The organism is Rhizobium sp. YAF28 (genome assembly GCF_052113285.1).
Taxonomy (GTDB): Bacteria; Pseudomonadota; Alphaproteobacteria; order Rhizobiales; family Rhizobiaceae; genus Rhizobium.
On record NZ_JBFRCX010000005.1, the window covers coordinates 53,828 to 107,802 of the forward strand.

Consider the following 53,975-nt stretch of genomic DNA (forward strand, 5'->3'; position numbering starts at 1 on the left):
ACGCGCAATCGTCGTCTTCCCCGAACCCGGCAAACCGCCGAAAATGATCAGCATGAATTGGCACCTCCCGCTTGCTGATGGACTTCACGAATCCGATTTTTGTACATCCGTTGCCTCGCCCGAGGCAGCAAGAATATCATCGAGCGCCTGACGGCGCGCCCCGGCGTGGGACAATCGCCACCGAACTACGTCATCCGCGCCAGCCCCTTCCTTGATGTCGAGATCCACGGGGCTCACCGGTTCGCCGGTCTTCTGATCGATGAAACCCCAGCGTATCTCCGCCCCTGTTTTGCGATTGACGAAGGTCATGGGCGGTCCCGATGCACCTGACATACCGAGGCTGTCGCCGATCTGGGCGAGCACCGGCATGATGGGCGCGATCTGCCAGCCCTTCCGGGTCAGGAGATATTCGAACCTTTCCGGGTTCACCTGATAGCGCCGCCGCTCGATGAGGCCATTGGCTTCCAGATGCTTCAGCCGGTCACTGAGCGTCGCATTGGTCACGCCAGACGATTGGCGAAAATCCTCATAGCGGCTGAGGCCACAGACAAGATCGCGCAAGATAAGCATACCCCACCGATCGCCGATCGCCGCCATGACGCCGGCGATCGAGCATACCATTCCATCGAAACCCTTCGAACGCATCGAACCCTTTCCGAAGCCCGTGAAATCGCCTGGCTCCTCTGATCATGAGAGCCACATTAGTTTGCCGGAACGGCCGTTTCAAGAAAGCCCGGCAAACAACCGCCCTGCGACAAACCGGGCGGATAATTCGCTTGCCTGACCAGTTACTCTTATTATAAGAGTTACGATGTCTTTGGAGCGTGACACGCCTCCGAATGAATGCAGCGCAGGCCTGAAGCTCGATGTGGATCGGGCGCCGATTGCTGCAACGCATCACCGGTTTTGCCAAAACGGGAGGATCTCACCTTGGCGCCGAACACCACCGCTAACTTCACCAGCCCGACACTTGCATTCGCCGGCAGCGCAGTCGCAACAGGCCTCTGGTTCGCTGCCCTTGTCGCAATACCGGAGCTTCAACGCTCGGACCTGTCCATCATCGTCGCGCGCATCGCAGTGCACCTCATCGTGCTCGGCGGAACCTGGGCGGGATTGTCGCGCACCTCCCTCACGGCATCTGAGCGGACATGGACCTGGCTGGCGATCGCCATTCCGCTCACCCTCTGGCACGGCGCAGCCTGGATTATTGTCGCCGATGGCCTTCTCCTGCCGGGAGCAGTCTCAATCCCGTTGCTGCCGCTGATGATCGTCGTGCCGACGGCCATCGTGATCACGCTTTTGTCGCGCTCGGACCGGATCGGCGTGCTGCTCGATGTTATGCCCGCCAACTGGCTGATCGGCCTCCAGGCCTACAGGGTGATCGGCGGCGTGTTCCTCGCCAACTGGCTGGCCGGGACGACGCCGGGCGTTTTCGCCCTTCCTGCCGGCACGGGTGACGTGATCACCGGGCTGATGGCCTTACCGACAGCAGCAATGCTCGCAAGCGGCCGGCCAGGCAGCACCCGGGCGGCTCTGTTCTGGAACCTCTTCGGCATAGCCGATCTGGTCGTCGCGGTCACGATGGGTGCCCTTACCACCCCCGGCCCCCTGCAGCAGCTCGCCCTCGATCATCCCAATCTGACGACAGGCACCTACCCAACTGCCATCATTCCAGCCTTCACCGTTCCCACGTCTCTCGTCCTGCACGCCCTGTCACTGCGCCAATTGCTGAGGCGCACGCGAGGCGCGGCGGCAATTGCCGTGTGACGGCGAAATATCTCCGGGTCTAGGCGCGATCCACTGGCCCGGAGCCTCCTCAGATAGGAACACTGAGACCTACCTTGATCCTGTCCATGGCGACGAATGTCCGAAACCGCTTCACATTGTTGTTGCCGAAGAACAGGCGCCGCGTCAGCGCCTCGTAGTCGGCCATCGCGGGCACGGTGATGACGAGCACGAAGTCGGCTTCCCCCGTCACGTAGTAACACTGCTGGATTTCCGGGGCGGCGGCGAATTCGCGTTTGGCTGCCTCGATCTGCTCCGCCGTTTCGCTAATGACCTCGACCTCGACAAAGATGGTGATCGCCTGGCCGACGGCGGCCGGATCGATCACCGCGATATTGGCCTTGATGACGCCCTCCTCCGTCATCCGCCTGATGCGCCGCTGCACGGATGGCGCCGACAGGTTGACGGCCTCGCCGATCGTCCTTTGCGGCGTGGTATTGTCGCGCTGGAGGATCTCAAGGATCTTGCGGTCGAAGGCATCGAGCGCGGATGTCGAAGAGACAGGCATGGGCGGCGGCCCTCATGAAACAAACTTGCAAAAACGGCTCTCAATATCAGCGCAATTTTCGCCGGCTCTGCAATATGTTTCCATGAAAGAGCAGCGAGGCCTTCATGTTCATCCTCAACACGACAAGCGATTATCGACATCAGCTCGAAACGGCAGATGCCGATACGCTCGGCATTGCCGCTGCCGCAGGCGTGGAAGACCACCTGCGCCACCGCGACGACAATGCCGAAACACCGCTCGTCTCCCTGCCGGCGCTGGCAGCCGCGTCAGGCGTTGCCGCGATCCATGTGAAGGATGAGGGAAAACGCCTGGGGCTCGGCAGCTTCAAGGCGCTCGGCGGCGCCTATGCCGTCATTCGCCTCGTTCTGGAGGCCGCCGAGGCAAGACTCGGACGCAAGATCGGCATGGCCGAACTGCACTCTCCGGACGTGCGAAAACTCGCGGAAGCCATGACCTTTGCCTGCGCCACCGATGGCAATCATGGCCGCTCGGTCGCCCAGGGTGCATCCCTCGTTGGTGCGCGGGCGTCGATTTTTGTCCATGCCGGTGTAAGCGACGAACGCGTCGCCGCGATTGCCCGCTTTGGGGCAGAGATGATCCGGGTGGCGGGAAGCTACGACGACTCCGTGAAGGAAGCCACCCGCGTCGCGAAAGAACGCGGCTGGACCATCGTGTCCGACACCTCATGGCCCGGCTATGAGCGCATCCCCGGCCTCGTCATGCAGGGTTATACGGCGCTGGTGCGCGAGGCGCTGAAACAGATGCCGCAGCCGCCCACCCATGTCTTCATCCAGTCCGGTGTTGGCGGCATCGCCGCTGCCGTCGCAGGCCATCTGGCGATTGTGCTGGGCGCGCAGCGTCCGGTCTTCACCGTCGTCGATCCCGCCCGTGCCGCCTGCCTGTTCGAAACCGCGCGTGCCGGCCATCCGGTCACCATTGCCCATGGCGAACCGACCGTCATGGCGATGCTGGAATGCTACGAGCCCTCCCTCGTCGCCTGGCGCATCCTGTCGCGCACCGCCGATGCCTTCATGACCGTCGATGAGGAGGATGCGATCTCCATCATGCGGCAGCTTGCCAACCCCTTGGGCAGCGATCCCGCCATCGTCTCGGGCGAAAGCGGCGGCGTCGGCCTTGCCGGTCTCCTGAAGGCGCTCGCCGATCCCGATGCGAAAGCCGCCCTTTCCCTCGGCGCGGATTCGCGCATCTTCGTGGTGAACACGGAAGGCGCCACGGACCCCGGCCGATATCACGAGATCGTCGGCCGCTCGCCTGACGCGGTCCTGACGCGAGGTGCAGCATGAGCAACATCTCCATCGATGCAGCGAGGCTTCTCGGCCGGCTTGCCGAACTCGGCGCGATCGGCCGCGATGCGGATGGCAGGCTGGTGCGCCTTGCCGCCTCCGACACGGACAAGCTCGGCCGCGATCGCCTCGTCGCCTGGATCGAAGCTGCCGGACTGGAACTCGCCATCGACCGGATCGGCAACATTTTCGGCATCTGGGCGCCCGCTGGCACAGAGGATCGCCCGCCGCTGCTGCTCGGTTCGCATATCGATACAGTCATCGACGCCGGCATCTATGACGGCTGCTACGGCGTGCTGTCGGCCCTCGAGGTCATCGAGACGCTGAAGGCATCAGGCTTCACCCCCTCCCGCCCTATCGCCGTCGCGGCCTTCACCAATGAGGAAGGCGTGCGTTACGCGCCCGATATGATGGGCTCGCTCGTCTATGCCGGCGGGCTTGATGTAGAAACGGCGCTTGCGGCAACAGGAACCGACGGTTCACTGCTCGGTGACGAGCTGAAACGCATCGGCTATGCCGGTGAGAAAGAGCCGGGTTTCCTGAAGCCCCACGCCTATATCGAACTCCATATCGAGCAGGGCCCGGTGCTGGAGCGCGAGGGCATCGCGCTTGGCGCGGTCGAAAACCTGCAGGGCATTTCCTGGCAGCGCGTGACGATCGAAGGTGACGCCAACCATGCCGGCACCACGCCGATGACGATGCGTCGCGATGCCGGCCATGCGAGCGCCCGCGTCATCACTTTCCTGCGCGAGCGCGCTATGGCGTCGAACACGCCGACGGTCGCGACCGTCGGCTGCCTGGAATTCCAGCCGAACGCCATCAACGTCATCCCCTCGCGGGCGATCTTCACGGTCGACCTGCGCGACCCGGATGAGGATCGGCTGAGAGAGGAAGAGGCAGCCCTTGCCCGCTTCCTCGAAAGCCTGTCGGCCGAAGAGCAGGTTACGATCTCGGTGGAGCGGCTCGCGCGCTTCGAACCGGTGAAATTCGACAAGAGGATCGTCGCCACGATCGAGGCAGCCGCCAGGGCACGCGCCCTGCCCTGCAAGCGCATGACCTCCGGCGCCGGCCACGATGCCCAGATGATCGCCCGCATCGCGCCATCAGCCATGATCTTCGTGCCTAGCAAGGGCGGCATCAGCCATAATCCGAGGGAATTCACCTCTCATGACGATCTCGTCGCAGGCGCCAACATCCTGCTCGACGTCGTCAGCACACTGGCGCAGGAGGAATAGAAAGATGGATCTCGACCGACTGGCCTCCGACATGCGCGCCTGGAGACGCCACCTCCACGCCCACCCGGAATTCGGCTTCGAGGAAAAGCAGACCTCGGCCTTTGTCGCCGAAAAGCTCCGTGAATTCGGCCTCGATGATGTCGCGGAAGGCATCGGCGGCACGGGTGTCGTCGGCACGCTGAAACGCGGCGGCGGCAACCGCTCGATTGCACTGAGAGCCGATATGGACGCCCTGCGCATTCCGGAGCAGGCCGACCGGCCCTATGCCTCGCGCAACCCAGGCATCATGCACGCCTGCGGCCATGACGGCCACACCGCCATGCTGCTCGGTGCGGCCAGAATGCTCGCCGAAGACGGCGGTTTCGACGGCACTGTGCGCTTCATCTTTCAGCCCGCCGAGGAATGGGGCAAGGGCGCGCTGGCGATGATCGAGGACGGCATTTTCGAGCGCTTCCCCTTCGATGAGATCTACGGCATCCACAACCTGCCGGGCCTTCCCGTCGGTCATTTCCAGACGCGTCCCGGTGCCTTCATGTCGGCGGAGGATAATTTCGAGATCGTGCTCAAGGGCACCGGCGGCCATGCCGCCCGCCCGCATGCGACGAACGAGGTGCTGGTCGCCGCCTGCGCCCTGGTCCTGAACCTGCAGACCATCGTTTCCCGCCGCCTCGACCCAACCGATATCGGCGTCGTCTCCGTCACCGAACTCCTGACCGACGGCACCCGCAACGCCCTGCCGGGCCTCGCCCGCATTCTTGGAGATGCTAGAAGTTTCCACTCCAACGTCAGCGCCGAAATCGAAAGGCAGATGCGCATCATCGCCGAAGGCACCGCACTGACCTACAATCTCTCGGCCGAAGTCACCTACACAAGGGAATTCATCCCCCTGTTGAACGACCCTGCCCTCACCGAAGAGGCTTTCGCTGCTGCCCGCGATATCTTCACGCCCGCCAGCATCGAGGTCCGAAAGGAACCGATGACGGCCTCGGAAGATTTCGCCCGTTTCCTCGATGTCGTTCCCGGCTGCTTCGTCTTCCTCGGCAATGGCGAGGCCTCCGCGCCGCTCCACAATCCGACCTTCGATTTCAACGATGACGGGCTCCTTTACGGCGCAAAATTCCACGCCGGCATCGTCCGCCGGCGCTTGCCGCAAAGCGGCGCCTGACCGGCGGCTCCAAGCCTTTCCGCCGTCGACGCCGCCGGCGCGGTTACCGATCGGGACGAATCCCGTTTCGCAAATCAACGTCATCAGCAGTCTTGCTCCTTGAGCCTCCTGCCCTAACTCCTTGGCTGATATAGGAGACGGCATGGACCAAGTTTTGAGCAAGAAGGCGGAGACCGGAATCGAAGGACTGGACGATGTATTATTCGGCGGGTTTACACGTCGTCATGTATTCCTGCTGGAAGGCTCGCCCGGCACCGGAAAAACAACCATCGCCTTGCAGTTTTTACTTGAAGGCGCTGATCTCGGTGAGAGCTGCCTTTACATAAGTCTTTCCGAAACCGAGGAAGAGTTGCGCGACAGCGCCGCCTCGCATGGAATGGAACTCGGCGACGGCATAAAAATCTTCGAACTCGTGCCGCCCGAAAGCCTGCTCGACGCCGATCAGCAGCAGAGCCTCCTCTATTCGTCGGACCTGGAGCTGGGCGAGACCACCAAGCTGATCTTCGAGGCCTTCGAGCGGATAAAGCCGCAGAGGGTCGTCATCGACAGCCTCTCGGAAATCAGGCTTCTCGCCCAAAGCTCGCTACGTTATCGCCGGCAGATCCTGGCGCTGAAGCATTTCTTTGCCCGGTCGGATGCCACAGTCCTGCTCCTCGACGACATGACGTCAGATAATCTCGACAAGACCGTTCACAGTGTCGTTCATGGCGTGATCCATCTCGAACAGCTTGCACCCGATTACGGCTCGGAGCGTCGGCGGCTGCGGGTCATCAAATATCGCGGCCAGTCCTTTCGCGGCGGATACCACGACTTCGTCATCAAGACCGGCGGTGTGGCGGTATTTCCAAGGCTGCGCGCAATCGAGCACAAGAAGGGCTTCGAGCGAACGACCCTCTCGAGCGGTATCAAGGAATTCGATGATCTCCTGGGCGGCGGGATCGAGCGCGGCTCCAGCACGCTGCTGATCGGCCCGGCAGGTACGGGCAAGAGCCTGTTTACCCTGCAGTTCGTCGATGCGGCGGTCAAGCGCGGCGAAAAGGCGGCTGTTTTTATCTTCGATGAAGAGCTTGGGCTGCTGTTTTCGCGCACGAGATCGATGGGTATCGATCTGGAGAAGATGCACGACGACAGACTGATCCATATCGAGCAACTGGATGCCGCCGAGCTGTCGCCCGGAGAGTTTGCGCAACGTGTCAGGGATCGGGTCGCCAGCTACGACGCCAAGACCGTCGTCATCGACAGTATCAACGGCTATCAAGCATCGATGCCGGAGGAAAACGCGCTCATCCTTCACATGCATGAGCTTCTCCAATATCTGAACCGCCAGGGCGCCAACACCTTCCTCACCGTTGCCCAGCACGGCCTCGTTGGCGACATGAAATCACCGGTCGATGTTACCTATCTCGCCGATAGCGTGGTCCTGCTGCGCTATTTCGAGGCGCTCGGAAAAGTGCGCCGCGCGGTTTCCGTCATCAAGAAACGCACCGGCAGCCACGAAGAGACTATCAGAGAATTCCACATCACCAATGAAGGGCTGACCCTCGGCGAGCCGCTCTCCGGTTTCCAGGGCGTGCTTCGCGGCGTTCCGACATTCATCGGAGAAAGACAGCCGCTTCTTGAAACCTCAGACGAGGACGGCCACCATTCCTAACAGCGATGCCATCGGCCTGATCCACGCTCCAATCGGGCGTGATGCGCAGATTGCAGCTTCGCTCCTGCAGGAAGCGGGCGTACAACCAAAAGCGACGACCGATCTATCCTCCTTGGTCGAAAGCCTTAATGACGACGTCGCCTTTGCTGTCGTCACTGAAGAGGCGTTGCGTTCCGCCGATCTGCGCGCCATCTCCGCCTGGATCGAGCAGCAGCCGAGCTGGTCCGATCTGCCCTTCATCATCCTGACAAACAGGGGCGGCGGTCCCGAGCGCAATCCCGCAGCCGCCAGGCTGTCAGAGGTCCTTGGCAATGTCAGCTTCGTCGAACGCCCGTTCCACGCAACCACCTTCATCAGCGTTGCCCGCTCTGCCATGCGCGGACGCCGGCGGCAGTACGATGCGCGTTTGCGCATGGAGGCCCTCGATGCAGGCGAGCGCCGGCTTCAGACGGCTCTGGAAGCCGGGCGGCTCGGCGCATGGGAACTCGACCTTGCGTCAGGCGTGCTGACGACCTCGTCGACCTGCAAGGCCATTTTCGGCCGCCGTCCCGAAGACCCGTTTACCTACAAGGATCTGCTAAGCTCCGTTCACCCCGAAGACCGGGAGCGCATGGAGGCGGCAGTAAGCAAGACCGTTGAAACCGGCGCGGATTATTCCATCGAATACCGGACCATCTGGAGCGATGGTTCCGTTCATTGGGCCGAAATCCGGGCGCAGCTCTATAAGGATCGCTCCGGCAAGGCGATCAAGATGGTGGGTGTCTCTGCCGACATCACGGCGCGGCTGAAGGCCGAGGAGCACCAGCGGCAGCTCAATGAAATACTGGAGGAAAAGGTCGCCGAGCGCACGCGCGAGCTGGAGCGGGCGCATGCCGCGGTGATGGCGGAAGTCAGCCAGCGCGAGCGCGCCGAAGAGCAGCTTCGCCAGGCCCAGAAGATGGAGGCGATCGGCCAGCTCACCGGCGGCGTGGCGCACGACTTCAACAATCTGCTGATGGCCGTCCTCGGCAACCTTGAACTGCTGCGTAAATATGTCGGAGACGACATCAGGGCCGCCCGCCTGATCGACGGCGCCCTGCAGGGAGCGAAACGCGGCGCCTCCCTCACCCAGAGACTGCTGGCCTTTGCGCGGCGACAGGACCTGCGCATTGACCCGGTCGACATGCGCGCCCTGGTGCTCGGCATGGCGGATCTCCTGAAGCGCTCCGTCGGTTCCACCGTCCTGATCGAAACCACGGTTCCCGAGAATCTTCCTCTCGTCTCGGCCGATGCCAACCAGATCGAGCTGGCCCTGCTCAATCTTGCCGTCAACGCCCGCGACGCGATGCCAGACGGAGGCACGATCCGCATCGAGCTGAAGGAGGCGGAGCAGATTGCGCCGACCGATGAGCTTGCCGCCGGCAGCTACGTCGTCCTGACTGTCGCCGACCACGGCTATGGCATGGACAAGGAAACGCTGCAAAAGGCGATCGAGCCATTCTTTTCGACAAAGGAGCTCGGGAAGGGAACTGGCCTCGGGCTCTCCATGATCCATGGTCTGGCACTGCAGTTGAAGGGCGACCTGAAACTGGAAAGCATGCCCGGCAAAGGCACGACCGCCGAACTGTGGATCCCCGTCTCCACATCGGCCAGCGTCCATACCGAGCCTGATGACGCGATGCCGGCGGACCCAGACAAGGTCTCGGGCCCGAAGCGCATATTGCTCGTCGACGACGACATCCTGATCGCCATGAGCTCTGCCGATATGCTCACCGATCTCGGCCATGAAGTGGTCGAGGCCCATTCGGGGAAAGAAGCTCTCGAGTGCCTGGGCAGCGGCGCGGACTTCGATCTGATGATCACCGATTACTCCATGCCCGGCATGACGGGCGGAGACCTCGCCAAAGCCGTCCGCACCATAGCCCCCGGCTTGCCGATCCTCATTGCATCGGGATATGCCGAACTCCCGCCCGGGCTAGACCTTGACGTCGCCAAGCTCGGAAAGCCCTACACCCAGGATCAACTGGCCCAGGAGATCGGCAAGCTGATGGTCGCGCCCTGAGCAGGCCTGCAAACCGGTTGCCGACACGCAAATGCCTGCTGCGTCACCATGCCGGCCATTTTGCAGAAGACGGCTCATCGCTTTCGCGCTATGAAGATTATCGATAATCCTGCCCCATCCGACACGGAGATCCCTTATGGCTTTGAAGATCCTTTTCATTGGCGGCACCGGCCAGATTTCCTATCCCTGCGTCGAGCGCGCCGTGGCTCAAGGCCATGATGTCAGCGTGTTCAACCGCGGCCTGAGGGGCGATCCCCTGCCCGCTGGCGTCACCTCCATCGTGGGCGAGCTGGGATCGTCGGCCTATGTCGATCTCGCCAAGGCCAATTACGATGTCGTCGCCCAGTTCATCGCCTTCACGCCGGATCAGATCGCCCGCGATATCGAGATCTTCTCGGGCCATTGCGGCCAGTACATCTTCATCTCTTCCGCCTCGGTCTATGAAAAGCCGGCCCGCCATTATGTGATCACCGAGGAGAAGACACCGGCGGTCAACCCCTACTGGCCCTATAGCCAGGCCAAAATCGCCTGCGAGGAACTGCTGAAGAAGGCCGACAAGCTCGCCTGGACGATCGTGCGCCCCAGCCACACCGTCCGCACCGGCCTGCCCATCATGATGGGCGACAGCGACGTCATGGCCCGGCGCATGCTGGACGGCGAGCCGACCATCGTTGCCGGCGACGGCCATACGCCCTGGACGCTGACCCGCTCGGTCGATTTCGCCGTGCCCTTCGTCGGCCTGTTCGGCAAGCAGAAGGCGCTGCGCGATATCTTTCACATCACCAACGACCACGCCCATATCTGGGATCACATCCAGAAGGCGATCGCCAGGTTGCTGGGCGTCGAGGCGAAGATCGTCCATGTGCCGACAGACACGCTCGTCAAGTATAATCCGGAATGGATCGGCCCGCTGACCGGCGACAAGGCCTGGACGGCGATTTTCGATAATTCCAAGGTCAAGAGTGTGGCCGGCGACTTCACCTGCGCCCAAAGCCTGGATGAAATCCTCGCCGAGCCGATCATGCATCTGAAGCAGCGTTTTGCGAAAGGCCGGCCGCCGAAGGGCGAATTCGATGCTCTGGTCGACCGCATCTGTGCCGAACAAAGCGCGCTCGGCTAGGCCGGCACGTCCGGCCTGAAACCCTCTACGCCTCGAATGCGCGAAGGCATTTCATGACTTCGCGCAGCCCCCTCGTCAGATGTTTGTCGCGCCGGATGACCATGCCGAGTTGACGAACCAGCGGCGGCTGAACGGGCGACGTCACGAACCGGCCGCGGTCGCGCTTTAGCGCCAGCCCCGGCAACACCGACCAGCCCAGCCCGGCAGCAACCAGTTCCTTGATCGCCTCGACACTGCCGAATTCCATCGTCGGCTGGCTCTTTATGCCGGCGGCCGCAAACCACTCGTCGGTCGTCAGTCGCGTATTGCCGCCCTCGTAGAGCATCATGATCTTGTCTTTGAAGAATTCCGGCGTCGGCCCGCCCTCCGGCATCGTGCTGCCCTTCGGCGCGACGGCAAGAAGTTCATCCTCGTAGAAAGGCTCGATCTCGATGGAGCGGCCGGATGCCGGCAGCGTCACGACGGCGATATCGAGGGCGTTGGTTTCGAGATCGCGGATCATGTCATCGGTATTGCCGACACGCACCACGATCTCCAGACCCGGCATGCGCTTCTTGGCAGCCGCGATCGCCCGCGGCAGCAAGTGGATCGAGGCAGTGCCGCCGCTGCCGATCCGCACGCGCCCCACGGCACCTTGCCTGTAAGGCGCCATCGCCTCCTCGGCCGCCGCGCATTCACCGAGGATCCGGCGCGCATGGGCCAGCAGTTCGACACCCGCCGCAGATGATTGCGCCCGGCGACCGACCCGCTCGATCAGCCGAACACCCATCCTCTGTTCCAGAAGCTTCACCTGCAGGCTGACGGCCGGCTGCGTCAGCCCCGCTCTTTCAGCAGCAGCCGTAAAGCTGCCGAGATCGATGACGCTGACGAAGGCGGCAAGCTGGTCGAGATTCAGCATCAAAAGGATTCCTTATGGATTGCATAAGAACCATAAGCTTCCTTGCGATCATGTGCCAGTCCATTTTGAGGCGTCCAAGACGAGTGCTGGAGATGCCTGATGATGACTGACGTGGAAATATCGAGAACTGTAGATCGTGCCCCAACCGGTGGCGTCATACGCCGCTGCCTGATGGGCATCCGCCTTTACCTGGACAAGCGCCGCGAAAGGCTGACGCTCTCCTGCCTGTCCGACGACGCGCTCCGCGATATCGGCCTCACCCCATCAGAGGCGAGGACGGAGGTCAACAAATCATGGTTCTGGGGATAACAGCCACAAGTTTTTAAAATGGCGCGCTTGGACTGGAGAAAACCGCTTTGTCCCTTATGTCACTGCCATCAGGGGAAAACACCAAAGGACCGCGCGATGCACAAGAACACGATCTGTGTCTGGTATGACAAGCACGCCGAGGAGGCCGCCCGCTTTTACGCCGGGATCTTTCCGGACAGCAAAGTCGGCGCCATTCATCGCGCCCCCGGCGACTATCCGGCCGGCCAGCAGGGAGAGGTGCTGGTTGTGGAATTCACGGTTGCCGGCATTCCCTGCATCGGCCTGAATGGCGGCCCCTCGATCAAGCATAGCGAGGCCTTTTCGTTCCAGATCTCGACGGAAAATCAGGAAGAAACCGACCGCTACTGGAACGCAATCGTCGGCAATGGCGGCCAGGAAAGCGAATGCGGCTGGTGCAAGGATAAATGGGGCGTCTCCTGGCAGATCACCCCGCGCGCTCTGATGGAAGCGATACAGGCAGGCGGGGCCGAGGCAAAGCGCGCTTTCGACGCGATGATGACCATGCGCAAGATCGACGTCGCGGCAATAGAGGCAGCTCGCCGCGGCTGAGACAACAGGCCCTGCAACCGTAAGATCACGACGCCAGGGCGGCCGACTGCTCTGATCCCTCGAACAACAGCCGGGCCTGTTCCACAGGCATCGGCTTTCCGAGCAGAAATCGCTTCGAGCATGGCCTCCTATTGGCGTGTTCGGCTTGATCTCTCGCTTATGGCCCTTCCGGAAAGGTGCCGCCGCTGATGGCACTGCCGTCATTTCAAGGTGAGCGAATTCAGCTCAGTGCCCCGGCATATCCCCATAAAACTCCGAAACCTTCCCCAAACTTCGCAAAACAGGAGTCTCCCGATGGCCAATGCCCAATGCAGCTGCGGCGCGCTCAGACTGGCGCTGCCGGAGAAACCAAATGTGGTGATCGCCTGTCACTGCATCGAATGCCAGAGACGAACAGGCGCCCCTTTCGGCGCCGGCGCCTTCTATCCGGCCGAAGCCGTCACCGTGTCTGGCTTCGGCAAGCAATACACCCGCGATGCGGCAAGCGGCGGAAAGGTGCATACCTACTTCTGCCCGAACTGCGGCTCATCGGTCTACTGGAAGGCCGACAACCTGCCCTCCATGATCGGCGTCGCTCTCGGAGCGCTGACCGACGGGAGCCAATTCCCCGCCCCTGCCAAATCGATCTTCGAGCAGTCAAAGCACCATTGGGTGCAGCTCGAAGCTGCCGGCGAGCACTTCCAGCAAGGCAGCGCTGCGCGACGGTCGAGCTGATGTTTCGCCCTGTGATCACAAAGATTTCTAAAATTTCTAATTGAGATTGCAGCCGGAAGATGATTCCATGCGGCCTGCGTCGCCTGATACGCCCGCCCTTCTCCGATGTCAGACCCAAAAGGCTTAAGTCGATTATGTCGATATCAGATGCGATCTACCGTCCCTTCGAAACGCTGATCCGGCCGCTCGATATCCCCTACCGTCCGCTGCCGTCGAAGGGGCCGTTGACGGTGCTCCTGCACTTCATCTCGATGTTTCGCGGCGTGCTGATCGTGCTCGCCCTTTCCTCCATGCTGTTCGAGGCGATCAATCTGTCGATCGTCTGGGGACTTTCGGTCATTGTCGATGGCGTGACACAGCAGGGTGCCTCCGCCTTCCTGCAGAGTGAATGGCTGCTTTTGACCATCCTCGGCCTGCTGATTTTCCCTGTCATGCCGATCGTTTCATTCATGCTCAACACCCTGCAGTCCCATACGCTCGGTGTCGGCATGCCGGCCGCCATCCAGTGGCAGGGCCACAAGGCGGTCGAGCGGCAAGATCTCGCCTTCTTCCATGATCTCTATGCCGGGCAGGTCTCCTCACGCCTGTCGCAGGTGGCGTCCGCCGTCCAGCAGCAGATCATTGCCGCCTTCCAGTCCATCCCGCGCTTCCTGATGCAGCTGATCGGCTCGGTGATCCTGCTCAGCGCGCTCGCCTGGCAGCTCGCCTTGCCCGTCGTCATCTGGATCGCGCTCAATGTGGCTTTCACGGTCCGGATCGTGCCTGTTTTCGTCGAGCGCTCGCGCCGCACCGCCAAGCAGCGCAGCCTGGTCGCCGGCGCCATCACCGATCTCTACACCAACATGCAGATGATCAAGCAGTTCGCAGCCGAAGACAGCGAGGCGGGTGCCATCCGCCGGACCATCCAGACGGCCGTGCAGACGCAGCACAGCGAACAGCGCATCTACCGCACATCGGAACTGACGGTCGTCGTGCTCAACACGCTGCTGTGGCTGAGCATGTTATCGATCGGCTTCTCCGGCCTCGTCAACGGTTTCCTCACGGTCGGCGAGTTCGTCGGCGCGGTCTATATCCTGAACAGGCTGTCGACGCAGATCTTCACCTTCCTGCAGATGGGCCAGCAAATCTTCCAGGCGATCGGCACCATCAAGGATGCCATGCCGGTCATGACGACGCCGCCCACCATCACCGACCTGCCGGATGCGAAGGAGCTCGCTGTAACATCGGGCGAAGTCCGTTTCGAGCATGTCCGCTTCGCCTACAAATCCGGCACGTCCATTATCGATGATCTGTCGCTGACGATCCGGCCCGGCGAGAAAGTCGGCCTTGTCGGCCTCTCGGGCGCCGGCAAAACCACACTCGCCAACCTGCTCCTGCGCTTTTACGACATCAAGGACGGAGCGATCCTCATCGATGGCCAGGATATCCGCTCAGTCACCCAGTCGAGCCTTCGCCGCGCCATCGGCGTCATCGCCCAGGATGTGGCGCTGCTGCACCGCTCGGTCGGCGACAACATCCGCTACGGCCGGCCGGAGGCGACGCAAGAGGAGATCGAGAGTGTCGCGAAAATGGCGAGCGCCGATATCTTCATCGCCGATCTCGCCGATAGCGAGGGCCGCAAGGGCTACGAGGCCTATGTCGGCGATCGCGGCATCAAGCTTTCGGGCGGCCAGCGCCAGCGCGTGGCGATCGCTCGCGTACTCCTCAAGAATGCACCGATCCTGGTGCTGGACGAGGCAACCTCGGCCCTCGATAGCGAATCCGAAGCCGCGATCCAGGGGCGTCTGAACCTGGTGATGGAAGGCAAAACCGTCATCGCCATCGCTCACCGCCTCTCCACCATATCGAGCATGGACCGCATTGTCGTGCTCGACCACGGCCGCATCATCGAAGAAGGCCGGCCGGAGGAATTGATCGAAGGCGACGGCCTCTTCGCGCGCCTCTGGAAACGCCAGACCGGTGGCTTCATTCCGGAGGAGATTGAGGAGACAACGTCGGAATAATTGGCTCCCCTGGGGGCTGCCGGAGCTCAGTCCGGCTTCGTCGCGCAAATCGCGAAGCGGTCCTGCACCATGCGCTCCAGCCCGCGCAGGAAGGGCATCTTGCGCGCCTGCGCCCAGTGGATATCGGAGAGCTTGCGGTCGACGACGATATTGTCGAAGCCCGCCTGGCGCAGCAGCTCGACGATCGCTTCGGCCGGCATCTGTTTGGAGAAATAGACGCGCGAGCGGATGGCTTGATGGCGAGCCATCATCTCGGGCTTCATGTGGCTCGCCGGCGCCTTGCCGGTCAACTTCGTCCAGACCTTCTGCAGGCCCTTGACCCAGGTCTCCTTGCCCATGTTGCCGTCGACGATCAGCACCTTGCCGCCCGGCTTCAACACCGAGAACCATTCGCGGAAGGCCGAGGGCGGATCGACCAGCGTCCAGACGAGATGGCGGTTGGTGATCACGTCGTAGCTTTCCTTGGCCTCCATGGTGTTTTCCGCATCGCCCGAGACGAAGCGGATATCGGTGCCGCGCTTCTTCGCCTTGGCCCGCGCCTGCGCCAGCATGGCATCCGACCAGTCGAGCCCCGTCACCTTGAAGCCCGCCCCATGCATGAGGTGGGAAATCACTGCCGTGCCGCAGGCGAGGTCGAGTGCCGCACGCCCCTGCCCCTCGCCGAGATGCTTGCGGATCAGCCGCTGCCAGCCCCTACGCTCAGTTTCGGAAAAGATTTCGTGGCCGACACTCTCGTCGAACGTCGCCGCCCTTTCCGACCAGAAGTCCCGGATTTCATCGCGAATAGAGTAATTTGTGTTCATCGTGTCCATCATCTTCACCTCGGCACGGCACTACTTTGGAAAAGCTCTAAAACATAAAACTTGATTCCAAAAGTCAATTTTTCTATGCCTCGGGACATTACCAAGGACGGGGAGAGTTTCCAGATGAAATTTATGAAATTGCTTGCGGTATCCGCAGTTGCGGTTGCGGGCCTGCTGCCACTTTCGGCTTTTGCCGATCCCTTCACCATCAAGGATGTGGCGGGCCGTGATGTCACCTTCGACAAGCCGGTCGAGCGCGTGATCCTTGGCGAAGGCCGCATGCTCTATGCCGTCGCCCCGATCGAGAAGGACGATCCTTTCGCCAAGATCGTCGGCTGGCGCAATGATCTCTGGACGACCGACAAGGATGGCTTCAACGCCTATGTCGAGAAATTCCCTAGGGGTAAGGACCTGCCCTTCCTCGGCAACCTGACGGATGGCACGCTGCAGACCGAGACGGTTGTGGCGCTTCACCCCGATGTCATGCTGCTGCCGATCGGCAACAAGAAGGCCGCCGACGAGGTAAAGCTCGAGGACACGCTGAACAAGATCGGCGTGAAGATCGTCTACATCGATTTCCGCGAGCACATCCTCGCCAATACCGAGCCGAGCCTGGAGATCCTCGGCAAGCTTTTCGGCCATGAAGACCGCGCCCAGGCCGTCGCCGCCTACTGGAAGCAGCAGATGGCACGCGTCACCGACAAGCTGAAGGAAGCCAACCCCAAGAAGCCCAATGTCTTCATGTATCGCGCCGCCGGCCTCGTCGAGTGCTGCGGCACCTTCGGCCCCGACAATTTCGGCCTGATGGTGGATTGGGCCGGCGGCCACAATCTCGGCTCCGATTTCCTGCCGGGCTACACCGGCTCGATCAATGCCGAACAGGTCGTCGCTTCCAATCCTGACGTCGTCGTCGTCACCGGCTCGAACTGGAGCCAGACCAAGGATGCCAAGGATTTCGTCAATGTCGGCCCGGCCGCTGCCGCCACCATCGACGATAGCCGCAAGGCGCTGGATGCCCTCCTCCAGAACCCGGCCTTCACCGGCTCCAAGGCCGTTGCCGACGGCAATGTGCATGCGATCTGGCACCAGTTCTACACGAGCCCCTACCAGTTCGTCGCCGTGCAGCAGATGGCCAAGTGGTTCCATCCGGACCTCTTTGCCGATCTCGACCCGGATGCGACCTTCAAGGAATTCCACGAGAAGTTCCTGCCGGTCGCCTATCAGCCGGGTTACTGGGTCGACGCCAAGGCCGGAAAGTAAGGCGAGGTGGCAGAGATCGCCGTCGCCCCGATCGAGGTCGAAGCAGGCAGGGCGCGTTACCGCGCCCTCGCCCGCCGCAAGCTTGTGATCCTGTTTGCCATGACGGCAGCGCTCTGCCTGTCCTTTGCCGTCGATCTCGCCTGGGGGCCGGCTCGTTACGGCCTCGGTGAGGTCGTCACCGCCCTCCTCTATCCCGACTCCGTCTCGGCGCAGGTCCGCGCCGTCGTCTGGGATATCCGCATGCCGGTCGCCGTCATGGCGATCGTCGTCGGCGCATCGCTCTCGGTCGCCGGGGCGCAGATGCAGACGATCCTCGCCAATCCGCTGGCAAGCCCCTTCACGTTAGGCATTTCCGCCGCCGCAAGCTTCGGCGCCGCACTCGCCATCGTCACCAGCGTGCCGATCCTGCCGGTCGCGGCTGGCCTTCTGGTGCCGGTCAATGCCTTCATCATGGCGCTCGTCGCCACGCTCTTCATCCATTTCATCTCGCAGGCGCGCGGCGTGTCCGTGCAAACAGTCGTGCTGCTCGGCATCGCGCTCGTCTTCACCTTCAATGCGGCTCTCGCCTTCCTGCAATATCTTGCGTCCGAACAGGCGCTCTCGGCCGTGGTCTTCTGGACCATGGGCAGCCTCACCAAGGCCACCTGGCCGAAGATCTGGATCACGCTTGCCGTGCTGCTTTTCGCCCTGCCACTCTTTGCCCGCCATGCCTGGGCGCTGACGGCGATCCGCCTCGGTGAGGACAAGGCGGCGAGCTTTGGCGTCAATGTGCGCCGCATCCGGCTGGAGACGATGCTCATCGTCTCGCTGCTGGCGGCCGTTCCCGTCAGCTTCGTCGGCACGATCGGCTTCGTCGGCCTCGTCGGCCCGCATATCGCCCGCATGATCCTCGGCGAAGACCAGCGCTTCTTCCTGCCGGGTTCGATCCTTTCAGGCGCCCTGCTGCTCTCGCTGACCTCTGTCGTCTCGAAGTCGATCATTCCGGGCGTCGTCTTCCCGATCGGCATCATCACGGCGCTGGTCGGCGTGCCCTTCTTCTTCTCGCTCATCCTCTCGAACAGGAGCCGCTCATGGTAGCGCTTCAGCTGCAGTCGGTCGGCGCCTACCACGGCCGCAAGCTCTTCGTCGAAAACGTAACGACGCCCAAAATGACGGCCGGCGAGCTCGTCGCTGTGATCGGCCCGAATGCCGCCGGCAAGTCCACCCTCTTCAAGCGCATCACCGGCCTCCTGAAAGGGCCGGGAAACGTGCTGGTCGAGGGCGCAAAGACAAAGAACGCCATCAGCTACATGCCGCAGGATACCTCGGCCAATGCGGTGCTGACGGTCTATGAATCGATCCTGCTTGCCCGCAAGCAGGGCCAGTCCTGGGGCGTCAGCGATCAGGATCTCAGGCTCATCGACGACGTCATGAAGGCGCTGAACATCGAGGCGATCGCCTTCCGCGATCTCGGCGCCTTGTCAGGCGGCCAGCGCCAGCTCGTCTCCATCGCCCAGGCGCTCGTGCGCGAGCCGGAGATCATGCTGATGGACGAGCCGACCAGCGCGCTCGATCTTCATCGCCAGGTAGAAGTGCTCGATTTCATGCAGCGCCAGGCGCGCAAGCGCGGCATGATCGTACTGATCGCCATCCACGACCTGAACCAGGCGCTGCGCTTCGCAGATAAGGTACTGATCATCCAGAACGGCCGCATGCGCGCCTGCGGCAAGCCGCGCGAGGTCGTCACCGTCGACATGCTGCGCGAGGTCTACAAGATCCACGCCCGCATCGAGAAATGCTCCAGGGATCATGATCACGTCATCGTCGACGGCACCGCGCATTAAGGCATGTCGCGCAAAGTATGAAGCGGCCTTCGGATAATCCGATGCTTGAACAAAAACCTTAAAGCGGCAGAGATGATTCCGTTTTCTTTCCGCCGCTCTAAGGGCGCGCCGGAAATCCGGCGCGCCCATGTTTCAGACCATTATCGACCGCGCGGCAGCGTCTGCTCCTGCCGCATGCCGTCCACGTCCTGAGCCTGGCGAAGCTCGCGCTCTGCGCGCTCCGTGGATTCCTCCACCGTGCGGTGATGTCCGGTCGGCATGATGTCGTCACGCAGCTCCTGATCGAGCGGTGCCTCGTCGTTGAGATCATAGGCACGAACGCGCGGGGAATTCGGATCGAGCCGGCGGGTATGACGTCCCATCGGCGTGGCCGGGCCGGCCATACCGGCCGCACCGGCTGCAAAGACGTCATCCTGCACAGCACTTGCCTGCCGGGCACGCTCGGCATCATCAGCTTCACGAGCCTGGCTTGCATCATATTTCGAGGCTGCAAAAGCCTCGTTCGACTTGCTGATATTCCAGCCCTCTGCGCGCCAGAGGTCCGCACGTTCGTCCATGTCGATGGAGCCTTCGTCATCGAGAATATCGTATGCGATACCGTAGGTGGCATCATCGACCTCGACGGAGATCAGAAACCCGCCCCGGCGCAGGCCTTCGGCATAGACCGACCGGTCTTCATCCGGAAACAGCCAGTCCTCCAGCTTCGACCAGAAACCGCTGCGGTCGTCGCCGGCAACGCCGGCCTTGTCGCCATCCGCTTCATATCCCCGCATCATTCTGACACCGGTGATACCCAGGTTCTTCAGCCGGTCGATCGCCCTGTCGGCATCGTCGCGGCTGTCGAAGAAAGCGGTCAGCGTACTGCGGCCACCGCCGCCTGAGAATTCGGGGGCGCTGTCATTATGGAGATTACTCATTGGGATTCCTCCTCCAGGTCTTTCCTCTTCGCAAACGGTCGAAAAAGCTCGATGTTCCCAAGCGCTCGCGGAAATGCGATCTGCCTATGAGCGCAATGTGCTGAATGCGGCTCGGACCTCCTGGGCGAAGAGTTCCGGCTCCTCCCAAGCTGCGAAATGCCCGCCTTTTGCAGCCACATTGTAATAGATCAACTGCGGATAGGCTCTGCCGAGCCAGTGCCACGGCGGCCGGTAAACCTCGCCGGGAAAGACCGTGACCGCGACCGGAACCTTGACCGGCTCCAGCTTTGCGCCGGCCGCGACGTTCTCCCAGTAGATGCGCCCGCTCGAAGGCCCGGTATTGGTGAGCCAGTAGAGCGTGATATTGTCGAGAATGGCCTGGCTGCCGAGCGCCTGTTCAGGATCTCCGGGGGTAAACACCCAGTCGGCGATCTTGTCATAGAGCCAGGCCGCAAGCCCCACGGGAGAATCCGCAAGCCCGTAGCCGATCGTTTCCGGCCGGGTTCCCATGATCGCAGCGTAGCCGAAGCCATTGGCGAGGAAATCCCGGGCTTCCATGAAGATCAGCTTCTCCTCTGGTGACAAGCTGTCGGGCGCGGCCGCCCCGCTCATCAGCGCCTGCGCCGCATCCGGCGGAAAGGTGGTCGCGCGCTCGACCCTGTTGACGTGGATGCCAAGCAGCCCCTCCGGCGCCTGCCGCCCCAGCGCATCGCTGATGATCGCGCCCCAGTCGCCGCCCTGCGAAACATAGCTGGCATAACCGAGCCGTTTCATCAGCGTGTCCCAGGCGGTCGCGATGCGCTGCGGGTTCCAACCCGTCTCCTTGGGCTTGCCGGAAAAGCCGAAGCCGGGGATCGAGGGGATCACCAGATGGAAGGCATCGTCAGCCGTGCCGCCATGCGCGGTCGGGTCAGTCAGCGGGCCGATCACGTTAAGCAGTTCGAACACCGATCCCGGCCAGCCATGCGTCATGATCAGCGGCAGGGCATTCTCGTGGCGGGAGCGGACATGGATGAAATGGATATCGATGCCATCGATCTCGGTCACGAATTGCGGAAAACCGTTCAGCTTCGCCTCGGCTTTGCGCCAGTCGTAGGAAGACTGCCACTCATCCACCAGCGCCCTCAGCCTCTCCGGCTGCGCCCCCTGCGAACGGTCGCGCACGGTCTCGCCGTCTGGCCAGCGGGTGGCGGCAAGCCGACGCTGGAGATCGGCGAGCGTGGTCTCGGGAATATCGGCCCGGAACGGCCGGATTCCGCGGGCGAGCGCCTCTGCATCGACGGGATCGGCCGCGCCCGCAGGCGACGACAGCACCGCCGTCAACCCGGCCGCCGCGCCCGCAAACAAGAGCGAACGCCGTGACATGCCTAGTCTTACGATTGATTGCCCTGATTTCATGACTTGCCTCCATTCCATCGGAAGGTTCGCAGCCGCATTTCGGACGCCTGACATCATGCGCCTGAAATGCGCCGGAAGCGATCTCAGGCTTCGTCCGGCCCGGCGCGGTAGACCAGGAACTTGTTGCCTTCTGGGTCGCGGAAATAGGCGCAGTAAGGCCCCTCGCCATTCTCCCCGCGTGGCCCCGGAGCGCCCTCATCCGTTCCGCCGGCCTGTAGTGCCGTTGCATGAGCCTCGCGCACCTTTGCGCGGGAACGCGCCTCGAAGGCCACCATGCTGCCATTGCCGGCACGTGCCGGCCTGCCGTCGAAGGGCTTCACCACGCCGAATTCCAGCGTGCGCTCGCCGTAATAGACGGCCCGGCCCGGCTGGACCAGAAAACGGCCGATGCCGAAGACGGCCATGAGCTTGTCGTAGAATTCCCCCGCAGCCTCGAGATTGTCGGTGCCAACGGTCGAGTGACCCGGCAGACCGCGCACCCTTTCGGGCTGAGCGATTGTCAGATTTACGGTCATATCATTCATGTCTCATCATCCTTTCTTGGGGACGCGGGGCCATCCCCCGGCGTCGCTGATGGCGATGATGTACGGCGCGGGCCGATCGCCCGGTACCGAGGGAAAATGAGAGGCAGACTCTCATGGCCGCGGTCTACCGACGGCAGGCGCGATGCACGATCCTTGTCATCGAGAATTCACCCCGATCGCAGCCATGAGGCTTCTGAGCGAGCATGGCCGCCGGAGAGGAAGGACAACGGATATGTTGACATCATCACTTGGACCATTGCTCGTAGCCGCTGCAATCACAGGCGCCACACTCACCCCCGTAAGTGCCGGCACGACCGAAGCCGCAAACCCCGAAATCGGCACCATTGCCGTCGGCGGGGATATCACGCTGCGGCGACTCGTCGTGCACAATCCGGCGCCGAAAGGCACCGTGCTCTTCCTGCACGGCTTTCCCGAAACCTCGCTCGTCTGGCGCGACATTGCAGCCGCGCTCGGCGACGAATTCGAGGTGCATGCCTTCGACTGGCCGGGATATGGCCTGTCATCTCGGCCCGCAGCCGAAAACTTCTCCTATTCACCGCGTGCTTATGCCGGCGTGCTGAAGGCCTATATCGACAAGGCCGGCATCGACCGATCCACACTGACGATCTACGCCGCCGATATCGGCGCCCTGCCCGCCCTGCTCCTGGCCATCGACGAGCCCGATATCGCAAGGCGCATCATCGTCGGCGACTTCGCCCCCTTTAATCGGCCGGCCTATATGCATGAGCGCCTGCAGAACCTGAAGGCCGAGCCGGCGGCTTCCAGGACCCGCGCCGCCATGAACCAGACGAGCGACGAAATCCTTGAGAACGCTTACCGGCGTGGCCTGCCTGACGACAGGCAGTTCGATCTCGCCGCCGGCGTCAAGGAAGACATGGTCCAAGGCTGGAGCCATGGCGCCCTCACCTCCGCCGATGCCTTCTACCATTATTATGCGGCCTTCACCCGCGATCAGGATCTGCTTGAAGCAAACCTCGGAAAGCTCAAGACGCCGGTAAAGGTGATATGGGGCGAAAAGGATATCTATATCGACAGCCGGATGGGCGCGGAATTCGCCGAGAGGACCGGCGCACCACTCGATATCCTGCCCGGCATCGGCCACTATCCGCACCTGCAGGCGCCGGAACGGGTCGTCGCCGAAATCCGCGCCCTACTGGATTGAGCCATAGGTCCGGCAGGCCTCCCGCAGCCGCGGCAGCGTCCAGTCGATGAAGGAGCGCACCTTGAGCGCCAGAAAGCCCTGGCGCGAATAGACGATATGGATCGGCTGCGGCGCCCCGGCATAATCGTCAAGGATCGGCACCAGAGCCCCGGAGGCAAGTTCGCCGGGGACCTGGTAGTCGAAAAGCCTGGCAATACCGGCTCCGCCCACGGCGGCGGCAACGCAGTTCGCCGCCGTATTGACCTCGATACGATGGCGCGGCACCACCTCCACCGGCCGGCCATCGATATCGAAGGTCCAGAAGAAGGTCCTGTTGTTGAAGATAATGCCGTCATGATCGGGCAGTTCGCCGGGATGCTGCGGACATCCGCAACGCCTGAGGTAATCCGGGCTCGCGCAGGTCAGCAGCCGAAATTCGGCAACCTTGACGGCATAGAGCGAACTATCCGCCAGCGCTCCCAGACGGATGGCGATATCCACCTGCTCGTTGACGAGATGAACGGTGCGATCGAAGGACAAGAGGTTCAGCGAAACCTCCGGATGCTCCGCCAGAAAACCGAGCGCGATCGGCAGCACATAACGGTTGCCGAACTCCACCGGCATGGTGATCGTCAGCGTTCCCCGCGGCCGCTGATACTCACCGGAAGCCCGGCGCTCTGCCTCCTCCAGTTCTGCAATGATCTTGCGCGCCGCATCCACATAGTCGCGCCCGGCATCGGTGAGTTGCAGGTTCCGGCTTGTGCGGATGATGAGATTGGCGCCGAGCAACCGCTCCAGCTCGGCCACCTTGCGGCTGACGCTCGGCAGCGGCGCATTCAGCCGCTTGCTGCCCGCCGACAAACTGCCGGCATCGACAACGGCAAGCAACACGCGCATGGCATCCAGCCGATCCATCCCCGCCCATCCTCTGTCACAGGGAGAGGCAGCCGATCACCGGCATCTACGGGACGCGCCATACGCCGCCCTCGTCCCGAAGCCTTTCCCCGGTAAAATCTTAAACCTTCGAAACTCCTGCCGATAGTATCGATCGATATCCGGCACCGGCCAGACGAGAAGTTTCACCCTGCGTCTCAGCAAAACATATTTTAAAGATTCAGGTTGAGCATCGCCTCAGAGATACCGCGGGACCTTGCTTTCCAACAGGCTGACCAGCATCGGGTCCATGAATTGGTAATCATCGGGAATGTCGAGGCAGACAATGCGCTTGCCGTTCAGCGACCTGCGGAATTTGCGGGTGAGTTTGCTGCGATGCGCCTTCTCCATCACGAAGATGATGTCGGCCCATTCCACCTGTTCGGCATCGAGCGGATTGCAGGCATCGTTGTTTGTCCCCGCCGACGACACCTCGATGTCCTCACGAGTAGAGAACACCTGCTCGGCGGTCGGGCTTCGCAGCTTGTTCTGGCTGCACACGAACAGCACGTTTCGAGGTTTGATTGACATTCGGGCCCCTACCATGGCAGCGGAGTCGAACTGATGATTGCAATCAGCATAAGCAGCATCATCGCCCCCGGCAAAGCGGATTCCTCTGCCGGGACACCGCGGGAAAGGCCGCCTCCGCGCGCCCAGCCCACCATCACGCGTTCGTTACCACCTCGCCTGTAACAACCCGCCCTCTCCTTGCGAATACCGGACGTGCCCCGCTGAAACAGGGGCGTTTCAAGCAACGGAGACTACCAATGTTGAAGACTTCCATCAGCACCGCCCTTCTTGCCGGCGCGATCACGTCCGCTCTTGCCACGATGGCCAGTGCCGCCCCGCTGACCAAGGCTGAGGCCGCTGCTGCAACCGCAGCTCATAAGGAGAAGTGCTACGGCGTTGCGCTGAAGGGCCAGAACGATTGCGCTGCCGGTCCAGGCACCACATGCCAGGGCACCTCGGTCAAGGATTTCCAGGGCAATTCGTGGAAATTCGTCCAGGGCGGCACCTGCGCCTCGCTCGATATTCCCGGCGACCGTCATGGCTCGCTGAAGCCGCTGACGCGCGACATCTAAGCCGTCGGAAGCAGACGAAGATCAAGGAAAGCGGAGGCGTACATGGCAAACGTCAGCATGACGAACAACCTTCCCATGGAGACGGAAAGCACCCTCCGCTTTCCGACACTTTCACTCGCCGGCCAGGCCGGTACCAGCTTCAAGCCGGAACATCTTGCAGCAATCTCAGCCGTATCAGGCCCGCAGGGTTTCTTCGAAGTCCATGCCGAGAATTACATGGGCGCCGGTGGCCCGCCGCATCGCGCACTCGAAAGGGTACGCCGCGACCACCCGATTTCACTGCATGGCGTCTGCATGTCGCTCGGCGGCCCGCAGCCGCTCGACAAGGATCATCTCAAGCGTTTCAAGACTCTCGTCGACCGTTACGAACCGGCGCTGGTGTCCGAGCATCTTGCCTGGTCGACGCATGTCGATACCTATCTGAACGACCTGCTGCCGCTGCCCTATACCGCCACAACGCTCGCCCATGTCTGCGATCATGTCGATCAGATGCAGAACGCCATCGGCCGGCCGATCCTGCTCGAAAACCCGTCCACCTACGTACTCTTTGCGGAATCCTCCATGAGCGAGACGGATTTCATCCGCGAGATCGCCCGGCGCAGCGGCTGCGGCCTGCTGCTCGACATCAACAATGTCTTCGTCTCCGCCACCAATCACAGCTTTTCAGCACTGGAATACCTGCGCGATTTTCCGCTGTCCGGTGTCGGCGAGATCCACCTCGCCGGCCATGCCGAACAGGAGGATGACGAAGGCGAACTGCTCTTGATCGACAGCCATGACGGCCCGGTCGCCGATGCCGTCTGGCAACTCTATGAAATCGTCATAAACAGCTGCGGCCCGATCCCGACGCTGATCGAATGGGACAGCAAGATCCCCGATTGGCCGGTGCTGCGTGCCGAGGCGCTGGCCGCACAGGCGATCCTTGATCGGCACGCCAGTGACCGGGAGACCTTCCATGCCCTCGGCTGATATCCTGCCCATGCGCCGATCCGCGCCTGACTTCGCGGGACAGTTTTCCGCAGCCCTGCTTGCTCCCGATGCACCGGCCCCTGACCTGGTGACAGGCCCACGCGGCAAGCGGGCGGAGAAACGCTACAATGTCTACCGCAACAACGTGACCGTCAGTCTGATTGCCGCATTGTCGTCGATCTTCCCGGCAGTCGAACGCATCACCGGGGCGGATTTCTTCCGCGCAATGGCCCGCTTTCACGTGCGCGAAACACCGCCCAACTCGCCGCTGCTCTTCGAATACGGCCGGGATTTCCCCGATTTCATCGACCGCTACGAATACGCGCAGGACATGCCCTGGCTGTCGGATGTGGCACGCGTCGAGCGCGCCTGGCTGGATGCCTATCACGCCGCCGATGCGCCAGCGCTCAAGCCAGAAGCCCTTGCGGCCGTACCGCCGGAAGAACTCGGTGCCGTAACCTTCCAGCCGCATCCATCGACGCGGCTGATCGCATCGGCCTATCCCGCCGTGACCATCTTCGCCATGAACCGCGGCGCCGGGCCGGTCGGCCGCGTCGAGAACCGGTCCGAGGAAGGTTTGATCACGCGCATCGACGACGAGGTCACGGTTCGCCACCTGCCGCCGGGCGGAGCCGCCTTCCTCGCCGCGCTGCTCTCAGGCGAATGCCTTGCGGCAGCCGTCGCGGCGGGGCTCGAGGCGGAGCCTGCCTTCGATCTCTCCGGCATGATCGGCGAGATGATCGCGGCCCATGCCTTCTCCACCATCAGGGCCTTCTCCCACGTCGAAATGGAGATTTTCAATGTCTGATATGCTTGATTCCATGCCTCACAATGGGCCTCGCCACGGCGCTCTCTCCCCGCTGGCAAGGTTGGTAGCGACGGCTGACGGACTTGTCCGCGCCGTCGCCCAGCCCGATATCGTCCAGGCTGTCCTCCGCGTGGCGCTCGCCGTTCCCTTCTGGCGCTCCGGCATCCTGAAATGGGATGGCTTCCTGCAGCTGAACGATACGGCAATCGACCTCTTCACCCAGGAATTCATGCTGCATCTGCCGGGCGGGCCTTACCCCTTCCCCATGCCGTCAGTCATGGCCTTCCTGTCCGGCTGCGGCGAGATCATCTTCCCGACGCTTCTCGTCTTCGGCCTTGCCACCCGCTTTGCCGGCCTCGGCCTGCTGTTCATGACTTGCATCGTGGAGCTGACCGTTCCCGATGGCTGGCCCATCCACATCACCTGGGCGGCGATGGCGCTTGCCATCATGCGCTACGGGCCGGGCCGCCTGTCGCTCGACTATCTGATCGCGCGGATCTCAGGCGCTGCCAACAGCTAGAATTCACCACAGCAGCGATCCACATAAACACCCGCCCGGCTCCTCATCGCGCCGGGCGGCTTTTGCGCTTTGTTGCCGCACTACTCTTGCCGTTTGCCCGCCGATGCGCTCAATAGGCGCCGACGCCGGCTCTGCCTCACGTGCCGCGTCATCAAAATTTTCAGGATGACGGTAACAAACACGTGGCCCCGTGCGTAGAGGTGAGTAGCGGATGAAATATTCGGCCCGCGAAGAGGAATGGGCAGCCTGGATGCGCGCGGCAATCGCCGGCGACGCGCTGGCTTATGACCGTTTCCTGAAGGCCGTAACACCCTATCTGCGTTCGATTGCGCGCAGGCGCTGCGACCAGTTCGGTGCCCCGCCGAGCGAGGTGGAAGACGTGGTGCAGGAAGTTCTGCTGGCAGTACACCTGAAGCGCGGAACCTGGGATATTTCACGGCCGATCGGCCCGTGGCTGTCCACCATCGTGCGCAACAAGCTGATCGACAGCCTGCGCCGGCGTGGCCGCCATGTCAGCGTGCCGATCGAGGATGTGATGGAAACGCTGGAAGCCGACCACCAGGAGGATGGCGCCGAGCGCATCGACGTCGACCGCATGCTGGAAGGCCTGCGCGACCCGCAGCGCGAAATCGTGCGGTCGATCTCACTCGGCGGCGCCGGTATCCGCGAAACGGCCGAGCGGCTACAGATGACGGAAGGCGCCGTGCGAGTGGCGCTGCACAGGGCGCTCAAAGGATTGGCGGCCCTCTATCGGAGCAACACGCGTGAAAACGGATGACCTGATCAACATGCTGGCAAAGGATGCGCGCGTTCGCATCCGCTTTGGCCGCGTCTTCATGATCGCACTGGTCATCGGCGTGGTGATTTCAGCCGCACTTCTCATCTCCACCATCGGCATCCGCAGAAACATGGCCGAGATGATCGAGACGCCGCGGGTCCTTTTCAAGCTCGGCACCACCCTGCTGATCGCCGTGACGGCCACCCGCCTCGCCTTCCGGATCGGCAAACCGGGCGTCTCGCTGCGCTCGGCCGCCCTGACGCTCATCCTGCCGCTGGCAGTTCTGATTGCCGGCATCGCCACCGAACTTCTCGTCGTGCCGCAGGCGAACTGGGCAAGCAGCATGGAGGGGCATTTCTCCGCCTTCTGCCTGTTCTACGTGCCGACCCTTTCGATCGCGCCGCTTGCCGCCATCCTCTATTCGGTCCGCCAGGGCGCCCCTGAAAATCCGGGCACGGCGGGTGCGGTGGCAGGTCTTGCCGCCGGCGGCATTGCGGCCGCCATCTATGCCTGGCACTGCCCCGACGACAGCCCGCTATTTCTGGCGACATGGTATTCGATCGGCATCCTGGTGGCGACGGCAGCCGGATTCCTGCTGGGCAGAAAAATCCTCCGCTGGTAGCGACGCACGACGCTCTAACGCGTCCGCTTGCCCGTCAGCGCCTGCCAGGCGAGCCGCAACGTATCGAGGCGGGAGCGAATGCGCTCCTGTTGCGGGATGGCCAGCCGGTTGCGAAAATCGGCAAGCGCCTGGGCTTCCAGCCTGCTTCCGAGTTTTTCGGGCAGATGCGGCACAGGTGCGCCCGTCAGCCGGTCGATGACAGTCCAGTCGTCGCCGTTCCGGCGCTCGATGTCGTAACGGTTCATTGCGGTCAGGATATCTCTAAATTAGGGGTGTGGATGACAAGAAAGCGGTTTTCCCAGCGACATGCAATCGGCAAAATGTGAGTGAACGTCAGAAAATACGCTCATGGTCAAAATTGCGTTGCCAAAGCGTGATGTCATGCGTTGGATTTCGCCGTTCTCGTCTTGCCGAGGCGCTTGCGCACCTTTGCGGGCCTGGCCTTCAATTCGGCCTCAGCATATTTCAGATCCATGAGAGGCAGGGGCTTGGTGTTGATCGTGGCGATCTCAGCCTCGAGCGTGTTCAGACCCACGATGATCTCGTCGAACATTCTTGCTTCCCCGTGTCTTGCTTCCATACGCCCGTCCTCCCCTACGGTTCACTTCGCAGGCGCTACGGTAGCATCCGACAAAATGGCAGACCAATCCCACATTGGAGCTAACCCGAATGAACCTCATTTACCGTCTTTTCGCCATCGTCGCGACATGCATTGATAGCAATACGGACTTAAGATGCTTTGAGCGTTGGGAAACCAATTCCTGGAGGATACCATGCACGAGATGACCCCATCGGAAATGCTGAGAGATCCGCTGATCCGCCAGATGCTTCGCGCCGACAAGATCAGCCTGGCATCCTTTGCGGCCCTGCTCGACGCTGCCGCCCGTCGGCACGCCCGTCCTGCAAACGACAGCAGATTTGCGACGTCGAAGATGCCGGATACCTGGAGCGTCGATGCCGCGGCCTATATCTGATTGACCGTTTTTTGCCGATGCCCGTCCGACTCCGGGCACCCCTGAGGCCCGCTCCCAAGTGAGCGGGTCCTTTTTTTTTGCGACGGCGCGAGCCTCGAAAGTCTTCTTGAAATCCGCCGATTTGTCTCAAACGCCTGATGATGAAGGCGGCAGGCCCTCATGCACGCCTGCCGCCTCCCACCTCCGAGCGTCCGCCGCCTAGCGCTCCAGGAGGGAGGGCCACCATAGCCCGGCATTGTGGCCTTTCGGGCAGTTTGCCCTGAAGATATTCCCGGTGTCGTCTGGCGGTCACATCACCCATCTGGAGCAGCGGGATTGCTTTCGGGCATATGTCGTTGAAAGCGTTGGAGGAGATTAGGCCGCACCTGTGGATAAGCTGTGGAAACCCTGTGGATTGCAGGCCGCATACGGGCGCAGTCCGGCACCGGGCGTTGCCATTTCGTTCCAAATGCGGTCTTCTGAACCTGCTTGCCATCGGCCTCCGCCGCAACTGACGCCGATGCAGCCACAGGGCGCTCCGACATCAGGTCGTAGAGCGCCCTTTCTTTTGCCCGCGGCAAATAAGTCACGTGCTCAACATTCACGCATTCCGCAATTCCGAATTTCATAATTCACGCGTATAGTGTGTTGGAGGGTCTCAATCTCCGTGCCTTGAGGGGTCGAGGACAATGAACTGGAACACGTCATCGGCATTCGCGCCGGTCGGGCTGGTTTTGCGCGGTCGGGAAACGCACACCGTCGTGCGTACGCTCGGCGACGCCGCATACCTGCTGATCCGGGACTGGCCTTTCGATGATGGCGAGGAATATATGATCGCCGTCAAAGCCTGCATCGACGCCATCTGTGGAGACGTTGCCCCGGAACAATTCCGGGAAGCGTTTTTGCGTGCCGCAGACGAAGCGGGCATCGCCGCGCTGACCATTGTCCATTGATGGGCGTCCATTGAGGCAAAGACATAGACCGCATTGATTTTCTCGGCAAAACCGTCATCTGCTGCCGGCGCCGCAATGACGCGCGCAGGTTCGAAGACCCGAGAAACAATGAAGACAGCAGCAATCATTGGCGCAATCGCCTGCATGGCCTTAACGAAGGCCGCGGTTGCGCAGTCGAACCTTGATGTCTCCCCGCTCCAGCCGGACTATGTCGCCGTCATGCAGGCGCTCGACAAGAACGGAGTCCAGGTCGATCCGACCGTCACGATTATCCATCACGACGGCATGTTTCTGAGCGAGACGCTGCGGGGTGGACGGGCCAGCATCGGCTTCGGGCCTGATAGGAACGATCCCGTTCTGCGCTGGAGCAGGCAGGCGGATGGTGAGATCACGTTCCTGGAGCTTCTTCTTCGCGACCGCAAACCGGATGCCACGAAGACAGAAACGCCTCAACCACTCCAAGAAGTCTCGACCATTGCCGGCGAGCACTGTACATGGCTCCAAACGGCGAGCAAGCCGCCCGCGCCCGGAACATTCATCGCCCGCGAGCAGAATTGCGCCACCGAGGACGGCATCGTCATCGAAACAAGGCTGCTGACCCCGAATGACGTGCCGCTCTACCACACCCGCCTTACAAGGCTCGACCGCCGCCCCGTCACTCCCGCGGAGATCTATCCGCCATCGGAAATCCTGACTCCGGAATTCTGGCTCAAACCGATCCGCAGCGAAAATACCGATCCCTCCCAGCCCGATTTCGACATCACGCTGGAGAGCGTAGGCGGCTCAACCATGCGGTTGTTGCGGCATTATCCCTGGTACTATCGGGAACAGCGGGACCGCGGCGGCTCCGTCAGCATCAGGATCTGGAGCAAGCGCGAAGATCAGGGCATCTCCTATCGGCAGGCAAGCGGCTATCGCAGGCTCATGGCCGGACGTCCAGCAGACGACGGCTCCCCGCCTTTGAAATTCGATGAGGCAACCGGAAAGGCCTCGCTCGGCAAGAGCGAAACAATCCTCGGCGAGACCTGCGAATGGTTTGATCTGATGCCGGGAGTTCAGGACGCCGGAAACAGCGAGTGCCTCACAGGCGACGGGCTGCCGCTCAAGCTTGATATCAGCGGAATGAATTTGGCCTTCCCCTACACCGCCACATCATTCCGCCGCCGCCCTGTCGCTCTCTCGGAGATGCGCTTGCCAACCGAAGCCTTTTCGCTGGAAGAATGGGGATTGCCTGCGGCGCAGTAAGCCGATGCAGGATATCGGTTTGCGTTGTGCTGTGGCACACCCTATCGAATCGAAACGACGTCGTAGAGAAAAACCCGACAGAGCAGCGCCCTTCCCTCACAAAACACACCCGAATTCCACGCGCCTCCGCTAAAAATCGCCTTGCATCCAAGCGACAGCATAAAGACATAGGAAATACGCATACCCGGTGTCGCAATCAGCCCGGCACTTTCGTCTTACGGCAGAATTCCTTCTTTCAGATATGGATATAGGAACACCATGACCAGTGAACCCTTGCTTTCAGAGATCGAAGAACAGGCCGAACTGCCGGTCGAAGACCATAGTGCCCGCAACAGGCTGGTGATCGGCCTGCTGCTCGTCTCCGCCTTCGTGGTCATCCTCAACGAAACCATCATGGGTGTGGCGATCCCGCACCTGATGGCAGATCTGAAGATTCCGGCAAGCTCCGCCCAATGGCTGACCTCGGCCTTCATGCTGACCATGGCCACCGTCATCCCCGTGACTGGCTATCTCCTGCAGCGGCTGAACACGCGTCCGGTCTTCATCCTCGCCATGTCGCTCTTTTCCGCCGGCACGCTGGTCTCTGCCCTTGCCCCCGGCTTCCCCATGCTGGTCGTCGGCCGCATCGTCCAGGCCTCGGGCACGGCGATCATGATGCCGCTGCTGATGACGACGATCATGAACCTCGTGCCTCCGCATTCGCGCGGCAAGACGATGGGCAATATCTCGATCGTCATATCCGTGGCGCCTGCCATCGGCCCGACGATTTCAGGCCTCATCCTCTCTTCGCTCGACTGGCGCTGGCTCTTCCTGCTGGTGTTGCCCATCGCGCTTGCGGCTCTCGCGCTCGGCGCCTCGAAAATCGAAAACGTCACCGTGCCGTCGAAGGCGCCGCTCGATGTTATCTCGGTCATACTCTCGGCCATCGGCTTCGGCAGTTTCGTCTTCGGCATCAGCGAGCTCGGTGCACCCGAAGCGGGTGCGACGCCGCTCGATCCCCGCCTCATGCTCGTCGCCGGTGCCGCCGTCATCGCCATCTTCATCTGGCGACAACTTCATCTCCAGAAGCACGAGCGGGCGCTGCTGGACCTGCGCACCCTTCAGACGAAGACCTTCACGATCGCCGCCGGCATGATGGCGATCCTGATGATGTCGATGTTCGGCGTCTTCATCCTGTTGCCGATCTATCTTCTGTCCGTGCTCGGCCAGACGACGCTCACGACCGGCCTGCTGCTTCTGCCCGGCGGCCTGATCATGGGCCTCTGCGCCCCCTTCGTCGGCAGGCTGTTCGACCGCTACGGCCCTGCCCGCCTCGTCATCCCCGGCGCCATCCTGTTCAGCGGCGTGATGTGGAGCCTGACCTTCATCTCCACGACGACCCCGGTCTGGGTGGTGCTTGCCATCCATATCGTGCTCAGCATCGGCCTTGCCCTGATGTTCACGCCGCTCTTCACCGTCAGCCTCGGCTCGCTGCCGCCGAAACTCTATTCCCATGGCAGCGCCATCATCGGCACCACCCAGCAGGTCGCCGGTGCCGCCGGCACAACGCTCTACGTCGCCATCATGACCTGGCGCGCCGGTATCCTGACTCAAGGGGAAGCAGATGCCGCAACGGCAGCCGTCGGCGGTATGCAGTCCGCCTTCTTCGTCGGCGCGCTGATTTCGCTGGCGGCCGTCGCCGCATCCCTTTACGTGAGACGCCCGCCCAACCAGCCTGAGGGACAACCGATGGGCGGGCATTGAACGCTTCCGGCGAGCCTACCGCGCATAATAGCCAGGCTGATCGAGATCGTCGATGAGGCTGCGATAAGTCGGCTGCCAGCCGAGCAACCAGCGTGTATGGGCGCTGGAAGCCGCCATGTTCGTCGCCGCCATATTGGCAAACCAGCCGAAGTGTTCGTGAGGGCGAGACTCCACCGGCAGGCCGAGCTGGCGTCCGATCACCTCGGCGATCTGCCGGAACGGCACTGCCTCATCGGCGATTGCATGATAGGCCGCTTCGGTCACGCCGCTTTCCAACGCCAGACGGTAGAGGCGGGCCGCATCCAGCCGGTGCACACCCGACCAGCAGTTCCTTCCGTCATCCGGATAGGCGGACACGCCGGTCTCACGAGCAATGCGCACCAGTATCGGGATGAAGCCATGGTCGCCGATGCCGTGCACGCTTGGGGCAAGCCGCATCGTGGCCGCGCGTATCCCCTGCCCGGCAAGTGCCCGGGCGGCGGCTTCCGATTTGCGAGGCGATGCCGGGTTCGGCAGGTCCGCTTCCTTTGCACCCAGCGGAAAGCCCAACAGGCCGGATGTGACGATGAGCGGACGATCCGATCCGGCAAGCGCGTTTCCGAGCGCATGGATGGCGCGCTCGTCCTGCGCCGCATTGTCGAGAAATTTCGAGAAGTCATGGTTGAAGGCAGTATGGATCACGGCATCGGCCTTGGAGGCGGTATCGCTAAGAAGGTCGAGGTCATCGAGCGATCCCGGAACGAGCTTTGCGCCGATGATCGCAATGGCCTTTGCTTTTGCGATCGAGCGGACAAGCCCGCTGACCTTGTGACCGGCGCGGATCAGCTCCTCGACGATGGCGGTGCCGACCCAGCCGGTCGCACCCGTTACGAATATGTGCATTGCTACGATCTCCATTACCGGGCGCCCATCGGGCAGCCCTGTTTGAAGTTGGGGTGGTTGTGCGGGAACTAGTCGAAGTCAGGCCACGCGAATCGACAGCTCGATGTCGTCGGCAAACGACGTGGACATGTATCCGCCTGCGGGCGACCGGATATGGTCGAGATATTGCGGGCAGTAATCGGCATCGTCTGCGATGACGAGCGCGCCGGGCCGAAGCCGGCCTTCGACCAGCGCCAGTACCTCCGGATAGAGCGACTTCGCTCCGTCAAGCAGAAGCAGGTCGATACTATCTGGAAGATCGGTGCTCAATGTCTGGAGCGCATCGCCTTCGCGGATCTCGACGAGATCGCCAAGGCCGCCTTCGGCAAGGTTCTGTCGCGCCCGCACGACCTTGGAAACCTCGAATTCGCTGCTGATCAGCCGCCCGCCGCCATTGTCGCGAAGGGCAGCGGCAAGATAGAGCGTCGAAATGCCGAAGGACGTGCCGAATTCGACGATGGTCCTGGCATTGGTGCTGCGCGCCAGCATGTAGAGCAGCTCTCCGGTCTGGCGCGAAACGGGCAGCCACAGGTCTTTCATGCGTTCGTAGAAATCGAGATACTCGGTCTTGCTGTGCATGAGCCGCTCCCGCTCATCGCGGGAGAGCGCAGCCATGGCCGGGCTGGTGGCCTTGTCAGCCTCGGCAAACAGCTGATCGAGAAGTGGCGCGAGCGGTGCGCTTGCGAGAGTGTTCATCAGAGAAATCCTTCATTTCGGATGGCTTGCTTTCGAAATGAAAATACGAATAATCCGTCGCATTCGCTAATCGCATTTGCGGAGCGCCGGTATGGCCGATCGTCCAAGCCACGGAATTTCTTCAAGAAAAGCACCGCGACAAGCGCGCTCGAACGAGCTCGTAAACGCCATTCTGCAGGCCGCTGTTCAGGTTTTGGCTCAGGAAGGCGCGCAGCGTTTCACGACTGCCCGGGTGGCCGAAAGGGCGGGCGTCAGTGTCGGCTCGCTCTATCAATATTTCCCCAACAAGGCCGCAATCCTGTTCCGGCTGCAGAGCGACGAATGGCGGCAGACCTCGCATCTTTTGGGCGAAGTCTTGAACGACAGCGCCCGCCCGCCTCTCGACCGGCTGCGGTCCCTCGTCCACACCTTCATTCGCTCCGAATGCGAAGAAGCCGCCGTCCGGGTGGCGCTGAACGACGCGGCCCCCCTCTATCGCGACGCCCCGGAAGCGCAGGAGGCACGGCAGGCTGACGACCCCATTATCGAGCAGTTCATGCGCGAAGCGCTGCCCGATGGATCGGACGCAATTAGGACCATGGCCGGAGACCTGATCATGACGACGATGAGCACGGTCGGAAAGGAATTTTCCGAGGCAGCGCATGACGAGAGCGAAATCTCAGCCTTCGCAGACGCGATGGCGGACATGTTCTGCGCCTACCTCCGCAGCCTGGGCTAACTGTTGAGGCCGCTCAACGGCTCAATGGTACGTCACAACCGGATCGAACATCCTTTGCAGGAAGGAGCGCTGCGCCTCCTGCGCATATTCCCGGGGAATCTGGTGCCCACATTCGAAGACGTGGAGCATGACCGACACGCCTGCGTCCGACAGCGCATCGGAGAACAGTTCTGCCTGGGCAACGGGAGCACGCTCATCGAGCCTCCCGTGCAGCAACAAGGTTTCCGCCCGGATTTTCGGCGCGTGATGCAGGGCCGAGCGGGCCAGGAAGGCTTCGTTCGACAGACCGGCTTCCTGCTCGATCGCCCACCGCAAGCCTTTCGAACTGGACTCATAGACAGCCTTGAGGTCGTAGACCCCGCTGCGCAGGATGACGGCTCTGAGATCGGGAACCTGGGCCGCGACCATGGCCGAGGCGACGGCTCCCCGGCTGTTGCCATAGAGAACGATACGATCAGGATCGACGCAAGGCTGCTCCCGCAGGAAGGAGAGTGCGGCCATGATCGCCCGCTGGGTGTTCGGGCCGCAGAAATCCGCCGGTCCATCAGAAGCCCCGAAACCCGGCTGCGAGACCGCCGCCGCGGTGATATTCAAACGGGAACAGAACCGTAGCAGCGTGCCGGTATCGACCGCCTCTTTCGCGCCGATGAGGCGGCCGCCCTGATTTCCGTGGACGAACAGGATGGCGCCCGCAGGCGCTTGGCTCTCGGGCTGCGCTTGAAAAAGCTCCACACTTGCCCCGTCACCCCTATCGATGAGGTGGCGTGTCACATCAGGCATTTTCACCCTCGCATTCACGTCCAATGGTGAGACAAGACAGAAGGCGAACCTCACCACTGAGGCCGCCGGCCGCTCCGCCGGCGAAACTCGCATATGCAGACCAGCAAGTCTCCCATAAATTTCCTCGGGAATTGTCGGCATGCTGTCGCTTGCTTCGTCCTCAGGCCGAGATCTGGCCCTGATGGCGCGGATCACCACGAGGAGAGACACCCATGAGAAAGATCATCGCTTCCACATTCGTCAGCCTCGACGGCGTCATGCAGGCACCCGGCGGCCCTGACGAGGACCCCGTCAACGGTTTCAGGTTTGGTGGCTGGGTATTCCCCTATGCGGACGACACGATGGGATCCGTGATCGGCGAGCTCTTCGCAAAGCCCTTCGCGCTGCTGCTCGGCCGCAGGACCTACGACATCTTCGCCGCCTACTGGCCCTATCAGGACGACGACATCGCCAAGGCCTTCAATCCCGCTGTGAAATATGTCGCGACGCATCGGCCTGAAACCCTCACCTGGCAGAATTCACAATCGCTTGGACCCGACATCGTCGCGGCTCTACGCAAGATCAAAACGGAGGACGGGCCGAACCTGCTCATCCAGGGATCGGGCAATCTCATCCAGACCCTGCTTGCCAACGAGCTGATCGACGAAATGACCGTGCTGACCTTCCCGCTGCTCCTCGGCAACGGAAAGCGGCTGTTCGAGGGCGGCGCGGCGCCGGGTGCCCTCAAGCTCACGAGATCGGTGGTGTCGAGCACCGGCATCGTCGTCGCGACCTATGAGCGGAACGGCGCAGTCCAGACCGGCTCGTTCGTGTCCGATCAACCGTCCGAGGCCGAGCTCGAACGCCGCCGGACCTGGCAGTAGCCGTGCTGCCAGCGGCAGGATAAAACGCAAGAGGTGACGGGGTCAGGTCCACACCGACCTCGTGACCGTCAGCAGGCGCTCCGCCGATGACAGTCATTCGCACACGCCCGGCGCATTGTCCTCGATGCGTCCTGACTTGTTCAATCAGATGTTCCACCTTCACGAAAAACGAGTTCCAGCAGGATGCCGCCTGGTGTGCGCACGAAGAGGCGCCGTTCGCCGAGTTCGGCGAGATCCATGGTGGAATAGGGAATTTCGTTCCTGTCGAGCTTCTGCCGGAAGGCCTCATAGCCTTCGAGGCGGAAGCCGATATGATCGATTGTCTCTGCGTCCCGGCCGACGGCTCTGCCGCCGCCCGGGATGAGATGCACGACCGGCCCATCGCGACTGTAGAGCCAGTAGCCGGCAAAGCCGAAATCCGGACGGTAGCCGACCGTCAGCCCCAGCAGATCCTGCAGGAACTGCCTCGTCCCTTCCAGATCCGCCGTGCGTAACGTCACATGGTCGAGCTGCATGGCTCACCCGATCGCCCCGCCGCCATCGACACGCACCGTCGAGCCGGTGGCAAAGGGCGTCACCATCAGGAAGAGCACGGCATTGGCAATATCGGAGGGCTGCCCGACCGTCTTTGCCGGCAGGCTGCCCGCGACGCGCTCGAACATCGCATTGCGGTTGCCCTCATCCATCTTCGACCAGAGCGGCGTGTCGATCATTCCAGGCGAAACCGCATTGACCCTGACCGGTGACAATTCCAGCGCCAGCCCCCGCGCCAGCGATTCCAGCGCCGCATTGATCGCTCCCTGCAGCACCGACGAAGCAGACGGGCGCTCGCTGAGGAAGCCGGAAATGAAGGTCAGCGTGCCGCGGTCGGCAACGCGGGCAGCGCGTGCAACGCGATAGGCGCCCCAGAACTTGCTGTCCATGGCGCGGGCCGCATCATCGAGCGGTAGCTTGCGAACCGGCCCGCTTGCCGTCTGGGCCGCGGAAATGACGATATGGTCCCATGCCGCATGGTTCGCGAAGAAAGCCTCGACACTGGCATTGTCACCCGTATCGAGCACCGCCGTCTCGACCTTTCCGGCGATCGATCGCGCGGCTTCCTTGAGCCTGTCCGCCGAACGCGAGGCAATCGTCACCTCCGCTCCCGCAGCAGCGGCCTGTTGCGCAACGGCAAGGCCGATGCCGGAGCTTCCGCCGACGACGAGAACGCGTTGTTTGGCCAGGGATATCATCTGCTCTCTCCAGTTTGCGGCGATGCCGCCGTGGTTTCGATGAGGAGAAGCTAGCGCGACAACGCTCTTGCCGGAATAGGTGTTGTTGTCGACTATCTCTTGCGATATCAGCAAGAATATGAGCGACAATTTCCTCGACATGCTCGTCTTCGTGCGTGTGGTTCAGGCCGGCAGTCTCTCGGGCGCGGCCCGCGAGCTGAACTTCTCGCTGACCGTCGTCAGCCGCAAGCTGTCTCGACTGGAAGAGAGGCTGGGCGTCCGTCTCGTCAACAGAACGACGCGCTCCCTGTCTCTTACCGAAGAAGGCGCGCGCTTCTACGAACGCTGCACAAAAATCCTCACCGAGATCGACGATGCCGAAACCGAGGCGACGAGCGGTAGGGATACGGCAAGTGGCCTTTTGAAAGTAACCGCCACCTATGCCTTCGGCCGCCGCTGGCTCGCGCCGATCCTGCATGAATTCCAGCAGGCCCATCCCGATCTCACCGTCCATCTCGATACCGAGGATGGCCTGGTGAACATCGTCGAGGCCGGCTACGATCTCGCGGTTCGTTTCGGCGCACTGTCCGATTCCAGCCTGATCGCCCGGCAGATCGCCCCCAACCGTCGTGTCATCTGCGCTTCCCCTGCCTATCTCGATCGACGCGGCCGCCCCGAGGTGATCGACGATCTGCTCACCCACGACGTCATCGCCTTCGGAGACCCGCCCAACACGCACTGGACCTTTGCGGATGGGCGCAGCGCCAATGTCACAGCCAGGCTCACCACCAACAATGGCGAGCTCGCCCATCGCTGGGCGCTGCTCGGCGCCGGGCTCGTGCTGAAGTCGATCTGGGATGTGAAGGACGATATCGACAGCGGCGCGTTGGAGCTCGTTTTGCCGGAGGCGAAACTGCCCGCAGCCCCGATCCACGTCGTCTTCCCTCACAGCCGGTTGGCCGCAGCCAAAGTCCGCCTCTGCATCGATTTCCTGTCGCAGCGGCTGCGCAAGGCATCGCCGGCAGAAGTGTCCACGGATCACGGCTGATCTGTCGAAAAAGTGATTTCGTTCCAACCACTTCTGCCTTAAGTGGGCTTGCCACACACAGGGAATGCCCATCTTCTGCCCGATTGTTGGCGCTTTAGTCAGCCAATGCCCCCACACAGACTGCCCGCACGCGCTGGCCCCAAGACTGCGCGGCGAGACAGTGTTTCAATCAGGTTTCAAGGACGCCAGAATGCCGCTGAAAACATCTTCCCGCTGGATTGCACCGCTCGCCGGTCTGCTGGCGCTCTCGGGAAGTGCAATTGCCGTGCGCGCCGAGCCGCTGCCGGCGCCGCCCGTCACGCAGGCCAGCCCGAAGCCCAACTATACGGTTCCTGCCCGCCGCCCCGCGCATATCGTCCGGCAGGATACGGGCGCGTCGCTGTCGGCGCTTTTTGATTCAGTCAGCGGCAATCAGGCCAAGGTGCTGAATGAAATGGGCGGCCTGACGGTTTCGATGAACAACGACATCGCCGATGCGGTCGAGGCCTATTACGCCCAGCCGAAGGCAAAGCTCATCTGGGTCGACGGCAAGGGACCGACCCCCAAAGCCGCACAGGCCCTGAGCCTTCTGAAACAGGCCGATGACTGGGGATTGAATGCCGGCGATTATGCTGTCGCCCCTCCTCAAGGAGGCGACCGCGCGAAAGCGCTGGCCGAGTTCGAAGCCTCCCTCTCAGCCAAGATGCTGATGTTCCTTCAGGACAATTTCCGGGGCCGCATCGATCCTAACAAGCTGTCGAACTACTATGACTTCAAGCGCAAGCCGGTCGATCTGAAGGGCACGATCGCCCAGCTCTCGGCCACGCCTGATCTGATGGTGGTCTTCGACCGCCTGCTGCCGAGCAATCCGAAATTCGCCCAACTCGCGGCCGAACTGCACTACCTGCGCACATCAGGCCAGGGCGGCGACAGCGCCGTCAACATCAACAAGGTTATCGTGGCCATGGAGGAAATGCGCTGGCTGCCGCAGGAATTCCCCGAGCGCTACGTCTTCATCAACCAGCCGGCCTACATGGCCTACTATTATGAAAACAGCACGCTGACACTGTCGATGAAAGCGGTGATCGGCCAGCAGGACCACCAGACGAATTTCTTCGACGCCTCGATCAAGACGGTGGAATTCAACCCTGACTGGGGCGTGCCGCAATCGATCATCCGCAACGAGATGCTGCCGCACCTGAAGCGCGATCCTGCCTACCTGGACAAGGAAGGCTACGTGGTTTCGGTCAAGGGCAAGACGATGCCGTCCGCCAAGGTCGACTGGTCGCAGCCGCTCGAAAATATCGGCGTCGTCCAGCCGCCGGGTGCTGACAATGCGCTCGGCCAGCTGAAGATCCTCTTCCCGAATTCGCACGACATCTACATGCACGACACCCCCGCCCGCGGTAAATTCGCCTCGCAGGACCGTATGTTCAGCCATGGGTGCGTGCGTCTGGAAAACCCGAAGGCGATGGCCGCCGCTGTCCTGAAGACCTCGGTCGAGTTCGTCGATCAGCAGATCGCCGACGGTGCAAAGAAGGACATGCCGGTTCCGGAACAGGTTCCAGTCTACGTCTCCTATTTCACCGCATGGCCGACAGACGATGGCGTCGTCCACTATTTCGACGACATCTACGGCCGTGATGCCGAGACCTTGACGGCGATTTCGGCAACGACTGTGAGCCGCGCTCAATCGTAAAGAGAGAGAGAGAGAGAGAGAGAGAGAGAGAGAGAGAGAGACAATCCAGGCCTGAGCCGACGGCCTTGCTGCGCAAGCAGACGGCGAAACCACACCGCCCTCACCTGTGCAGCGCCCGACAATTGTGGCATAACATGCCGATGGCGATACATGTCTTGGCAGTCCATCGTGATACTGTCGGGACGGAACAGGCCGCAGGCGTTTCGCTTGCAGGAGCCTATTCCGTAGGTGTCCTCTGTTGGCTCTTGTCAGCCGGCGTCTACATCGCAGCCAAATGGGTCTCCGCCGAAATGCCGCCCTGGGCGCTCTGCTTCTGGCGCGTGCTCATCGCCTTCGCGATCCTGCTGCCGATCGTGCGCCACCATTTCGGCGACATGCTTGCGCTGATACGGGCGCGCGGCCTGGAACTGCTTTTCATCGGCGGTATGGGCCTGGCCATCTGTCAGGGCCTGATCTTCGTCGGCCTCGAACATGCCGACGCCACCACCGCCGGCATCATCATCGCGCTGATCCCGATCATCACCATGATCCTCGCCCGCCTGATGCTGTCAGAGCCAATGGGAAGCTGGCAGGTGGCCGGCTCGATCCTCGCCTTCCTCGGCATCGTCGTCATCATCGTCAAGGGCAGCCCGGACGCTCTGCTGCGCCTCGATCTCAATCCCGGCGAACTCTGGATCGTCGCCGGCGCCTTCTGCTTCAGCCTCTATACGGTGCTGCTGCGCAAGGCGAAATTCGATCTGAACCGGCTAGCGCTGCTCGTCCTGCTGCTGGGCTTCGCCGCGCTGACGGCGCTGCCCTTCTATCTCTACGAACTTGCCTCCGACGAACGCTCGACGCTGAACGCCAGCGGCCTCATCGCGCTCGCCTATGTCGCAATCCCCGGCGGCGCGCTCATGTATTATCTCTTCAATCGCAGCATCGAGGCGCTCGGTGCAGCCCGCGCCGGCGTGCTCCTCTACATCCAGACGATCTTCATCGCCGTACTCGCCTACCTGATCCTCGGCGAAAAGCTGCAAACCTATCACCTCGAAGGTGCGGCCCTCATCATCGCCGGCCTGCTGCTCATCATTCTGTTGAAGCCGAAGGAAAAAACCGCGGGAGCCTGAAGCCGCGCGGCGAGGATCAAGGCACTCACCCCTTCGCCCCCGCCCCATAGCGCAACCCATCCACCAAGAGCGCAATCATCCGCCGCGTCGCCGCCGGATCATGTCCCTGCCCGAGATTGGAAAGCTGCGCACCTGCGCGGATGAGTTCGCTTGCCTCCACATCACCGCGTGCCTCTCCCGCTGCAACGGCGCTGTCCAGCAGCCCCTGCAGCGCTGGGATCATCCGCTGGTCGAAATAAACAGGCAGCGCCTCATAGGCCGGGTTTCCGGAATGCAAGGCTGCGGCAAGGCCGCGCTTGGCCATGATGAAATCCGCAAAGCGCTGCATCCAGCGCGACAGCGCCTCTCCCGGTTCATATTCGGCGGCAAGGGCGGCGGCAGATCCGGCGCAGGCATCCACCTCGTTGCGCACCACCGCCTTGATGAGATCCGAGCGCTGGGGAAAATGGCGATAGACCGTGCCGACGCCGACGCCCGCTTTTTCCGCGATCTCGCGCACCGGCGCATCCACGCCCGAGGTGGCAAACACATCCAATGCGGCTTTCAGCAGCAGATCGAGGTTGCGCCGCGCATCCGCCCGTACCGGCCTTTCATGGCCGCCATCAGCCTCACGCGCCTCACCCGGGCTGTCCATCCCGTCAGTCACATCAACACCTCTTGCAAAGCGGAACATTGTTCCGTATAAACGGAACCGCGTTCCGGATGCGCTGTTATAACCTGTTCAACAGGACTTTGCCAGATTCCAATCATGCCCGCGAGGGCATGGCCAGATTAAAGGAAACGAAGATGCAATACCGTCCCCTTGGCCGCACCGGCATCAAGGTCAGCCCCTATTGCCTTGGCGCCATGATGTTCGGCGCCATCGGCAATGCCGATCATGACGACTCCATCCGCATCATCCACAAGGCACTCGATACCGGCATCAACTTCATCGACACCGCAGATATGTACAGCCGCGGTGAATCCGAGGAAATCGTCGGCAAGGCGCTGAAGGGTCGCCGCGACACGATCGTGCTCGCCACGAAATGCTTCATCCCGATGGGAGAGGATCCGAACCAGCAGGGCAGCTCGCGCCGCTGGATCTTCCGCGCCGTGGAAGATTCGCTCCGCCGCCTGCAGACCGATTACATCGATCTCTTCCAGATGCACCGCCCGGCGCCCGATACCGATATCGAGGAAACACTCTCGGCCCTCACGGACCTGATGCGCGCAGGCAAGATCCGCGCCATCGGCTCCTCCACCTTCCCCGCCTCCGATATCATCGAGGCGCAATGGGTCGCAGAAAAGCGCGGCCTCGCCCGCTTCCGCACCGAGCAGCCGCCCTACTCCATCCTCCATCGCGGCATCGAGCGCGAAGTCCTGCCGACCCTGGAACGCTACGGCATGGGTGCCCTTGTCTGGAGCCCGCTCGCCATGGGCATGCTGACCGGTCGCTACCGCCGGGGTGCGGCCCAGCCTGACAGCACCCGCGTTGCCTATTTCCCCAAGCAGATGTCGAACGAAAACAGCCTCGATGCCGTCGAGCAGCTCATTCCCTTGGCAGAGTCGGCAGGCATCAAGCTCACCCACATGGCGCTCGCCTTCGTCACCGCCCATCCGGGCGTCACCTCGGCGATCCTCGGCCCCCGCACCATGGAACAGCTGGATGATCTCCTGGCCGGCGCCGAAGTGCGCCTGACCGACGAAATCCTCGACGCGATCGACGCCATTGTCCCTCCGGGCACCGAGACCGGTCCGCTCGAAGCCAATTACCAGACCCCGGCCATCAAGACCGCCGGCCTGCGCCGTCGCCCGCTTTCCGAGCGCTCCGCCGCCTGACAAGCCTGCGAAGGCTCCGCTATTCCAGCGGGGCCTTCAGCACATCGGCAATGTGGTCGAGGCCGGGTTAGGTCGCGGCTGATCAAACGTCCGCGGCGGGCAATTGCTGCAGCCTGCGTTGTGCCTCTTCCACCTCGACGGCGAGCTCTTCCAGAAGCTCGTCCCACATATCGAGCGCCCGCAGCCCGTCACGCGTGCGGAACAGGTAGTCGGCCGAGCTGCCGATACTGCCTGCGGCCGTCGCAAGCCGCTGAACGGTCGCTTCCCTGGAAAGGCCGCCGGCATAGGTGTTTGCCAGCGGGTTCATGGTGAAAGCGATGCCGCTTCCAAAACGGGCGCCCTCTTCATCAAGCAAATCGACCCAGCGCGGAGTATAGGCCTCGGCCACCATCTCCCGCCGCCACAGAATCTCCAGTTCGTGCACGACATCATCTTCTTCCAGACGCAAAGCCACGCCATCGCAGGCGCCGCCCGCGTCCAGCCCGAGTACGAGGCCCGGATTGTCGGGCGAGCCACGCCCGGAGACGGTGGCAAGGCAGAAGGATCGGCGCCAACCCTCGATGCGGGCTTTCCGGCTTTCGACGCTCAGAATGATCGGATTCCAGATCAGCGAGCCGTAGGCGAAAATCCAGACATCGCCCTCCGGCCGCTCGGCAAGCATCGATGCGAGCGATGCTCGCCGCTCCTCGTCGCTCAAAAGCCGGAGCGTCGGCGCCTCCCCGGCAATCAGGTCAGCGAAAGTGCCGCTCAGCAGCAGTTCGCGCGACAGGATTTCCTCGCCGCAGCAGGCGATCGCATCTGAGCTTTTCTTGTTGATGGTCATGACACTCCAATTCCCGGCCATGGACATCAGCAATGGCCCCCGCTTTGCCGCCATCATCCACGCCTTGGGCGCGGGATAAAGCCCGCCGGCGCAGACACAGTGTCTCCACAACCGGAACAATCAGAGCCATCTTCACCCTCCCTCTTCCCACCACAAAGATCAGCACCACATCGCTCTGGAAGACACTCCGGGAAATGGGAGCCCGACATGAGCGAAATCGGCCGTCTGCTCGGCGCCGGCAAGGAAGCGGAAGTCTATGAACATGGCACGCTGGCGCTGAAGCTCTACAGGCCTGGCCGCCCGAAGGCCCCAGCCTTCCGCGAGGCCGCCAATCTGGCCGTCGCCGAGCGGCTCTCGCTGCCCGCACCGAGGGTCCACGTCGTCGGCGATTATCACGGCCGCTGGGGCCTCTTGATGGATCGCGCGCCGGGCTTAAGCCTTGCCGATGAGATGATGCCGGAACCGCCGCTCTCAGCCATCAAGGAGATGGCAGCACTCCACCAACGCCTGCACAACGAACCCGGCGCCGGCCTTCCCTCGCTGAAATCAAGGCTGTCGGCCAATATCGAAAGCGCCGAACTTCTGACACCGGACCTGTGCGACCGACTGCTTCTTCTGACTGCCGCCCTGCCTGACGGCGACCGCGTGTGCCACGGCGACTTCCATCCCTGGAATATCCTGGGCTCCGGCGACGACGCCATGATCGTCGACTGGCTGGACGCCTGCAGCGGCAACCCGGCCGCCGATGTCTGCCGCACCTATCTACTGATGCGCCGCGTGCTCCCGGAAATCGCCGAAGCCTATGTCGTCATCTATGCAAAAGCGGCTGAGTTATCTCCGGACGAGATCTTCACCTGGCTGCCAGTCATCGCCGCCGCCCGTCTTGCAGAGGGTGTGCCCGAAGAGAATGAAGACTTGCTGCATCTCGCAGCACTCGCCCCCGTAGAGGCATAGGCAGGTCCCTTTCAAAGAAGGCCCAGCGCATTGCGAGGCCCTGCCCGCCTGAGAACATCAGGCTTAAGAGGGCTGCTGATTTCGATGGCCGTCTCAAATGCTTCGTTTTCCGTTGCGAATAACTCGCAATTATGTTTTGCTAATGCAAGTGATTAGCAATCGCAATTTCAAGCAGATTTTGGAAAGATCGTTGGGGGCGGTCGTGGCTGAGACCAAGGGAATCGACGATATGACGCGGGAAGAGATAGAGCAGTTGCTGCAGAAGCTCAGCAATATGCTCCACGCCTCGCCGATCGCCCACGCGGAAGGCAACAGCCTGTCGCAGGCAATGGAAAACCTTGCCGATCTTCTGGAGAATTACGATGCCATTTCCGGCGATGCGGATGAGATGGCAAACCGGATCGCTGAAGCGATAAAGATGGTCGGACAGGCCGATTTTATCCGTCCCGACGAAACGACGATCCACTAAGCATGGGCCCTATGCCCAGCTGCCGCTGCTGCTTCACGCAGCACAAGCCTCGCAAGTACCGCGGATCTCGATCGTCGTCTTCGCCGGCTTGAATTTCTGGCTGCGTACCCAGCCCATCAGCCGGTGATCCACCTCATGGTCGTGGAATTCGATCACCTGGCCGCAGCTTTCGCAGATTGCGAAGGCGACGATGCCGTGGCTGTGGCAATCCTCGCCGGGATGGGCGCAGGCGACGAAGGAGTTGATGCTTTCGAGCCGATGCACGACGCCATATTCGAGCAGCTTTTCCAGCGCCCGGTAGACCTGAAGCGGCGCACGAAAACCCTGGTCGCGCAGCTTGTCGAGGATCGTATAGGCGCTGAGCGGCCCCTCGGCCTTTTCGAGCACGTCGAAGACGAGTGACTGGTTGCGGGTGAGCTGAGGTGCGTTCATGAGCCTTGTCCTTGCAGATCCCTGCGCCCGCGCCAGGCGGGAAGCAGGCTCAGAATGAAGAGAATGAGGGCCGCCACCACGATCGACGGGCCTGACGGCGTGTCATAGGTCAGCGAACCGAAGAGCCCGCCGACGACGGCGACGGCGCCGATCAGCGAAGCGAGAATGGCCATCAGTTCCGGCGTCGAGGAGAAGCGTCGCGCCGTTGCCGCCGGAATGATCAGCAGCGAAGTGATCAGCATGATGCCGACGATCTTCATGGCAATGGCGATGACGACGGCCATCAGGAGCATGAAGAACAGCCGCGCCCGCTCGGGCTGCAGACCCTCGGCCTCCGCCAGTTCCGGATTGACGGTGGCTGCGAGCAGTGGCCGCCAGAGCCAGGCGATGGCCGCCAGCACGAAGATGCCGCCGCCCCAGATCAGCGCGATATCAACAGTCGAAACCGCCAGAATATCGCCAAACAGGAAGGCGATGAGATCGATGCGCACCCAGCTCATGAAGGCGACCATGACGAGGCCGATGGCAAGGGTTGCATGCGAGAGGATGCCGAGCAGCGCATCGGCCGACAGCGCCTGGCGCTTCTGGAGGAAGAGCAGCAGGATCGAGACGACGGCGGCAACAACGAAGACGGCAAGCGTCAGGTTGAAATCAAAGAGCAGCGAGAGTGCGACGCCGAGCAGCGCCGAATGGGCGATCGTATCCCCGAAATAGGCCATGCGCCGCCAGATGATGAAGCAGCCGAGCGGCCCCGTCGTCAGCGCCAGGCCGACACCGGCGAGAATGGCGCGCACGAAGAAATCGTCAAGCATGACGGTTCTCCCCGTTCTTGGCCCCGCTCTGCGAATGGGCATGAGCCTCCGCATTCGCATGATCCCCGTCAGCGTGCGCATGGGCATGAGCGTCCGCGTGATCGTGCGAATGCGCATGATCGTGCCCGTGGTCATGGTGATGCCCATCTTCGGGATGGCAATGATCCGTCACCGAGCCGTCTTCATGCAGCACGCGTCCGTCAGGCAGATGCGTATGGTCGTGATGATGGCTGTAGACGGCAAGCGTCGGCGCTGCCCGGCTGCCGAAGAGACGCACATATTCCGGGCTCTGGCTCACCGCCTGCGGCGTGCCGCGGCAGCAGACATGGCCGTTCAGGCAGATGACGGTATCCGTCTCCGCCATGACGACATGCAGATCATGCGAGATCAGCAGGATGCCGCAACCGGTCGTATTGCGGATCGACTTGATGAGCTCGTAAAGGGCGATCTCGCCGGCGAAATCCACCCCCTGCACCGGCTCGTCGAGCACCAGAAGATCGGGCTTGCGGGCAATGGCGCGCGCCATCAGCGCCCGCTGGAATTCGCCGCCGGAGAGATGCTGCACCTGCGCATCCAGCATATGCGCCATGCCAGCGGCTTCGAGCGCGGCCATGATATCGGCCTCGGGCAATGGCCCGGTCAGCGTCATCAGCCGGCGCACGGAAAGCGGCAACGTCCAGTCCACCGCAAGCTTCTGCGGCACATAGCCGACCTTGAGGCCGGCAATGCGGGTCACCCTGCCTTCGTCCGGCTTCAGCACGCCGATCGCAGCCTTGGCGCTCGTCGATTTGCCGGAGCCGTTCGGGCCGATCAGCGTGACGATTTCGCCGCGCGAAACGGAGAAATCCACACCACGCACCAGCCACCGGCCGCTGCGGCGAATGCCGACGTTCTCAAGCGAAACCAGCGGTTCGGCCCGGATACCGGCGGCGCTGCCAGCGGGGTTATTTGCGGGAGAGAGCATCAAATTTTCCGAAAGTGCTGTTGCGTCCTGCTATTGCACACGTTATAGCATAACGCAATTGATGTAATAACATAACAATTGCAATTCAAGCGGAGCATGCTGATGAAACTGGCGGTGGGCCTTACCCTCGCAATCGCGGCCTTCCTCTTCGCCGGGTCCCTCCAGGCGGCCGATGCACCCGTCGTCGTTACCTCGATCAAGCCGGTCCATTCGCTGGTTTCGGCCATCATGCAGGGCGTCGGCAAGCCGGAGCTGATCGTCGATGGCGCAGCCTCCCCGCACACCTATAATCTGAAACCCTCCAATGCCCGCGCCCTGCAGGAAGCCAAGGTGATCTTCTGGGTCGGCCCCGGCCTCGAAGCCTTCCTCGAAAAGCCGCTGGAATCGCTGGGTTCCGACGCCATTGTCGCCCGGCTCGACAACGCGCCCGGTCTCGTGAAGCTGCCCTTCCGCGAAGGCGGTGCCTTTGAGGCGCACGATGATGGCGACGAGCACGATAATGCTTCCGCTGACGAACATGCCGAAGCCGGTCACGACCACGATCATGCCGAGGTAGATCATGACCACGACCACGGTGACCATGGCGCCTTCGACACCCATCTCTGGCTCGACCCCATGAATGCCAAGGCGATGGCCACCGAGATCACCACCACGCTGGTTGCCGCCGACCCCGCAAATGCGCTGACCTATGAGGCCAATGCCAAGGCGCTGGATGACAAGCTCGATGCGCTGGACAAGGAAATCGCTGCGACGGTGTCGACGGTGAAGGACAAGCCCTTCATCGTCTTCCACGATGCCTATCAGTATTTCGAGCACCGCTACCATATCCGCGTCGCCGGCTCGATCACCGTCAGCCCGGAGACCATTCCGGGGGCGGAGCGCGTCTCGGAGATCCACAAGAAGGTCGGTGATCTCGGCGCCACCTGCGTCTTCGCCGAGCCGCAATTCGAACCGCGCCTCGTCGATGTCGTCATCGAGGGCACCAAGGCGAAATCAGGCGTGCTGGACCCAGAAGCCGCCACCCTGCCCGCAGGTCCCGATCTCTACTTCACCCTCATGCGCGGCATCGCTGACAGCATGAAGAACTGCCTTGCCAGCGCATGACGGGAAAATCGGAAACGATTTTCGATAAGGATCATGCGCCACTGAAAACGCATAGGCCTGGCGGAAGATCGGTGCCGATCTTGCCCCCGGGATGCAGTAGGAAACAGTGACAGTGCGCCTCCGCGCCCTGCCGGACTTGCAGCTCTCCCCGCGAGCGCTGCGGCGAAAGAAGGCGGCGACACCCCCGTTCCGCCTTTTTTTGTCAAAAATAAATGTTACGTTATAACATAAAGCGAGATTACAATGGAGAACAGACTTCCAGTCACCGTGCTCTCAGGCTTCCTCGGCGCCGGCAAGACGACGCTGCTCAATCATGTTCTCGGGAATCGCGAGGGCATGCGCGTCGCCGTCATCGTCAACGATATGAGCGAGGTGAATATCGATGCCGCCCTTGTGCGCGATGGCGGCGCCAATCTTTCTCGTACCGAGGAGCAGCTGGTGGAGATGACCAATGGCTGCATCTGCTGCACGCTCCGCGATGACCTCCTGAAGGAAGTGCGCCAGCTCGCCGAGCAGGGCCGCTTCGACTACCTGCTGATCGAATCGACCGGCATTGCCGAGCCCCTGCCCGTCGCCACCACCTTCGAATTCCGCGACGAGAATGAGGCAAGCCTCTCGGATGTCGCCCTCCTCGATACGATGGTAACCGTCGTCGATGCCGCCAACCTGCTCGCCGATTACGCCTCGGCCGATTTCCTCGCCGACCGCGGCGAGACCGCCGGCGACGGCGACAACAGGACGATCGTCGACCTGCTCGTCGAGCAGATCGAATTCGCCGATATCGTCGTGCTGAACAAGATCGGCACGGCGAGCGAAGAGCAACGCGATGCTGCCCGGAAAATCATCACCGGCTTAAACCCGGATGCCCGCCTCATCGAGACGGATTTCGGCAAGGTATCGCTGAAGGATGTGCTCGGCACCGGCCGCTTCGATATCGACAAAGCCGAGACCCATCCGCTCTGGTACAAGGAGCTGCACGGTTTCAAAGATCACGTGCCGGAAACCGAGGAATACGGCATCCGCTCCTTCGTCTACCGCGAAAGGCGCCCCTTCCACCCCGCAAAACTGCAGGCCTTCCTCGACCGCACCTGGCCGGGCGTGGTGCGCGCCAAGGGCTTCTTCTGGCTGGCGACCCGCCCGCACCATGTCGGCGAAATCAGCCAGGCCGGCGCCATCATCCGCACCGGCAAGATGGGCCTCTGGTGGGCGGCAGTCCCGCGCGAGCAATGGCCGCAGGAAACCGCCTTCCTGCGCGCCATCAGCCCCTACCTCGACCCCGTCTGGGGCGACCGGCGCCAGGAAATCGTCTTCATCGGCGCCGACCCGATGGATGAAGCCTGGATCAGGCGGGAGCTCGATTCTTGTCTGATGGAAAGCGATGCCTTCACGCCGGAGCGCTGGCGAAATCTGCCGGATCCGTTCGCGAGCTGGAGCCGGCAGGCAGCATGAGGGCAACGGCAATCAAACCCTACCGGTGCCTGTGCACCGAGTGCGAACCGCTGCCGCCGATCGAGGGGCTGCATCCGCTGACCTATGGGGATGCGGAGAGTGAGGCGCCAAAGCCGAAGGGATTGCTCGGCATGATCGCCGAGCGTGTGATTTCGTCGCGAAAGCAGGATTAGGCATTGAGCGTTGTATCGTGGGACGCCGAGCCTCACAAAACAAAAAAGGGCGGCCGAAGCCGCCCCTTTTTCCAGGTCCTGCGTGAGCTCAGCGATTGGCGGCGATGATGCTGGTGATCACACCGGTGGCGACGCCGACGAGAAGGTAGTCGTTATCGGCCCTCACCCAGTGATAGCCGCGCGGCGGCGGTGCCAGGCGGTAACGGCGGTAGTCGCGGACTTCACCGTAGCGGCCGCGCTCGGCAGCGGACATGCGATAACCCTTGGACCAGTGATGCCGACGGACGACCTTTTTCTCGACGACGACCTTCTTGTGGACGACGACCGGCGGACGGCGGTGATCGGCCGCACTTGCTTCCGATGCGACGATCGGCGAGAGCAGGAAAGAGGCGGAAAGAAGAGCTGCAAAAATCTTTTTCATGGGGCTTCCTCGTGTTGAACACGCCCCGAAACTACGTCTTCGAAAATGAACGAAATCTGAAAATAAAATTAAAGATCTGTAATGAAATCGGTAGCTTATGCCGGATTCCTAATATCCTAATTTCACACTAATATGTGATGGCGAGATCATGCCGCCAGAGATCACGACTATGTAATCAGGCGTGATGAGAATGGCATTGCGGCGTGATGGCCGCCTACCGGAAGATCAGCGCCATGTTGATGACATCCGTGTACTCGCCATCGACGCAGAAGGCATCGCGGCTCACCCCTTCCCGCACGAAGCCAACCCTCTCATAAAGCCGGATCGCCCGCGCATTATCGGCATGCACGCCGAATTCGATGCGCACCATACCCACCTCACGCCCGCCCGCTATCGCCGCCTCGATGAGGCGGCGGCCGAGTCCCTGCCCGCGATAAGCGGGAAGCAGGCCCATGCCGAGCGAGCCGCGATGGACATGCGAAGGAAAGAAATGCCTGCGGATATCGCACCAGCCGACCACCTCGCCGCCATCGACAGCGACGAGGTTCACATTACCCGCGGTAATCGAGGCCAGCGCGAACTTGCGCGTCTCCTCCAGCGAGGGCGCCTGGAGAAGGCTCAGATATTTCCGCTCGCGCGCCACCGTATCGAGAACCCGGTGAAAGCCCTCGATATGCTCCTCGCTCATCGGCTCGATGCGGATATCGCCTGCCATCGCGGCCCTCACAGTTCCTCGTAGTTGAACCAGTCGAAATCGGCCGTCTTTGCCCGGCCCGACGTATCGAAAGCGAGGATGCCCGCGAAGGCGCCGGTAAACGAGCCATGCTCGCCGCGCCCGCCTTCATCCGAGACGACGCCGGCATCGAGAACCGGGCCGATCGGCTGCCAGGCGCCCTTGCCTTCCGTCTGCCAGAAGAACTGCAGGTCGTTGTCGCGGATTTCCATGGAAAGCTGCACGCGGCCATCGGCCGGGATCGCCACGCCCGCATCGGCGGGGAACGTCATGCGGCCGTTCGGATAGTCGCCATCGCAGGAGAAGATCGTGACACAGCGGCCGAGCTTCTCATGCAGCGTCACCACGACGGCATGGAACTTGTGGCGGTTATAGTAGTGCGTCAGGCCTGCCACCTGCTGATATGTATCCGGCGCAAACTCCACCACCGTTTCGGCGCGGAAACTGTGATGCTCCTGCCGGCGGGCGACAAGCGCCTGCTCGAACCAGGAGCCGACGCTTTCGCGGCCGATCAGCCGCAGATGGCCGGGACGGTCCGTGAGGTTGAAGATGCGCTCCGGCTGCGGCGTGCGCAGCCACTGGAAATCATCAGGCAGCTTGCCGCCATCGAAGGAATATTCGCTGCGCATCGGCTTTTCCGCCCGCACAGCACCGCCAAGCCCCGGCACCTCGACATCAGGAACCGTCGTGCCGTTTTCGAGGTAGAGCCAGCCATCCTCACGCCAGACGCATTTCTGCAGCGCCGTCTCACGCCCCAGCGTGCAGCGACGCTTCGGCGGCAACGGCCGGCCGCAGAGATGTGTGTGATAGACCTGGCCATCTGATGTTTCGACGTACTGCCCGTGCCCTGCTCTTTGCAGCACCGCTTCCGGATTGTCCTTGGACGTGATCAGGTGCCGGTTCGGATGCAGCTCGTAGGGGCCGTCGATATTGCGCGAACGCGCCATCGTTACCGCGTGGTCATAGCCCGTGCCGCCCTCGGCGGTCGTCAGATAGTACCAGCCGT

At 62.1% G+C, this 53,975-nt stretch carries 61 protein-coding genes (2 of these 61 running past the window's edge); 36 read left to right on the forward strand and 25 right to left on the reverse strand.

Annotated features, from left to right (window positions below; all coding sequences use genetic code 11):
• Positions 1-54, reverse strand: partial view of an AAA family ATPase gene (locus tag AB4Z13_RS12620; RefSeq protein WP_439015744.1) — the 5' portion only. The gene continues 474 nt to the left of window position 1, outside the view; 54 of the gene's 528 nt are visible here — the first part of the coding sequence; its start codon is at positions 52-54; its stop codon lies beyond the left edge, outside the window.
• Between the two features lie 30 nt (positions 55-84).
• Positions 85-645, reverse strand: a complete 561-nt coding sequence (locus AB4Z13_RS12625) for a winged helix-turn-helix transcriptional regulator (RefSeq protein WP_442206058.1) — start codon at positions 643-645, stop codon at positions 85-87.
• A gap of 285 nt (positions 646-930) precedes the next feature.
• Between AB4Z13_RS12625 and AB4Z13_RS12630 the strand changes: the two genes are divergently transcribed.
• A complete protein-coding gene (locus AB4Z13_RS12630; protein ID WP_310387263.1) occupies positions 931-1,767 on the forward strand; it encodes a hypothetical protein in 837 nt (278 codons plus the stop codon).
• 49 nt (positions 1,768-1,816) lie between these two features.
• Here the strand turns inward: AB4Z13_RS12630 and AB4Z13_RS12635 are convergent, their stop codons facing one another.
• Complete coding sequence (locus tag AB4Z13_RS12635) at positions 1,817-2,293, reverse strand: Lrp/AsnC family transcriptional regulator (RefSeq protein WP_007818262.1); 477 nt, start codon at positions 2,291-2,293, stop codon at positions 1,817-1,819.
• Positions 2,294-2,397: 104 nt separating this feature from the next.
• On the opposite strand from AB4Z13_RS12635, the gene AB4Z13_RS12640 reads away from it, so the two are divergent.
• The 6 genes from AB4Z13_RS12640 (at position 2,398) to AB4Z13_RS12665 (ending at position 10,809) form a co-directional block, all read left to right on the forward strand.
• Complete coding sequence (locus AB4Z13_RS12640) at positions 2,398-3,597, forward strand: diaminopropionate ammonia-lyase (RefSeq protein WP_442206059.1); 1,200 nt, start codon at positions 2,398-2,400, stop codon at positions 3,595-3,597.
• Positions 3,594-4,832, forward strand: a complete 1,239-nt coding sequence (locus AB4Z13_RS12645) for a Zn-dependent hydrolase (RefSeq protein ID WP_442206060.1) — start codon at positions 3,594-3,596, stop codon at positions 4,830-4,832. Before AB4Z13_RS12640 ends, AB4Z13_RS12645 begins: the two co-directional genes overlap by 4 nt.
• A gap of 4 nt (positions 4,833-4,836) precedes the next feature.
• Positions 4,837-5,997, forward strand: a complete 1,161-nt coding sequence (locus AB4Z13_RS12650) for a M20 aminoacylase family protein (RefSeq protein ID WP_442206061.1) — start codon at positions 4,837-4,839, stop codon at positions 5,995-5,997.
• 142 nt (positions 5,998-6,139) lie between these two features.
• Positions 6,140-7,648 (forward strand): ATPase domain-containing protein, encoded by a 1,509-nt coding sequence (locus tag AB4Z13_RS12655; protein ID WP_113321316.1) that lies wholly within the window; start codon positions 6,140-6,142, stop codon positions 7,646-7,648.
• Positions 7,614-9,689, forward strand: coding sequence for a PAS domain-containing protein (locus AB4Z13_RS12660; RefSeq protein ID WP_439015751.1), 2,076 nt, complete (start codon positions 7,614-7,616; stop codon positions 9,687-9,689). The genes AB4Z13_RS12655 and AB4Z13_RS12660 overlap by 35 nt, the downstream gene beginning before the upstream one ends.
• A gap of 136 nt (positions 9,690-9,825) precedes the next feature.
• Positions 9,826-10,809: an SDR family oxidoreductase gene (locus tag AB4Z13_RS12665; RefSeq protein WP_442206062.1), complete on the forward strand. Its 984-nt coding sequence runs from the start codon at positions 9,826-9,828 to the stop codon at positions 10,807-10,809.
• 25 nt (positions 10,810-10,834) lie between these two features.
• On the opposite strand, the gene AB4Z13_RS12670 is transcribed toward AB4Z13_RS12665, so the two are convergent.
• On the reverse strand, positions 10,835-11,707 hold the full coding sequence (locus AB4Z13_RS12670; RefSeq protein WP_442206063.1) for a LysR family transcriptional regulator: 873 nt from the start codon (positions 11,705-11,707) through the stop codon (positions 10,835-10,837).
• 99 nt (positions 11,708-11,806) lie between these two features.
• On the opposite strand from AB4Z13_RS12670, the gene AB4Z13_RS12675 reads away from it, so the two are divergent.
• The 4 genes from AB4Z13_RS12675 (at position 11,807) to AB4Z13_RS12690 (ending at position 15,303) form a co-directional block, all read left to right on the forward strand.
• On the forward strand, positions 11,807-12,016 hold the full coding sequence (locus AB4Z13_RS12675) for a DUF1127 domain-containing protein (RefSeq protein ID WP_442206064.1): 210 nt from the start codon (positions 11,807-11,809) through the stop codon (positions 12,014-12,016).
• A gap of 96 nt (positions 12,017-12,112) precedes the next feature.
• Positions 12,113-12,586 (forward strand): VOC family protein, encoded by a 474-nt coding sequence (locus AB4Z13_RS12680; protein WP_439015755.1) that lies wholly within the window; start codon positions 12,113-12,115, stop codon positions 12,584-12,586.
• A gap of 294 nt (positions 12,587-12,880) precedes the next feature.
• The gene (locus AB4Z13_RS12685; protein WP_442206065.1) at positions 12,881-13,300 is read left to right on the forward strand and encodes a GFA family protein; all 420 of its coding nucleotides are present in this window, start codon (positions 12,881-12,883) and stop codon (positions 13,298-13,300) included.
• Positions 13,301-13,434: 134 nt separating this feature from the next.
• Positions 13,435-15,303 carry an ABC transporter ATP-binding protein gene (locus AB4Z13_RS12690; RefSeq protein ID WP_442206066.1) on the forward strand — a complete coding sequence of 623 codons (1,869 nt, stop codon included), beginning with the start codon at positions 13,435-13,437 and terminating at the stop codon, positions 15,301-15,303.
• A 26-nt stretch (positions 15,304-15,329) separates the two neighbouring features.
• On the opposite strand, the gene AB4Z13_RS12695 is transcribed toward AB4Z13_RS12690, so the two are convergent.
• Entirely contained in the window at positions 15,330-16,115 is a 786-nt protein-coding gene (locus AB4Z13_RS12695) for a methyltransferase domain-containing protein (RefSeq protein ID WP_442206243.1), read from the reverse strand.
• A gap of 114 nt (positions 16,116-16,229) precedes the next feature.
• On the opposite strand from AB4Z13_RS12695, the gene AB4Z13_RS12700 reads away from it, so the two are divergent.
• The 3 genes from AB4Z13_RS12700 to AB4Z13_RS12710 are packed head-to-tail and all read left to right on the forward strand — an operon-like array spanning position 16,230 to position 19,189.
• Entirely contained in the window at positions 16,230-17,366 is a 1,137-nt protein-coding gene (locus AB4Z13_RS12700; protein ID WP_442206067.1) for an ABC transporter substrate-binding protein, read from the forward strand.
• 6 nt (positions 17,367-17,372) lie between these two features.
• Positions 17,373-18,443 (forward strand): FecCD family ABC transporter permease, encoded by a 1,071-nt coding sequence (locus AB4Z13_RS12705; RefSeq protein WP_310387290.1) that lies wholly within the window; start codon positions 17,373-17,375, stop codon positions 18,441-18,443.
• A complete protein-coding gene (locus AB4Z13_RS12710; protein WP_310387292.1) occupies positions 18,437-19,189 on the forward strand; it encodes an ABC transporter ATP-binding protein in 753 nt (250 codons plus the stop codon). The genes AB4Z13_RS12705 and AB4Z13_RS12710 overlap by 7 nt, the downstream gene beginning before the upstream one ends.
• A gap of 140 nt (positions 19,190-19,329) precedes the next feature.
• Here AB4Z13_RS12710 and AB4Z13_RS12715 read toward each other — a convergent pair whose 3' ends face one another.
• The 3 genes from AB4Z13_RS12715 to AB4Z13_RS12725 form a co-directional block, all read right to left on the reverse strand.
• On the reverse strand, positions 19,330-20,106 hold the full coding sequence (locus AB4Z13_RS12715; RefSeq protein WP_439015762.1) for a hypothetical protein: 777 nt from the start codon (positions 20,104-20,106) through the stop codon (positions 19,330-19,332).
• Between the two features lie 84 nt (positions 20,107-20,190).
• On the reverse strand, positions 20,191-21,504 hold the full coding sequence (locus AB4Z13_RS12720; RefSeq protein ID WP_442206068.1) for an epoxide hydrolase family protein: 1,314 nt from the start codon (positions 21,502-21,504) through the stop codon (positions 20,191-20,193).
• An 83-nt stretch (positions 21,505-21,587) separates the two neighbouring features.
• Entirely contained in the window at positions 21,588-22,028 is a 441-nt protein-coding gene (locus AB4Z13_RS12725) for a VOC family protein (protein ID WP_113183435.1), read from the reverse strand.
• Between the two features lie 232 nt (positions 22,029-22,260).
• Between AB4Z13_RS12725 and AB4Z13_RS12730 the strand changes: the two genes are divergently transcribed.
• The gene (locus tag AB4Z13_RS12730) at positions 22,261-23,211 is read left to right on the forward strand and encodes an alpha/beta fold hydrolase (protein WP_442206069.1); all 951 of its coding nucleotides are present in this window, start codon (positions 22,261-22,263) and stop codon (positions 23,209-23,211) included.
• Here AB4Z13_RS12730 and AB4Z13_RS12735 read toward each other — a convergent pair.
• Positions 23,200-24,105, reverse strand: a complete 906-nt coding sequence (locus tag AB4Z13_RS12735) for a LysR family transcriptional regulator (RefSeq protein WP_113323891.1) — start codon at positions 24,103-24,105, stop codon at positions 23,200-23,202. The two genes, AB4Z13_RS12730 and AB4Z13_RS12735, sit on opposite strands and share 12 nt — an antisense overlap.
• Before the next feature lie 216 nt (positions 24,106-24,321).
• The gene (locus tag AB4Z13_RS12740) at positions 24,322-24,654 is read right to left on the reverse strand and encodes a low molecular weight protein tyrosine phosphatase family protein (RefSeq protein ID WP_113323892.1); all 333 of its coding nucleotides are present in this window, start codon (positions 24,652-24,654) and stop codon (positions 24,322-24,324) included.
• A gap of 236 nt (positions 24,655-24,890) precedes the next feature.
• On the opposite strand from AB4Z13_RS12740, the gene AB4Z13_RS12745 reads away from it, so the two are divergent.
• The 6 genes from AB4Z13_RS12745 (at position 24,891) to AB4Z13_RS12770 (ending at position 28,902) form a co-directional block, all read left to right on the forward strand.
• Positions 24,891-25,205 (forward strand): BufA1 family periplasmic bufferin-type metallophore, encoded by a 315-nt coding sequence (locus AB4Z13_RS12745; protein ID WP_037099153.1) that lies wholly within the window; start codon positions 24,891-24,893, stop codon positions 25,203-25,205.
• A 42-nt stretch (positions 25,206-25,247) separates the two neighbouring features.
• Positions 25,248-26,174, forward strand: a complete 927-nt coding sequence (gene bufB / locus AB4Z13_RS12750; protein WP_439015766.1) for an MNIO family bufferin maturase — start codon at positions 25,248-25,250, stop codon at positions 26,172-26,174.
• A complete protein-coding gene (locus tag AB4Z13_RS12755; protein ID WP_113323893.1) occupies positions 26,161-26,982 on the forward strand; it encodes an HvfC/BufC N-terminal domain-containing protein in 822 nt (273 codons plus the stop codon). The genes bufB and AB4Z13_RS12755 overlap by 14 nt, the downstream gene beginning before the upstream one ends.
• Positions 26,975-27,502 carry a DoxX family protein gene (locus AB4Z13_RS12760; protein WP_113323894.1) on the forward strand — a complete coding sequence of 176 codons (528 nt, stop codon included), beginning with the start codon at positions 26,975-26,977 and terminating at the stop codon, positions 27,500-27,502. The genes AB4Z13_RS12755 and AB4Z13_RS12760 overlap by 8 nt, the downstream gene beginning before the upstream one ends.
• Before the next feature lie 211 nt (positions 27,503-27,713).
• On the forward strand, positions 27,714-28,280 hold the full coding sequence (locus AB4Z13_RS12765) for a sigma-70 family RNA polymerase sigma factor (protein WP_442206070.1): 567 nt from the start codon (positions 27,714-27,716) through the stop codon (positions 28,278-28,280).
• Positions 28,267-28,902 (forward strand): NrsF family protein, encoded by a 636-nt coding sequence (locus AB4Z13_RS12770; protein ID WP_442206071.1) that lies wholly within the window; start codon positions 28,267-28,269, stop codon positions 28,900-28,902. Before AB4Z13_RS12765 ends, AB4Z13_RS12770 begins: the two co-directional genes overlap by 14 nt.
• Positions 28,903-28,916: 14 nt before the next feature.
• On the opposite strand, the gene AB4Z13_RS12775 is transcribed toward AB4Z13_RS12770, so the two are convergent.
• On the reverse strand, positions 28,917-29,147 hold the full coding sequence (locus tag AB4Z13_RS12775) for a hypothetical protein (RefSeq protein WP_113323897.1): 231 nt from the start codon (positions 29,145-29,147) through the stop codon (positions 28,917-28,919).
• 134 nt (positions 29,148-29,281) lie between these two features.
• On the reverse strand, positions 29,282-29,455 hold the full coding sequence (locus tag AB4Z13_RS12780; protein ID WP_310387318.1) for a hypothetical protein: 174 nt from the start codon (positions 29,453-29,455) through the stop codon (positions 29,282-29,284).
• 220 nt (positions 29,456-29,675) lie between these two features.
• On the opposite strand from AB4Z13_RS12780, the gene AB4Z13_RS12785 reads away from it, so the two are divergent.
• The 4 genes from AB4Z13_RS12785 to AB4Z13_RS12800 all read left to right on the forward strand — a co-directional run bounded on the left by AB4Z13_RS12785 (position 29,676) and on the right by AB4Z13_RS12800 (position 33,796).
• Positions 29,676-29,876, forward strand: coding sequence for a hypothetical protein (locus AB4Z13_RS12785; RefSeq protein ID WP_442206072.1), 201 nt, complete (start codon positions 29,676-29,678; stop codon positions 29,874-29,876).
• A gap of 668 nt (positions 29,877-30,544) precedes the next feature.
• Positions 30,545-30,808 (forward strand): DUF982 domain-containing protein, encoded by a 264-nt coding sequence (locus AB4Z13_RS12790; RefSeq protein ID WP_007817636.1) that lies wholly within the window; start codon positions 30,545-30,547, stop codon positions 30,806-30,808.
• 108 nt (positions 30,809-30,916) lie between these two features.
• Entirely contained in the window at positions 30,917-32,053 is a 1,137-nt protein-coding gene (locus AB4Z13_RS12795) for a hypothetical protein (RefSeq protein ID WP_442206073.1), read from the forward strand.
• A gap of 258 nt (positions 32,054-32,311) precedes the next feature.
• Positions 32,312-33,796, forward strand: coding sequence for a DHA2 family efflux MFS transporter permease subunit (locus tag AB4Z13_RS12800; protein WP_442206074.1), 1,485 nt, complete (start codon positions 32,312-32,314; stop codon positions 33,794-33,796).
• A 15-nt stretch (positions 33,797-33,811) separates the two neighbouring features.
• On the opposite strand, the gene AB4Z13_RS12805 is transcribed toward AB4Z13_RS12800, so the two are convergent.
• A complete protein-coding gene (locus tag AB4Z13_RS12805) occupies positions 33,812-34,678 on the reverse strand; it encodes an SDR family oxidoreductase (RefSeq protein WP_442206075.1) in 867 nt (288 codons plus the stop codon).
• Between the two features lie 78 nt (positions 34,679-34,756).
• Positions 34,757-35,413: an O-methyltransferase gene (locus AB4Z13_RS12810; protein WP_442206076.1), complete on the reverse strand. Its 657-nt coding sequence runs from the start codon at positions 35,411-35,413 to the stop codon at positions 34,757-34,759.
• A gap of 91 nt (positions 35,414-35,504) precedes the next feature.
• On the opposite strand from AB4Z13_RS12810, the gene AB4Z13_RS12815 reads away from it, so the two are divergent.
• Positions 35,505-36,131: a TetR family transcriptional regulator gene (locus AB4Z13_RS12815; RefSeq protein WP_442206077.1), complete on the forward strand. Its 627-nt coding sequence runs from the start codon at positions 35,505-35,507 to the stop codon at positions 36,129-36,131.
• A 21-nt stretch (positions 36,132-36,152) separates the two neighbouring features.
• Here the strand turns inward: AB4Z13_RS12815 and AB4Z13_RS12820 are convergent, their stop codons facing one another.
• Complete coding sequence (locus AB4Z13_RS12820; RefSeq protein WP_442206078.1) at positions 36,153-36,911, reverse strand: alpha/beta hydrolase family protein; 759 nt, start codon at positions 36,909-36,911, stop codon at positions 36,153-36,155.
• Positions 36,912-37,123: 212 nt separating this feature from the next.
• Here AB4Z13_RS12820 and AB4Z13_RS12825 point away from each other — a divergent pair, with 212 nt between their 5' ends.
• Entirely contained in the window at positions 37,124-37,774 is a 651-nt protein-coding gene (locus tag AB4Z13_RS12825; protein ID WP_442206079.1) for a dihydrofolate reductase family protein, read from the forward strand.
• Between the two features lie 140 nt (positions 37,775-37,914).
• Here the strand turns inward: AB4Z13_RS12825 and AB4Z13_RS12830 are convergent, their stop codons facing one another.
• Positions 37,915-38,289: a VOC family protein gene (locus tag AB4Z13_RS12830; protein ID WP_442206080.1), complete on the reverse strand. Its 375-nt coding sequence runs from the start codon at positions 38,287-38,289 to the stop codon at positions 37,915-37,917.
• A gap of 3 nt (positions 38,290-38,292) precedes the next feature.
• The gene (locus AB4Z13_RS12835; RefSeq protein ID WP_442206081.1) at positions 38,293-39,006 is read right to left on the reverse strand and encodes an SDR family oxidoreductase; all 714 of its coding nucleotides are present in this window, start codon (positions 39,004-39,006) and stop codon (positions 38,293-38,295) included.
• A gap of 85 nt (positions 39,007-39,091) precedes the next feature.
• On the opposite strand from AB4Z13_RS12835, the gene AB4Z13_RS12840 reads away from it, so the two are divergent.
• From AB4Z13_RS12840 to AB4Z13_RS12850, 3 genes are all read left to right on the forward strand, one after another.
• Positions 39,092-40,033, forward strand: a complete 942-nt coding sequence (locus AB4Z13_RS12840) for a LysR family transcriptional regulator (protein WP_442206082.1) — start codon at positions 39,092-39,094, stop codon at positions 40,031-40,033.
• A 190-nt stretch (positions 40,034-40,223) separates the two neighbouring features.
• Entirely contained in the window at positions 40,224-41,711 is a 1,488-nt protein-coding gene (locus tag AB4Z13_RS12845) for a L,D-transpeptidase family protein (RefSeq protein WP_442206083.1), read from the forward strand.
• 140 nt (positions 41,712-41,851) lie between these two features.
• Positions 41,852-42,817: a DMT family transporter gene (locus AB4Z13_RS12850; protein WP_442206084.1), complete on the forward strand. Its 966-nt coding sequence runs from the start codon at positions 41,852-41,854 to the stop codon at positions 42,815-42,817.
• 25 nt (positions 42,818-42,842) lie between these two features.
• On the opposite strand, the gene AB4Z13_RS12855 is transcribed toward AB4Z13_RS12850, so the two are convergent.
• Entirely contained in the window at positions 42,843-43,451 is a 609-nt protein-coding gene (locus tag AB4Z13_RS12855) for a TetR/AcrR family transcriptional regulator (RefSeq protein ID WP_442206244.1), read from the reverse strand.
• A 152-nt stretch (positions 43,452-43,603) separates the two neighbouring features.
• On the opposite strand from AB4Z13_RS12855, the gene AB4Z13_RS12860 reads away from it, so the two are divergent.
• Complete coding sequence (locus AB4Z13_RS12860; RefSeq protein WP_442206085.1) at positions 43,604-44,635, forward strand: aldo/keto reductase; 1,032 nt, start codon at positions 43,604-43,606, stop codon at positions 44,633-44,635.
• Positions 44,636-44,717: 82 nt separating this feature from the next.
• On the opposite strand, the gene AB4Z13_RS12865 is transcribed toward AB4Z13_RS12860, so the two are convergent.
• A complete protein-coding gene (locus AB4Z13_RS12865) occupies positions 44,718-45,458 on the reverse strand; it encodes a gamma-glutamylcyclotransferase (protein ID WP_442206086.1) in 741 nt (246 codons plus the stop codon).
• Positions 45,459-45,665: 207 nt separating this feature from the next.
• Here AB4Z13_RS12865 and AB4Z13_RS12870 point away from each other — a divergent pair, with 207 nt between their 5' ends.
• Both AB4Z13_RS12870 and AB4Z13_RS12875 read left to right on the forward strand, forming a co-directional pair.
• Entirely contained in the window at positions 45,666-46,412 is a 747-nt protein-coding gene (locus tag AB4Z13_RS12870; protein WP_442206087.1) for a phosphotransferase family protein, read from the forward strand.
• Between the two features lie 202 nt (positions 46,413-46,614).
• Positions 46,615-46,881 (forward strand): hypothetical protein, encoded by a 267-nt coding sequence (locus tag AB4Z13_RS12875; protein ID WP_442206088.1) that lies wholly within the window; start codon positions 46,615-46,617, stop codon positions 46,879-46,881.
• A 33-nt stretch (positions 46,882-46,914) separates the two neighbouring features.
• Here the strand turns inward: AB4Z13_RS12875 and AB4Z13_RS12880 are convergent, their stop codons facing one another.
• From AB4Z13_RS12880 to znuC, 3 genes are read right to left on the reverse strand one after another with little or no spacing between them, the layout of a single operon-like run.
• Complete coding sequence (locus tag AB4Z13_RS12880; RefSeq protein WP_007814087.1) at positions 46,915-47,313, reverse strand: Fur family transcriptional regulator; 399 nt, start codon at positions 47,311-47,313, stop codon at positions 46,915-46,917.
• Positions 47,310-48,125: a zinc ABC transporter permease subunit ZnuB gene (znuB, locus tag AB4Z13_RS12885; RefSeq protein WP_113320639.1), complete on the reverse strand. Its 816-nt coding sequence runs from the start codon at positions 48,123-48,125 to the stop codon at positions 47,310-47,312. Before znuB ends, AB4Z13_RS12880 begins: the two co-directional genes overlap by 4 nt.
• Positions 48,118-49,089 (reverse strand): zinc ABC transporter ATP-binding protein ZnuC, encoded by a 972-nt coding sequence (znuC, locus tag AB4Z13_RS12890; RefSeq protein ID WP_442206089.1) that lies wholly within the window; start codon positions 49,087-49,089, stop codon positions 48,118-48,120. The genes znuB and znuC overlap by 8 nt, the downstream gene beginning before the upstream one ends.
• 102 nt (positions 49,090-49,191) lie before the next feature.
• Here znuC and AB4Z13_RS12895 point away from each other — a divergent pair, with 102 nt between their 5' ends.
• The 3 genes from AB4Z13_RS12895 (at position 49,192) to AB4Z13_RS12905 (ending at position 51,815) form a co-directional block, all read left to right on the forward strand.
• Positions 49,192-50,193, forward strand: coding sequence for a zinc ABC transporter substrate-binding protein (locus AB4Z13_RS12895; RefSeq protein WP_442206090.1), 1,002 nt, complete (start codon positions 49,192-49,194; stop codon positions 50,191-50,193).
• A 243-nt stretch (positions 50,194-50,436) separates the two neighbouring features.
• Positions 50,437-51,642 (forward strand): zinc metallochaperone GTPase ZigA, encoded by a 1,206-nt coding sequence (gene zigA, locus AB4Z13_RS12900; RefSeq protein WP_442206091.1) that lies wholly within the window; start codon positions 50,437-50,439, stop codon positions 51,640-51,642.
• Positions 51,639-51,815, forward strand: coding sequence for a hypothetical protein (locus AB4Z13_RS12905; RefSeq protein ID WP_442206092.1), 177 nt, complete (start codon positions 51,639-51,641; stop codon positions 51,813-51,815). The genes zigA and AB4Z13_RS12905 overlap by 4 nt, the downstream gene beginning before the upstream one ends.
• An 88-nt stretch (positions 51,816-51,903) precedes the next feature.
• Here AB4Z13_RS12905 and AB4Z13_RS12910 read toward each other — a convergent pair whose 3' ends face one another.
• The 3 genes from AB4Z13_RS12910 to AB4Z13_RS12920 form a co-directional block, all read right to left on the reverse strand.
• A complete protein-coding gene (locus AB4Z13_RS12910; RefSeq protein ID WP_113320644.1) occupies positions 51,904-52,236 on the reverse strand; it encodes an RcnB family protein in 333 nt (110 codons plus the stop codon).
• A gap of 214 nt (positions 52,237-52,450) precedes the next feature.
• Positions 52,451-52,951: a GNAT family N-acetyltransferase gene (locus tag AB4Z13_RS12915; RefSeq protein WP_442206093.1), complete on the reverse strand. Its 501-nt coding sequence runs from the start codon at positions 52,949-52,951 to the stop codon at positions 52,451-52,453.
• A gap of 8 nt (positions 52,952-52,959) precedes the next feature.
• On the reverse strand, positions 52,960-53,975 hold the 3' portion of the coding sequence (locus tag AB4Z13_RS12920) for a glycoside hydrolase family 43 protein (RefSeq protein ID WP_439015793.1). Its footprint extends 598 nt past the window's final position; only the last 1,016 of its 1,614 coding nucleotides appear in the window; its start codon lies off the right edge, out of view; it ends in the stop codon at positions 52,960-52,962.

Excerpts from the sequence above, each read along its gene's own strand:
- AB4Z13_RS12790 (WP_007817636.1), top strand. The coding sequence starts at position 30,545 with ATGAACTGGAACACGTCATCGGCATTCGCGCCGGTCGGGCTGGTTTTG.
- AB4Z13_RS12760 (WP_113323894.1), top strand. The coding sequence starts at position 26,975 with ATGTCTGATATGCTTGATTCCATGCCTCACAATGGGCCTCGCCACGGC.
- bufB (WP_439015766.1), top strand. The coding sequence starts at position 25,248 with ATGGCAAACGTCAGCATGACGAACAACCTTCCCATGGAGACGGAAAGC.
- AB4Z13_RS12740 (WP_113323892.1), bottom strand. The coding sequence starts at position 24,654 with ATGTCAATCAAACCTCGAAACGTGCTGTTCGTGTGCAGCCAGAACAAG.
- AB4Z13_RS12690 (WP_442206066.1), top strand. The coding sequence starts at position 13,435 with ATGTCGATATCAGATGCGATCTACCGTCCCTTCGAAACGCTGATCCGG.
- AB4Z13_RS12825 (WP_442206079.1), top strand. The coding sequence starts at position 37,124 with ATGAGAAAGATCATCGCTTCCACATTCGTCAGCCTCGACGGCGTCATG.
- AB4Z13_RS12905 (WP_442206092.1), top strand. The coding sequence starts at position 51,639 with ATGAGGGCAACGGCAATCAAACCCTACCGGTGCCTGTGCACCGAGTGC.
- AB4Z13_RS12895 (WP_442206090.1), top strand. The coding sequence starts at position 49,192 with ATGAAACTGGCGGTGGGCCTTACCCTCGCAATCGCGGCCTTCCTCTTC.
- AB4Z13_RS12745 (WP_037099153.1), top strand. The coding sequence starts at position 24,891 with ATGTTGAAGACTTCCATCAGCACCGCCCTTCTTGCCGGCGCGATCACG.
- AB4Z13_RS12830 (WP_442206080.1), bottom strand. The coding sequence starts at position 38,289 with ATGCAGCTCGACCATGTGACGTTACGCACGGCGGATCTGGAAGGGACG.
- AB4Z13_RS12870 (WP_442206087.1), top strand. The coding sequence starts at position 45,666 with ATGAGCGAAATCGGCCGTCTGCTCGGCGCCGGCAAGGAAGCGGAAGTC.
- AB4Z13_RS12700 (WP_442206067.1), top strand. The coding sequence starts at position 16,230 with ATGAAATTTATGAAATTGCTTGCGGTATCCGCAGTTGCGGTTGCGGGC.
- AB4Z13_RS12670 (WP_442206063.1), bottom strand. The coding sequence starts at position 11,707 with ATGCTGAATCTCGACCAGCTTGCCGCCTTCGTCAGCGTCATCGATCTC.
- AB4Z13_RS12865 (WP_442206086.1), bottom strand. The coding sequence starts at position 45,458 with ATGACCATCAACAAGAAAAGCTCAGATGCGATCGCCTGCTGCGGCGAG.
- AB4Z13_RS12795 (WP_442206073.1), top strand. The coding sequence starts at position 30,917 with ATGAAGACAGCAGCAATCATTGGCGCAATCGCCTGCATGGCCTTAACG.
- AB4Z13_RS12815 (WP_442206077.1), top strand. The coding sequence starts at position 35,505 with ATGGCCGATCGTCCAAGCCACGGAATTTCTTCAAGAAAAGCACCGCGA.
- AB4Z13_RS12680 (WP_439015755.1), top strand. The coding sequence starts at position 12,113 with ATGCACAAGAACACGATCTGTGTCTGGTATGACAAGCACGCCGAGGAG.
- AB4Z13_RS12695 (WP_442206243.1), bottom strand. The coding sequence starts at position 16,115 with ATGGACACGATGAACACAAATTACTCTATTCGCGATGAAATCCGGGAC.
- AB4Z13_RS12835 (WP_442206081.1), bottom strand. The coding sequence starts at position 39,006 with ATGATATCCCTGGCCAAACAACGCGTTCTCGTCGTCGGCGGAAGCTCC.
- AB4Z13_RS12665 (WP_442206062.1), top strand. The coding sequence starts at position 9,826 with ATGGCTTTGAAGATCCTTTTCATTGGCGGCACCGGCCAGATTTCCTAT.
- AB4Z13_RS12685 (WP_442206065.1), top strand. The coding sequence starts at position 12,881 with ATGGCCAATGCCCAATGCAGCTGCGGCGCGCTCAGACTGGCGCTGCCG.
- AB4Z13_RS12820 (WP_442206078.1), bottom strand. The coding sequence starts at position 36,911 with ATGCCTGATGTGACACGCCACCTCATCGATAGGGGTGACGGGGCAAGT.
- AB4Z13_RS12640 (WP_442206059.1), top strand. The coding sequence starts at position 2,398 with ATGTTCATCCTCAACACGACAAGCGATTATCGACATCAGCTCGAAACG.
- AB4Z13_RS12720 (WP_442206068.1), bottom strand. The coding sequence starts at position 21,504 with ATGAAATCAGGGCAATCAATCGTAAGACTAGGCATGTCACGGCGTTCG.
- AB4Z13_RS12635 (WP_007818262.1), bottom strand. The coding sequence starts at position 2,293 with ATGCCTGTCTCTTCGACATCCGCGCTCGATGCCTTCGACCGCAAGATC.
- AB4Z13_RS12845 (WP_442206083.1), top strand. The coding sequence starts at position 40,224 with ATGCCGCTGAAAACATCTTCCCGCTGGATTGCACCGCTCGCCGGTCTG.
- AB4Z13_RS12715 (WP_439015762.1), bottom strand. The coding sequence starts at position 20,106 with ATGAGTAATCTCCATAATGACAGCGCCCCCGAATTCTCAGGCGGCGGT.
- AB4Z13_RS12710 (WP_310387292.1), top strand. The coding sequence starts at position 18,437 with ATGGTAGCGCTTCAGCTGCAGTCGGTCGGCGCCTACCACGGCCGCAAG.
- AB4Z13_RS12915 (WP_442206093.1), bottom strand. The coding sequence starts at position 52,951 with ATGGCAGGCGATATCCGCATCGAGCCGATGAGCGAGGAGCATATCGAG.
- AB4Z13_RS12850 (WP_442206084.1), top strand. The coding sequence starts at position 41,852 with ATGGCGATACATGTCTTGGCAGTCCATCGTGATACTGTCGGGACGGAA.
- AB4Z13_RS12675 (WP_442206064.1), top strand. The coding sequence starts at position 11,807 with ATGATGACTGACGTGGAAATATCGAGAACTGTAGATCGTGCCCCAACC.
- AB4Z13_RS12730 (WP_442206069.1), top strand. The coding sequence starts at position 22,261 with ATGTTGACATCATCACTTGGACCATTGCTCGTAGCCGCTGCAATCACA.
- zigA (WP_442206091.1), top strand. The coding sequence starts at position 50,437 with ATGGAGAACAGACTTCCAGTCACCGTGCTCTCAGGCTTCCTCGGCGCC.
- AB4Z13_RS12910 (WP_113320644.1), bottom strand. The coding sequence starts at position 52,236 with ATGAAAAAGATTTTTGCAGCTCTTCTTTCCGCCTCTTTCCTGCTCTCG.
- AB4Z13_RS12735 (WP_113323891.1), bottom strand. The coding sequence starts at position 24,105 with ATGGATCGGCTGGATGCCATGCGCGTGTTGCTTGCCGTTGTCGATGCC.
- AB4Z13_RS12655 (WP_113321316.1), top strand. The coding sequence starts at position 6,140 with ATGGACCAAGTTTTGAGCAAGAAGGCGGAGACCGGAATCGAAGGACTG.
- AB4Z13_RS12785 (WP_442206072.1), top strand. The coding sequence starts at position 29,676 with ATGCACGAGATGACCCCATCGGAAATGCTGAGAGATCCGCTGATCCGC.
- AB4Z13_RS12880 (WP_007814087.1), bottom strand. The coding sequence starts at position 47,313 with ATGAACGCACCTCAGCTCACCCGCAACCAGTCACTCGTCTTCGACGTG.
- AB4Z13_RS12805 (WP_442206075.1), bottom strand. The coding sequence starts at position 34,678 with ATGCACATATTCGTAACGGGTGCGACCGGCTGGGTCGGCACCGCCATC.
- AB4Z13_RS12860 (WP_442206085.1), top strand. The coding sequence starts at position 43,604 with ATGCAATACCGTCCCCTTGGCCGCACCGGCATCAAGGTCAGCCCCTAT.
- AB4Z13_RS12645 (WP_442206060.1), top strand. The coding sequence starts at position 3,594 with ATGAGCAACATCTCCATCGATGCAGCGAGGCTTCTCGGCCGGCTTGCC.
- AB4Z13_RS12650 (WP_442206061.1), top strand. The coding sequence starts at position 4,837 with ATGGATCTCGACCGACTGGCCTCCGACATGCGCGCCTGGAGACGCCAC.
- AB4Z13_RS12775 (WP_113323897.1), bottom strand. The coding sequence starts at position 29,147 with ATGAACCGTTACGACATCGAGCGCCGGAACGGCGACGACTGGACTGTC.
- AB4Z13_RS12625 (WP_442206058.1), bottom strand. The coding sequence starts at position 645 with ATGCGTTCGAAGGGTTTCGATGGAATGGTATGCTCGATCGCCGGCGTC.
- AB4Z13_RS12765 (WP_442206070.1), top strand. The coding sequence starts at position 27,714 with ATGAAATATTCGGCCCGCGAAGAGGAATGGGCAGCCTGGATGCGCGCG.
- znuC (WP_442206089.1), bottom strand. The coding sequence starts at position 49,089 with ATGCTCTCTCCCGCAAATAACCCCGCTGGCAGCGCCGCCGGTATCCGG.
- AB4Z13_RS12780 (WP_310387318.1), bottom strand. The coding sequence starts at position 29,455 with ATGTTCGACGAGATCATCGTGGGTCTGAACACGCTCGAGGCTGAGATC.
- AB4Z13_RS12855 (WP_442206244.1), bottom strand. The coding sequence starts at position 43,451 with ATGGACAGCCCGGGTGAGGCGCGTGAGGCTGATGGCGGCCATGAAAGG.
- AB4Z13_RS12800 (WP_442206074.1), top strand. The coding sequence starts at position 32,312 with ATGACCAGTGAACCCTTGCTTTCAGAGATCGAAGAACAGGCCGAACTG.
- AB4Z13_RS12810 (WP_442206076.1), bottom strand. The coding sequence starts at position 35,413 with ATGAACACTCTCGCAAGCGCACCGCTCGCGCCACTTCTCGATCAGCTG.
- AB4Z13_RS12725 (WP_113183435.1), bottom strand. The coding sequence starts at position 22,028 with ATGAATGATATGACCGTAAATCTGACAATCGCTCAGCCCGAAAGGGTG.
- znuB (WP_113320639.1), bottom strand. The coding sequence starts at position 48,125 with ATGCTTGACGATTTCTTCGTGCGCGCCATTCTCGCCGGTGTCGGCCTG.
- AB4Z13_RS12755 (WP_113323893.1), top strand. The coding sequence starts at position 26,161 with ATGCCCTCGGCTGATATCCTGCCCATGCGCCGATCCGCGCCTGACTTC.